Raw genomic sequence first — 54,261 nt, 5'->3', positions numbered from 1 at the left:
TGGCACCCTCCTGCGCGGCGGGCGGCGCCTCCTCCCGGCCGCGCTCGGCGGCGACGATCTCGCGCACCGCGGGGGCGACCTCCTCGGCGAACCGCTGCAGGTCGCCCGCGGTGTCCTGCCCCGGCCCCACGACGAAGGTGCTCGTCCCCAGCTCCAGCGCCAGCCCGGCGAGCTGCTCGGCCCAGGCCCGCGGCGGCCCCTTGAGGAAGCCGCTCCCCCGGCCGAAGCTCCCCTGCACGACGTAGATGCGCCGCACGTCCGCCGGGTCGCGCCCCGCGTCGACGGCGGCCGCGTCGAGCCGCCGGGTCATGCCGACCAGCTCGTCCGGCGAGGCGTACGCGGACGAGGGCACCCAGCCGTCGGCGAGGCGGCCGGTGAGCTCGAGCATGCGGCGCTTGTACGAGCCCACCCAGATCCCGATGCGGTGCGGCGCGACGGGCCCGGGGCGGGCGCCGTCGAGCCGGTAGTGCCGCCCCTCGAAGGTCACCGGCGGGCCGGGCTCCCACAGCGAGCGGACGACCCGGATGGCCTCGTCGAGCGCCTCGACGTTCTCCAGGGCGCTCCGCCGCGGCGCGCCCATGGACGCCATCGCGTCGAGGAAGTAGCCCGCGCCGAGCCCGAGCTCGACCCGGCCGTGGCTCAGCACGTCGAGCGACGCGGCCGAGCGCGCGAGCACCGCCGGCGGGCGGAGCGGGACGTTGGCCACCACCGGGGCGAGCGTCACGCGGTGCGTCCGGGCGGCGAGGAACGAGAGCAGGGTCCACGTGTCGAGGAAGCCCGGCTGGTACGGGTGGTCCTGGAACGCGAGCACGTCGAGCCCCAGGTCCTCCACGAGCCCGGACAGGGCCAGCACGGCGTCCGCCTGCTCCGCCACCGGCGGCAGGAACGCGCCGAAGCGCAGGTCGTGCCCGAGGTCCATCGTCTCCTCCTCGTACGGCGGTCCGGCACCATCCTGCGGCACCGCGCCGGGGAGCGGGTCAGCGGCGGGAGAGCTGGCGCCAGACCCAGCCCGCGGGCACCCGCCGGCCCTGCAGGACGTGCAGCGCCGCCGCCTCGACGGCGAGGGTCGTCTCCAGGCCGCGGCGGGCCGGGGCCCGGGCGGCGAGGAGCAGCTCGTCCCCGGCGGCGACGGGCCGGTCGTCGCCCGGCTCGACGACGACCCCGCCCTCGTGCAGCTGCAGCAGCGGCACGACGTCGAGGCGGCGCTCCCGGTCGTCCGGGTCGCGCAGCAGGTCCCCGAGGGGCACGGGCCCGTCGGCGAGCAGCGGCACGACCGCCGGCGCCTCCTCCGGGCGCAGCCGCACCTTCCACAGCTCCTGCAGCGTCGCGCCGCAGCGCTCCGCGAGGCGCTCGACCAGGGCGGCCGCCCAGGCGTCGTCGCGGCGCGGCACCTCCTGCAGGAGGCGCCACAGCAGCGGGGTGCTGAGCTGGGCGTACACGTCGTGCGCCACGACCTCCGACGGCACGAGGACGGCGTCGACCCGCATGGCCGCGAACAGCGGCGCGTTGGCCGCCTCGTTCTCGCGCGCGGCGACGTAGAGGTCGGCGTTCAGCCGGACCGCCGCGGCGACGAGCGAGAGGTTGGTCGTGTCGTTGTCGGTGGCCGCGACGAAGCCCGCGGCCTCCTCGACACCGGCGCGCTCCATCACCTCGGGGTCCGACGCGTCACCGACGACGGCGGTGGCGCCCGGCGGCGGGACGCGCTCGGGGTCGAGGTCGACCACGGTGACGGGCAGCCCCTCGGCGAGCAGGTCGAGCGTGGCCTCGTACCCGAAGCGGCCGGACCCGCAGACGACCCACGGCCCGTCTTGCGGCGCGGCCACGAGCGGCGGGAGCTCGGCGCCCGGGCCCGACTCGAGCCACGAGACCAGCCGGTACGTCGACGGCGCCCGTACCGCCAGGCGGAGCTTGTCGCCGAAGCGGTCGAAGGCGTTGACGACCGTCGGCGTGCCGAAGGCGTGCATGCGGTCCTCGATCGCGGGCGTCGTGGCGCGCGCGACGACCGGCAGGTCGGGGCGCAGCAGCGCCGCCGACATCGTCACCGCGAGGTTCGCCTCGTCGTCGTTCGTGAGCGCGAGCACCCCCTCGCAGCACGGGTGGCCGAGGCCGGCGGCCACGAGGCGCCCGGGGTCGCGGGCGTCCCCCACGAGGCCGGGCACGTCCGCGCGGTACGAGCCGAGGTCCAGCGTCTCGACGCGCTCCGGCGCGATGTCGACGACGACGAAGCGGCGTCCCAGGTCGTCCAGGCCCCGGCCCAGCAGCTCGCCGGTACGGCCGTAGCCGGCCACGAGCAGGAACGGCTCGCGCATCCGGGCCACGCCGCGGCGGAAGCGGCGCAGCGCCAGCGCCTCGCGGAAAGCGCGGTCCTGCAGCAGCGACAGGAGCTTGCCGATGGCGTACGCCCACCCGATGACGGTCAGGTAGATCGTCACGACGACCCAGAGGCGCTGGGCCCCGGTGAACGGGTACGGCAGCTCGCCGAAGCCGATCGTCGTCGCCGTGTAGCTCATGAAGTAGAAGGCCTCGAAGAAGCCCATGCGTCGCGGCTGCCCCTCCGCGTCCACTCCGGGGATGAGCGTCAGCCCGAGCACGCTCACCGCGAAGATGACGATGAGCACGATGAGCGGCGTGCGCATCCTCCGCAGGACGAGGAAGACCGTCGGGTTCGACATGGCGGCCGGCGCGGCTCAGCGGCGGTGGAACGACACGGTCTCGACCACGAGCAGCACGACCGAGACGAGGTTGGCGAGCAGGGCGCCGCCGGAGAGCGAGACGATGCTCGCCATCGCCTCGGGCGTCACGCCCTCCGACGACACCTGCGTCGCGTACCCCCACACCGCCGCGGCGGCGATGAGCTGCAGGTCGGCGACGAGGCTGGTGGCCAGGTGCACCGCGCCGATCTGCGTGCGGTCGCCGAACTTGAGCACGGTCGCGACGAGGTTCACGACGACGGCCGCGAACAGCTCGTACACGTTGTGGACGGACGGGTCGTCCAGCGGGCCGATGAAGAAGCCGAAGTTCAGGGTGGCGGCCAGCAGCACGAAGAAGCCGAAGACCACCTTCTCCAGGTCCACCGCGCGGCCCCGCTACGCGGCCAGCGGCGTGTGCTCCGGCGGGACGACCTCCGCCGGGCGCGGCGGGGGCGGCGGCGTGCCGTCGCCGAACGGGCGCCCTCCCAGCTCCTCGCGCCCGTGCGGGGTCAGCCAGCCGTCGAGCTCCGGGCCCTTGGGCACGACGCCCGTCGGGTTGATGTCGCGGTGGACCTCGTAGTAGTGCCGCTTGATGTGGTCGAAGTCGATCGTGTCGCCGAAGCCGGGCGTTTGGAAGAGGTCCCGCGCGTAGGCCCACAGCACCGGCATCTCGGTCAGCTTCTGCCGGTTGCACTTGAAGTGCCCGTGGTAGACGGGGTCCCACCGCACGAGCGTCGTGAAGAGCCGGACGTCGGCCTCGGTGATGGTGTCGCCGACGAGGTACCGCTGACCGGCCAGCCGCTCGCTCAGCCAGTCCATGCGGTGGAAGAGCCGGTCGTACGCCTTCTCGTACGCCTGCTGCGTCCCGGCGAACCCGCAGCGGTAGACGCCGTTGTTGACGTCGCGGAACACGTGCCGGTTGACCTCGTCGATCTCCTCGCGCAGGTGCTCGGGGTAGAGCAGGGGCGCTCCCTCGCGGTGGTGCTCGGCCCACTCCAGCGACAGGTCGATCGTCATCTGCGGGAAGTCGTTGGTGACGACCGCGCCGGTCGGCACGTCGACGAGCGCCGGCACGGTGATGCCGCGCGGGTAGTCCGGGAAGCGCGCGAAGAACGCCTCCTGGAGGCGCTCGTACCCGAGCACGGGGTCGCGCCCGCCCGGGTCGAGGTCGAACGTCCAGCTGCGGGCGTCGTGCGTCGGGCCGCAGATCCCCAGCGAGATCGCGTCCTCCAGGCCGAGGAGGCGGCGGACGATGCTCGAGCGGTTCGCCCACGGGCAGGCCCGGCTGACGACGAGGCGGTACCGGCCCGGCTCCACGGGGTAGCCGTCGCGGCCGTCGCGGGTGATCCGCGTGGTGATGTAGTTCTGGTCCCGGGAGAACTCCCCGCCCGGGTTGACGTACTTCCCGCCCTCGTCTGCCATGCCGGTGCCGTTCCCCCGCCGCGGCGGGGCCAACCGGGCCGCGCCCGGCCGCCCGATGAGAACCGCCGGGCCGCGGGGTCGTACGGCCATGAGCGACGCCACGCCCGACCTCGGCCCCGCCGCGCGCGAGGTCGCCCGCCTGCTCCCCGGGGTGCGCGCGGAGCACCTCGCCGGCCCGACCCCGTGCGACCGCTACCCGGTCGCGGCCCTGCTCGACCACCTGCTCGGCCTGTCCCTGGCGTTCACCGCCTGCGCGCGCGGGGAGCCGCTGCCCGACGGCGGCGAGGCCGCGCCGGGCGGCTCCACCGCCGAGCGGCTCGACCCGCGGTGGCGCGACCGGCTGCCCGCCGCGCTCGACGAGCTGGCCAGGGCCTGGAGCGCCCCCGGGGCGCTCGAGGGCGAGGCGACGGCCGGCGGGGTGACCCTGCCGGCCGACGTCATGCTGCTCGTCGCCCTCGACGAGCTCGTGCTCCACGGCTGGGACCTCGCCCGCGCGACCGGCCAGCCGTTCCGGTGCGACCCGGCGAGCACCGCGACGGTCCTCGCCTTCCTCACCGCCTCGCGGCCGGACGACGAGCCCGCGCCCGAAGGCCTCTTCGGGCCGGTCGTCCCCGTCCCGCGGGGCGCCCCGGCGCTCCACCGCGCGCTCGGGCTCGCCGGGCGCGACCCGTGGTGGACGGCCCCTGAGCGGGTACCGCGACCCGTGTGACCGACCCCAGCACCTCGTCCCGTACCGCCGGCACCGTGCTGGTGGCGGGGGTCGGCGGCGTCATCGGCCGCCACGCGGCGATCGAGCACGCCCGGCGCGGGCACCGCGTCGTGGGCGTGAGCCGCCGGCGCCCGTCCGACCTGCCCGAGGGGGTGGAGCACCGCGCGGTCGACCTGTCCTCCCCCGGCGCGCTCGACGGCGTCGACGACGTGACGCACCTCGTCTTCGCGGCGTACGTCGAGGCCGGCCCGCCCGCCGCCCTCGTCGCGCCGAACGTGGCGCTGCTCGAGGGCGCGCTGGACCTGGCGCAGCGGCACGGGCGGCTGCAGCACGTGACGCTCTACCAGGGCGGCAAGGCGTACGGCGCCCACCTCGGGGCGTTCAGGACGCCGGCGAAGGAGTCCGACCCGCGGCTGCTCGCGCCGAACTTCTACTACGCGCAGGAGGACGTGCTGCGCGGGCGCGGGGAGCGCGACGGCTTCGCGGTGACGATGCTGCGCCCGGAGGCGGTGATCGGCTACGCGACCGGCAACCCGATGAACCTGCTCATGGCGGTCGCGGCCTACGGGACCGTCTGCGCGGCCACCGGGACGCCGCTCGCGTTCCCCGGCACCCGCGAGGCGTACGGCGCGCTCTACCAGTCCACCGACGCGGAGCTGCTCGGGCGGGCGACGGTGTGGGCCGGGGAGAGCCCCGCCGCCGACGGGGAGGTGTTCAACGTGACCAACGGCGACCAGTACCGGTGGGAGAACCTGTGGCCGCGCCTCGCGGACGCGTTCGGCGTCGACGTCGGCCACCCGCTGCGCACGCCGCTGGTCGACGCGATGGCGGACAAGGAGCCGGTGTGGCGCCGGCTCGTCGACCGGTACGGGCTGCGCCCCACGCCGTGGGACGACCTGGTGCAGTGGCCGTTCGCGGACTTCATCTGGTCCTCGGGCTTCGACAACGTCAGCTCGACGGTCAAGCTGCGGCAGGCCGGGTTCGGCGAGTGCCTGGACAGCGAGGACCGCTACGTCGAGCTGCTGGAGCGGCTGCGGGCGGAGCGGGTGCTGCCGCCGCGAGGGGCGCGCGCCTGACGCGCCGGGGCCGGCGGTGCCCGTGCCGCCCGCCGGCCCCCGCGGCCGTCAGGCCGGCAGGAAGCGGGCGTAGAAGGCGCGGGGGTCCCCGGCCAGCGACGCCTTGACCATGGCGCTCCACGCGTCGACGACGACCTCGAGCTCGCCGGCCTCCACGGCGTCCAGCGTCCTGCGCACGACCACAGCCGGGTCGGTCTTCGGCCCCTGGACGCCCCTGGCCATGTCGGTGTCGGCCAGGCCGAGGTGGACGGAGGTGACCTGCGTGCCCTGCGCCGCGAGCTCCAGGCGCAGCGCGTTGCTCATGTTCCAGTTCGCGGCCTTCGAGACCGCGTACGCCCCCGCCCCCGGCGCGGAGAACCAGGACAGCGCGGACGCGACGTTGACGACGGTCCCGCCGCCGTTGGCCGCGAGCACGGGCGCGAACGCGCGGACCATCGACAGCGTCCCCCAGAGGTTGACGTCCATCTCGGCGCGCACGCCCTCAAGGTCGCCGAGCAGCTGCGCGCCGGTCGAGATCCCGGCGTTGTTGACGAGCAGGTCGACGTCGCCGGCCAGGGCGGCGGCCGCGGCGACGGCGTCGGGGTCGGTGATGTCGAGGGCGACCGGGCGGGCCCCGGGCAGGTCGAGGGTCCCGGGGTCGCGGGCGCCGGCGTACACCGTCGCCCCCCTGGCGAGGAGCTCGGCGGCGAAGTGGCGGCCGAGGCCGCGGCCGGCGCCCGTGACGAGTGCGGTGGTCATGCCGCGTACGCTAAGACCTCACGTCGACGTCAGGTGCAAGTCCAGGAGCGGGCGGAGGACAGGTGCGCATCGGGGAGGTCGCCGCACGGGCGGGGGTCAGCGTGCGGGCGCTGCGCTACTACGAGGAGCAGGGCCTGCTGGTCCCCGCACGCACCCCCGGCGGCCAGCGGGACTACCCGCCAGGAGCGGTGGAGCGGGTCAGGTTCATCCAGGACCTGTACGCCGCCGGCCTCGGCAGCGGGGCCGTCCTGCGGATCCTGCCCTGCCTGGAGCACGGCGTGCTCACCGACGAGATGCACGAGCGGCTGCTCGCCGAGCGCGAGCGCGTGCAGGCCCAGCTCGAGCAGCTGACGGCGACGCGCGACAAGCTCGACCACGTCATCCGGCTGGGGCAGGCCCACCGCCCGGGCCAGGCGGGGCCCCCGGGCCGCAGCGGTTGCGCGGAGGCCGGCTGAGCGCTGCCGGACGACCGACGCGCGCCCGACACGACCCGGTCCGTCCCGGTCCACCCGCCCGACACCCGTGCACGCTGCGATGCCTCGCGTGCGCACTCCGCTGACCCCCCGCCCCGCCCGCCGGCTCCGCGCCGTGGCCGTCGCCACCGCGCTGGCGGCAGCCGCCCCGCTCGCCGCGGCCACGCCGGCCGCCGCCCGGCCGGACCACCCGAGCCGCTCGTTCGACCTGCAGGCCCACCGCGGCGGGCTCGGGCTGGTCGTCGAGTCGACGCTGCCGGCGTTCGCGAACGCCCTGGAGCTCGGCGTCAGCACCCTCGAGCTCGACGTGCAGATCACCGAGGACGGGCAGGCCGTCGTCACGCACGACCGGCAGGTCTCCGCGGCGAAGTGCCGCGACACCGCGCCCGCCGTCCCCGGCGACCCCGAGTTCCCGTACGTCGGCAAGTACGTCACCACCCTCACCCTGGCCCAGGTCCGCACCCTCGACTGCGGCTCGCTCCGGCTCGCGGCCTTCCCCGGGCAGCGGCTCGCCCCGGGCGCGCGGATGCCGCTGCTGCGCGAGGTCTTCGACCTCGTCGACCGCTACCGGGCGCGCGGCGTGACGCTCAACGTCGAGACGAAGGTCGAGGCGGGGGCGCCGGAGGAGACCGCGCCGCGCGAGCGGTTCGTGCAGGTCGTCGCCGCCGAGGTCCGTCGCGCGCGCATCGCCGACCAGGTGACGGTCCAGTCGTTCGACTGGGGCGCGCTGCGCCGCATGCGCCAGGTCGCGCCGCGCCTGCCGCTCGTGGCGCTCACGAACGGCCAGCAGTTCCTCCAGGCCGGGGTGGAGGGCGCGAGCCCCTGGCTCGGCGGGCTCGACATCGACGACTTCACCCTCTCGGGGCGCCGCTCCCTGCAGCAGGCGTACGTCGCCGCGGCCGCGCACCTCGGCGCCGACGCCGTCTCGCCGGTGCACGGCGACCCCCAGGGCGGCGGCGTCCGGACGCCCGGGTACGTCCCCTTCACGACCCGCGAGCTCGTCGACGCCGCCCACCGCGAGGGCATGCGGGTGGTCCCCTGGACCATCGACGACGCCCCGACCATGCGCCGCCTGCTGCGCCTCGGGGTGGACGGGATCATCACCGACCGCCCCGACGTGCTGCGCGAGTGCTCGTCGACGCGGGGCTGCGCCTGCCGCGGGCGTACGACCCCCCGCGGGGGCCGCGCGCCTGACCCGCGCGGGCGATGAGTCCCCGTACGGTCGGCGGTCTGCCCCGCCGTACCGACCGACACCGCAGGGAGCACCGACCGTGGGACGCATCGCCGCCAGCCTCTTCACCACCCTCGACGGGTCCGCCGAGCGGCCCGACCAGTGGCACTTCCCGTACTTCGACGAGGCCATGGGGAAGGTCGTCGACGCGCACACGGCGCGCTGCGAGGCGTACCTCATGGGCCGCGGGCTCTACGACCAGTGGTCGCAGTACTGGCCGTCGAACACCGACCCCGAGGAGTTCGGCGCCTTCATCAACCCCGCCACCAAGTACGTCCTGTCGACCACGCTGGAGCGGGCTGACTGGGAGGGCACGACGATCCTGCGCAGCCTCGACGACGTGCGGGCGCTCAAGGAGCGCACCGAGGGCACGATCGGCATGTCGGGGAGCCTGCGCACCGTCGCCTCGCTGCTCGGGGCGGGGCTCCTCGACGAGCTGGAGCTGCTCGTCGACCCGGTGGTGGTGAGCGGCGAGCGCCGCTGGACCGACGGCGTCGAGCGCGCGCCGCTCGAGCTCGTGTCGTCCACGGCGCTGCCGACCGGCGTGCTGCACCTCGTGTACCGGCCGGCGCAGGGCTGAGCCCCCGCCGCCGCGCCTCAGCCCGCGGCCGCGCCGTGGCCGGCGGCGGCGAGGAGGAGCGCGCGGTGCTCCGGGTGGGCCAGGGCGAGGCGCTCCAGGGCGGCGGACCCGCACCAGCGCAGGGCGTCGTGCTCCCCCGGCAGCAGGTTCGCCGGCTCGCCGCGCCACCGCCGCACGCGGTGCACGGACAGCGCCGTGGCCCCGCCCGCGTCGAGACCGGGCGCGAGCACGTGCAGGGGCTCCGGGTCGTGGGCGAGGACGGTGATCCCGAGCTCCTCGTGCAGCTCGCGGACCAGCGCGGCGCCCGGCGCCTCGCCGGGCTCGACGTGGCCGCCCGGCAGGGCCCACCGCCCGGGGTGGGCCCGCCGGGCGCGGCTGCGCAGGGCCAGGAGCACGCGGCCGTCCTCGACGAGGAGCCCGACGACGACCTGCTGCACCGGACGATCCCAGCAGCCGCGGGGAACAACCGGGGCCCCGGGGTGCTTGTACGGGGCGGTCGGTCCGATCCATGTCCCCGGGCCTCACCACCAGCCGCCACGAGCGGCCACTCGCCGAGAGGCGACTGGCGGACCGACCCACCACGGCCACCCGCGCCCTGCCGCGCGGGTGGCCGTCGGCGTTCCCGGCCCCGTGCTCATCTCGACCTCTTGTCGACGTCACCGTCACGATATATCGTGAGTGCATCAACGACTCGCGAGAGGAGGCTCCGATGAGGAGCGACGACCAGCGGTGGTGGGGCGGGGAGGGCCGGGCGCAGCGCGCGTACGGCCCGTGGCGCCGCCGGCACCACGACGACGGGCCGCACGACGAGCACGGGCGCGGGGGGCACGGCCGCCACGGCGGGCCCTGGGGGTCCTGGGCGGGCGGCGGCCCCTGGGCGGGCGGCGGTGCCTGGGCGGGCGGGCCGTCCGGCCCGCCGGGACCCGGTGGTGGCCCCGGGGGGCCCGGCGGTCCGGGGGGTCCCGACGGGCCGGGGGGTCCCGGCGGGCCGGGACCGCGCGGGCGGCACCGCGGGCGCCCCGGGCGGGGGCGCGCGCAGCGCGGCGACGTGCGCATCGCCATGCTGCTGCTGCTCGCCGAGCAGCCGATGCACGGCTACCAGGTCATGCAGGCGATGGCCGAGCGCACCGGGGGCGCCTGGCGGCCCAGCCCCGGTGCCGTCTACCCGACGATCGCGCAGCTCGAGGACGAGGGCCTGGTGACGGTGACCGCCGACGGCGGGCGCAAGCTCGTGGCGCTGACGCAGGCGGGCCGTGCGCACGTCGAGGAGCAGCGCGCGGGCTGGGGCGACCCCTTCGCCGAGCTCGCGGGCGAGGAGACCGGGCCGGACCTGCGCGGCGCGTTGCACGAGCTGCACGGGGCGGTGCGCCAGGTCCTCGTGCGCGGCGACCGCGCGCAGTCGCAGGCCGCGCTGCAGGTGCTCGCCGAGGCGCGGCGCGCGCTCTACCTGCTCCTGGCCGACGGTCCCGGCGGTCCCGGCGGTGCCGGGGGTCCCGGCGGCCCCGGCGGCGCGAGCGGCGGCAGGGCCGAGGGCGACGACAGCGCCCCGGACGGCCCTCCGGGGCGCTAGGTTCTGGTCCCTCGCCGCGCGCGGGCGGCACGGGACGAGGTGGTGGGCCGGTGGAGCCGGGCGTCGAGCACGCGCTGGCGGTGGCGCTGCTGCAGCACGAGGCCCTCGGCGTCGTGGTGCTCGAGCCGGTGCTCGACGCCGCGGGGGCGGTGGTCGACCTGCGCCACCTCGTCGTCAACGCGCGGGCGGACGCGACGGCGGGGCAGCCCCTCGCCGGGCGCGGGCTGCTGGACGTGTACGGCCCCGACGCCACCCTCTTCCCCCGCTTCTGCCGGCTGCTCGCCGAGGGCGGGGCGATGACGACCGACGTGGAGTTCCCCGACGCCAGCGACCCGTCGCTCGTCGGGCGCTCCTTCACCGTGCACGCGCGCGCCGTCGACGGCCTCGTCGTCTGCCTGTACCGCGAGACGACGGACCTGCGCGAGGCGCAGCGCCTGCTCCGGGAGCAGGCGCTGCACGACCCGCTCACCGGCCTGCCCAACCGCCGGCTGCTGCGCGACCGGCTCCAGCACGCGCTGGCCCGCCGCGCCCGGCACCCCGGCGAGGTGCTGCTGCTGTGGTGCGACCTCGACGGGTTCAAGCGCGTCAACGACGAGCACGGGCACGCCGTGGGCGACCGCCTCCTCGCCTCGGTCGCCCAGCGGCTGCGGGCGGTCGTCCGGCCCGAGGACACCGTCGCCCGCCTCGGCGGCGACGAGTTCGTGGTGCTCTGCGAGGGACCGGCGGGCGGGCTGCCGCCCGACGTGCTCGTGCGCCGCGTCGAGCGCGCGGTCGACGGCGAGCACCGGGTGGACGGCAGGACCGTGCGGGTGGGCGTCTCGGTCGGCGTCGCGGTCGCGACCGAGGAGGTGCCGGTGGACGCCCTGCTCGAGGAGGCCGACCGGCGCATGTACGAGGTCAAGCAGCGCCGCCGCTGACCCGACCGGGTGGCGTACGCCGGGTGGGTGGTGGTTCGTCCCGCGTCCGGGGGAGCATCGAGGGCAGCAGGCGCGGGCAGCGGGTCCGCGCCGCGCCCGGAGGGGGTCGGTGGCCGCGGAGGCACGACGGGACGCGACCGAGCGCGCCGAGGCGGCCCAGCGGGCCCGCCGCCGGCGCGAGCTGCTCGACGACCGCGCGCGGGCCGCCGCGCTGCGCCGCCGGCGGGGCTACGCGGTGCGCCCGCCGTCCTCGCTCCCCGCGGCGCCGGAGGAGGAGCCCGGGGGGCCGGCGCGGTGAGGCTGCCGCTCAGGCGGTGAGCGAGACGTGCACGTGGTCGAAGTGCCCGCCGGTCGGGTCCCCGGGGTCGTACACCCCGCCGCCGTCGTAGGGCCGCCACCCGTCGTCGCCGCGTCGCTGCGACCAGATCCGGCCCTGCCAGATGACGTACCGGACCTGCAGGGCCTCGGCGTTGGCCACGAGCCACCGCGCCAGGCGCCAGCCCCGCTCGACCCCGCGCGGCCCCGGCCGTTCCCCGAGCCGGCCGATGGTCGTGTCGCACGCCCTGCCGCGCGGGTGGTCGCTCGAGGGGTTCCACGCGTGCTCGTCCCAGCAGGTGGTGGGCAGGTCGCCGAAGGCGGCCCCGACCTGCTCGAGCATCCAGGCCGTCGCCCCGGTGACGCACCCGCCGGTGCCGGTCGGGTCGGGCAGGTCGCAGCCGGTCGCCGGGCCCGCGTACGCCGCCGCCGCCGCGGGCAGGTCCGCCGGGTAGGGCTCGGGCGCGGGGCGCAGCCCGTCGAGGCCCGGCGAGGCGACCGCGCCGCCGACGAGCGCCGCGGCCACCAGCGCGGCCGCCGCCGCCCACCCGCCCGTCCTCACCCCGTCCATGCTGCCCGACCCCGCGCCCGAGCGCGTCGGCGCTCGGGCGCGGGGCCGGGGTGCGCGGGTCCCCGGGTCAGCCGAGCGGCGGGACGGAGGTCGGGGGCACCCGGTGCTGCGTGGCCTGCTCGTACGCGTAGCCCATGGCCAGCAGCTGGGGCTCGCTGAAGGGCAGGCCGAGCAGCTCGACGCCGACCGGCAGGCCCTCGGCGGTGTAGCCCGCGGGCACGCTCAGCGACGGGAAGCCGGTCTGCGCCGACATCGCGCAGTTCGAGCCGGGCTGGCTCTCCCCGACGGGCACCGCCGGCTGCTTGATCGTCGGGTAGACGAGCGCGTCGAGGTCGTGCGCGTCCATGAGCTCGCGGACCTGGTGCTGCAGCTCGGCGCGGGTGAGCAGCTTCTGCGTGTACGCGTCGTCGGGCGCCTTGGTGCCCACGAGCGAGGTGATGAACGGCAGCACGCTCGGCGCGACCTCGCCCGAGGCGGCGATGTCGGCCACCGTCACCGCGTCCCGCGGGGCCTCGAGCGCCGCGAGCCCCTTCGGGAAGCGGATGCCGGGCTGGGCCAGGTAGCGGTCGAGGTCGCGCTCCATCTCCTCCGCGATGACCCCCGACGCGCCCAGCGAGGCGACGACCTCCGGCTGCGCCGGCAGCCGCACGACCCGCGCACCCAGCTCGCGCATGTCCTGCGCGGCCCGCTGGACCAGGCGCGTCGTCGGGCGCTCGGCCGCCGAGGACCCCAGCAGGTCGGTGACCAGGCCGATCCGCTTGCCCTCGAGCGCGTCCTCGTCGAGCGAGGCCGTGTACGTCTCCGGCACCAGGCCCACCGACGCCGCGGTCACCGGGTCCTTCGGGTCGTAGCCCGCCGTGGCGTCCATGACGAGCGCGACGTCGGTGACGGACCTCCCGATCGGGCCGCCGACGTCCTGCGTGGCCGACATCGGCATGATCCCGTCGCGGCTCGACAGCCCGAGCGTCGGGCGCAGGCCGACCAGGCTGTTCTGAGCGGCCGGGATGCGGATCGAGCCGCAGGTGTCCGAGCCCATCCCGATCGCCGCGAAGCTCGCGGCCACGCCCGCGCCCGTCCCGCCGCTGGAGCCGCCGGGGTTGCGGGTCTGGTCGTACGGGTTCCGGGTCTGCCCGCCGAGGGAGCTGATCGTCGTGATGCCGGCCGCGTACTCGTGCAGGTTGGTCTTGGCCACGACGATGGCGCCGGCCGCGCGCAGCAGCGCGACCTGGGTCGCGTCGTCGGGCGGCCGGGTGCCCTCGAGGGCCTCGGAGGCGTTCGTCGTCGGCATGTCGCCGGTGTCGTAGTTGTCCTTGACGAGGATCGGGATGCCGTGCAGCGGGCCGCGGACCTCACCCGCGCGGCGCTCGGCGTCGAGCAGCCGGGCCTGCGCGACCGCCCGCCGGTTCACGGCGATGACCGCGTTCACGCCGGGCTGGTCGGCGTACGCCTCCTCGTAGGCCTCGATGCGGTCGAGGTACGCGCGCACGAGCTGCACGCTCGTCACGCGGCGCTCCGCGAGGAGCTCGCCGAGCTCCTCCACGCCCATCGTCACGACGTCGCGGGCGACGGTGCGGTCGTCGAGGAGGGCGGCCGCCGAGGACGCGGCGGGGGCCGCGCTGGCGGTGGAGCCGTGCAGCGCGGGCGCCGCGGTGAGGGCCGCGGCGGCGGCGAGCGCGACGGCGGCGCGGCGGGTGCGCGCGGGGGTCGTACGGGTCACGGGGGTCCTTCCGGTCCGAGAGGGGCGGACCGGACGCTAGGGAGGCCTCGTTTCCGCAGGCACCCTTCCTCGTTGCGGGGACGTGACGCCGTCGCGGACCGGGGCGAGGGCAGGATGGGGGCGTGGCGGACGAGGAGCGGCGGGTCGCGATCACGTACTGCACCCAGTGCGGCTGGCTGCTGCGCGCGGCCTGGTACGCCCAGGAGCTGCTGCAGACCTTCACCACCGAGCTCGGCGAGGTGGCGCTCGTGCCCGGCACCGGCGGGGTGTTCCGCGTCGAGGCCGGCGGCGCCCCGGTCTGGGACCGCCGGGCGGACGGCGGCTTCCCGGACGTCGTCGAGCTCAAGCGGCGGGTCCGCGACCGGGTCGCCCCCGAGCGCGACCTGGGCCACGCGGACCGGCCCCGGGGCTGAGCCGGCGGCCCGGCCCGCCGTACCGTCGGGGCGTGCCCGAAGCCCCCGCCCAGGCCTGCCCGCGCTGCGGCGCCCTCTTCCCGCCGGAGCAGGCCGGGCCGTGCCCCGTCTGCCGCGACGAGGCCGCCGCGCTGGCGGCGGGCGCCGCCGGGGTCGCGCCCGCCGCCGGCAGCAGCAGCGGCCCGGGCGAGGACCCGGTCGCGGACGCCCTGTCGCGCGAGGACGGGCCCGCCGGCCGCTGAGCCGCGCCGCGGCCGGACGGCCTACTTCAGCAGCCGGGACAGCCGCCGGTCGGCGAGGACCTGCCCCCCGGTCTGGCAGGTCGGGCAGTACTGCAGCGACCGGTCGGCGAAGGACACCTCCCGCACGGTGTCGCCGCACACCGGGCAGGGCTCGCCCGCGCGCCCGTGGACCCGCATCCCGACCTTCTTCTCCGCCTTGAGCCTGCCGGTGGCCAGGCCGCGCGAGCGGCGCACCGCGTCGGCGAGCGTGTCCACGATCGCGGCGTGCAGCGTGCGGACGTCCTCGGTGTTGAGCGAGGCGGCGAGCTTGTACGGCGAGAGCCGCGCGACGTGCAGCACCTCGTCGCTGTACGCGTTCCCGATCCCGGCGATGACCGCCTGGTCCCGCAGCACGCCCTTGACCTGCTGGCGCGCCCCGGCGAGCAGCCCGGCGAGCGCGTCGACGGTGAAGCCCTCCGACAGCGGGTCGATGCCGAGGCGGGCGATCCCCGGCACCTCCTCCAGCCCCCGCACGACGTAGACCGCGAGCCGCTTCTGCGTCCCGGCCTCGGTGAGGTCGAAGCCCGAGCCGTCGTCGAGGTGCAGGCGCAGCGCCAGCGGTCCCTTGCCCGGTCGCGGCGGCGTCGCCGGCAGCGCGTCCTTCCACTGCAGCCAGCCGGCGCGCGAGAGGTGCACGACGAGCCAGAGGCCGGAGACGTCGAGCGCGAGGAACTTCCCCCGCCGCGTGACGCCGGTGACCTCCAGGCCGCCGAGCGAGGTGGGCGGCGGGTCGTACGTCTTGAGGACGTTGATCGCGGCGACGTCGACGCGGGCGACGACCCGGCCGACGGCGCGCTCGGCGAGCACGTCGACGAGGGCCTCGACCTCGGGCAGCTCCGGCACGCCGCCAAGTCTCGCCGACGAACCCCTCAGGTGCCCAGGGCCGCCGCCGACAGGAGGGGTGCGAGCGCGGCCGGGCCCCGGAGGGGGGAGCCCGGCCGCGTCGCCACCGGCCCCGGCGCCGGTCCCGGGAGGAGGGGCCCAGGACCGGCGCCGGTCGCACGTCCGGGCCCTCCCGTCCGGCGCCCTTCCCCGACGAGCCCGGCGCGCGTACCGTCGGGCCATGACGGAGCGGTCCGACGCCGAGGTGCTGCCGCTGCGGCCCGCGCCGCGGCGCGGGACCGTCCTGCTCGACCAGCGCGGCGGCGACCGGGCGCTGCGCGTCTCCTGGCACGACGAGGACGACCTCGTGGTGCTCAGCGTCTGGCGCGGCGAGCGCTGCACCGCCACCTTCCGCCTCGCGGCGGCCGACGTCCCCGCCCTCGTCGACGCGCTCGTCGCGGGCCTGGCCGCGCGGCGCCCGGGGGTCGCGGGCGTGAACACCGCGTGACGTCCCCCGTCCGGGCCTTCCCCCGGCGCCGCTGACCCCTGCAGCATCGACCCCGTCCCGCGGAGCGTGCGAGGAGGTCGGGGCCGTGGTACCGCCGGAGGACCTGCCGGGCGCGCTGCTGCACGCCTGGGACTGGCAGCGCGACGCCGCGTGCCGCGACGCCGACCCGTCCCTGTTCTTCGCCGCCGACGACGAGCGCGGGCACAGCCGCCTCCGGCGGGAGGCGGCTGCGCACGCGTACTGCGGGCGGTGCCCCGTCGCCGCTGCCTGCCTGCGCCACGCGCTGGGGGTGCAGGAGCCGTACGGCGTCTGGGGCGGGATGAGCGAGGTCGACCTGCGCCGGGCGACCCGCCCCGAGGGCACCGCCCGGGCGGTCAGCGCCGGTGCGCGCGCTCCACGAGCGCCCAGGCGGCCGGCAGCAGCCCGGCCGCGGCCAGCGCCTTGACCGCGTCGCCGGCGAGGAAGACCACCGCACCGTCGTACGCGGCACCGGCCAGGTCGAGCGGCGTCGTCGCCGCGAGCCAGGGCACGCCGACGGCGTAGACCGCGAGGGTCCCCGCCACCATGGCGAGCGCCGTGCCGGCGGCGGTGCGGGTCGCGCCGCGGCGGGCGACCGCGCCGACGACGCCGGCGGCGAGCACGAAGCCGACGACGTAGCCGAAGGTCGGGCCCCCGACGCCGGAGGCGCCCTCGGCGAACCACGGCACGCCGGCCATGCCGAGCAGCGCGTAGAGCGCCATCGACGCCAGGCCGCGGGCCCAGCCCAGCGCCGCCGCGGTGACGAGCACGGCGAAGGTCTGCATCGTCAGCGGCACCGGCGTGAACGGCAGCGGGATCGCCACCTGCGCGGCCAGGCCGGTGAGGCCGGCCGCGGCGGCGACGAGCGCGGCGTCGCGCGCCAGCGGGCTGGCCCCGAGGCGGGCGGTGAGCACGTCGGCGAGCACGGCGCGGCGCGCGGGCAGCGGCGCCCAGGAGGGTGTGGTCATCGGTGTGGCCTTCCGGTACGGGGTGCTGGTCCAGCCGGGGCTGGTGCGGGCCTCAGCCTGCCGCACCGCGGACCCGGCACCCGCACGGGCGCCGGCACAAGGTCCTCCTGCCGCCGTTGTCGGGCCCCCACAGGGCGCCGGCCCCTCGACCCCGGTCCCGCGACCCCGGGTGCGGGGGCCGCTGGGAGCATGGGCGCCGTGAGCACCGCGCCGCTGCCCGAGAGCCGCCTGGCGACCGCGCCCGCGCTCGAGCGCCCCGACCTGCTGGCCCCGCCCGTCGCCGCCGCGCTGCGCGCCGACCCGGCGCTCGCCGCGCAGGTGCTCGTCGCCGAGATCGACCCGGGGCTCGCGGACACCGCCGACTTCTGCGCGGCCTACGACGTGCGGCCGGAGGAGTCGGCGAACTGCGTGGTCGTGGCCGGCCGCCGCGGGGACCGCACCACGCTCGCCGCCTGCGTCGTCCTGGCCACGACCCGCGCCGACGTCAACGGCGCCGTGCGCCGGCGGCTCGACGCGCGCCGCGCGTCCTTCGCGCCGATGGACGACGCGGTCGGGCGCTCGGGCATGGAGCACGGCGGCATCACGCCGGTCGGCCTGCCCGCGGGCTGGCCGGTGCTCGTCGACGGCGCGGTGGCGGCCGCCGGGCCGGTCGTCGTGGGCAGCGGGCTGCGCCGCTCCAAGCTCGTGCTCGACGGCCGGCTGGTGGCGGCGCTGCCCGGCGCCGAGGTGCTCGACGGGCTCGGGCGCCCCGCCGGGGCGTGAGCGTGAGGACGGCCGCTCCGGGGCAGGGTGCGGGCATGGAGAACCCGCGCACCACCGACCGGCACGAGCTCGTGCTCCTCGGGCTGCAGGCCTTCACGGACCGGGTGGCGCACGTGCCCGCCGACCGCTGGGACGCCCCGACGCCGTGCGAGGGCTGGAGCGTGCGCGACCTCGTCGGCCACCTCGTGTCCGAGCACCTGTGGGCGCCGTACCTGCTCGAGGGCGGCACGGTCGAGGAGGCCGGGGACCGCTTCGACGGCGACCTGCTCGGCGACGACCCCGCGCGGGCCTGGGACCGCGCCGAGGAGGGGTCGGCCGCCGCGTGGTCCGCCGCCGACCTGGACAGCACCGTCCACCTGTCGTCGGGGGACGCCCCCGCGCGGGAGTACGCCGACCAGATGCTCCTCGACCTCACGGTGCACGGGTGGGACCTCGCCCGCGGCGCCGGGCTCGACGAGCGCCTCGAGCCGCGCCTGGTGCGGCACGCGCTGCGCTGGGCGCAGGACAACGAGGCGATGGTCAGCGGGAGCGGGCTCTTCGGCGAGCGCCAGGAGCCCGCGTCGGACGATCCGCAGGACCAGTTGCTCGCCCTGCTCGGGCGCCGGCCCTAGCACAGGTGGGGCGCCGAGGCCCGGAGCGCGACGACCCGTCCGGCGCCCACCCGGTCGACGGCGGGACGGCGCGCCTGGAGGAGGACGTGCCGGGGGCGTGGACGCTGCTCGTCGACGGCACGCCCCAGTCGCACGTGGACCTGCGCGACCCCACCAACCTCTCCTACGAGTACGTCCGCCGCATCGGCCACGCCGTGGACCTGCTGCGCCCGCCGGGCGAGGCGGTGCGCGCCGTGCACCTCGGCGGCGGCGGGCTGACGCTCCCCCGGTACGTCGCAGCGACCCGTCCGGGGTCGCGCCAGCAGGTGGTGGAGGTCGACGCCGCGCTGGTGCAGCTCGTGCGCCGCGCCCTCCCCTGGCCGCGCGACTGGCGGATCAAGGTCCGCGTCGGGGACGCGCGGGACGCCCTCGCGCGGCTGGACCCGGGGCTCGCCGACCTCGTGGTGTCGGACGTCTTCGCCGGGGCCCGCACCCCCGCCCGCCTCACGAGCGTCGAGGCGGTGCGCACCGCCGCGCGCGCGCTCGCCGACGACGGCGTGCTGGCGGTCAACGTCGGCGACGGCCCGCCGCTGCGCTTCGCGCGCGCTCAGGTCGCCACGGTCGCGGCCGTGCTGCCGCGGGTCTGCCTCGTCGCCGAGCCGGCGGTGCTGCGCGGCCGGCGGTTCGGCAACCTCGTACTGCTCGCATCCCGCCGCCCCCTGCCGGTCGCCGAGCTCACGCGGCGCTGCGCGTCGGACCCGGTCGCCGCGCGGGTGGTCGACGGCCCCGACCTCGAGGCGTTCGCGGCGGGCGCGCTGCCGGTGACGGACGCCGAGGCCGAGGACAGCCCGGAACCGCCGTCGCCCTGGTGACGACCCGCTCGTGACCGAGTCGGAGAGGTTCCACGTGGAACCGTGCCCAGCGCTCGCGGAGCCCCGCGCGAGACCACACTCCGAGCCCTTCTGGAACCGCTCCCAAGAAATCTCCCGGAAACCCTTGCGCAGCCCGGGTGACGCGGCTCACCATCGCTGGGCACCTCCCGGTGCTCACCTCCCGCCCTCCCTCCGGAGCCCTCCGTGACCACCACTCCCCGGTCCGCCGTGCGCCGACTGCTCGGCGGTCTCACCGCGACGCTCGCGGCCGCCACGCTCGTCGGCGCCGCGCCCGCCACGGCCGCGCCCGCCCCGGCCGCGCCCGCCGGCACGCGCTTCTACGTGCCCGAGCCCAACCCCGACGCGGTCGAGCAGGTCGCCGACCTGCGCGCCGACGGGCGCCGTACCGAGGCCAACCTCATCCAGAAGGTGCTCGACACCCCCACCGCCGTCTGGGTCGAGGACGGCACCCCGCGCGAGGTCCAGCGCTCCGTGCAGCGCACCATGCGCGACGCCGCGGCCCAGCGGGCCGTGCCGGTGCTCGTGCTCTACAACATCCCGTTCCGGGACTGCGCGCAGTACTCCGCGGGCGGCGCGACGAGCGTCGAGGAGTACGAGGCCTGGGTGGACGCGGTCGCCCGCGGCATCGGCGGGCGCGAGGCGGTCGTCGCCGTCGAGCCCGACGGCCTCGGCATCATCCCCTGGTACACGACGCTCGACGGGCAGCAGGACTGGTGCCAGCCGGCCGAGGCCGACGCGCAGACCGCGGCGGCCGAGCGGTTCCGGATGCTCAACCACGCCGTCGACCAGCTCACGGCGCTGCCCCGCACGAAGGTCTACCTCGACGGCACGCACGACGGCTGGCTCGGCGTCGGCGAGATCACCGACCGGCTCGTGAAGGCCGGTGTCGAGCGGGCGGACGGCTTCTTCGTCAACGCGTCGAACTACCGCTGGACGGACCGCCTCGTCCGGTACGGCCGCTGGATCTCGCAGTGCGCCTACCTCGTCGAGCGCCGCGACGTGGACCCCCGCACCTGCGCCAGCCAGTACTACCCGGCCGACCCCAGCGACGTCAGCACGTGGGACCGCACCGACGCCGCGTACGAGGCCGCCTACGAGGCCGCGGGCCTGAGCATGCGCCCGCGGCAGATGGCGCACTTCATCGTCGACACGAGCCGCAACGGCCAGGGCCCGTGGACGCCGCCGGCCGGCGCCTTCCCGGACCCGCAGGACTGGTGCAACCCGCCCGGCCGCGGCGTCGGCCTGCGCCCGACGACCCGCACCGGCGACCCGCTCGTCGACGCGTACGTGTGGATCAAGGTGCCGGGCGAGTCCGACGGGCAGTGCAGCCGCGGCACCGGCACCGGCAACGACGTCGTCGACCCGGTGTGGCGCCAGGTCGACCCGGCGGCCGGGCAGTGGTTCCGCCGCCAGGCCGTGGAGCTGGTCCGCCTCGCCGTGCCCAGCCTGCGCGGCGACCAGGGCTGAGCGCCCCCTCCGAGCCACCGCGGCCGGCCGTCGCCCCGAGCGACGGCCGGCCGCGGTGCACTAGCGTCCGGCGGGTGGACGCGCCGGAGCAGCCCGCAGCCCTCGCCGACCTCGGCGCCGTGCTGCTCGACATGGACGGCACGCTCGTGGACTCGGACGCGGCGGTGGAGCGGGCCTGGGCGACCTGGGCCCTGGAGCACGGGGTCGCGCCCTCGGCCGCGCTGGAGCACGCGCACGGCAGCCCCGCCGACCTCACGGTCCGCCGCCTCCTGCCCGACCTCGACGACGCGGCCGTGCGGACCGCCGCCGCGCGCCAGCTCGCTCTGCAGTACGACGACCTCTCCGACGTGGTCGCCACCCCGGGGTCCGGGGCCCTCGTCGCCGCCCTCGAGCGCCGCGGGCTCCCTTGGGCGGTGGTGACCAGCGCCGACCGCCCGCTGGCCGCGGCCCGGCTGGGCGCGGGCGCCGTCGACCCGCCGCTGCTGGTCACCGTCGAGGACGTGGAGCGCGGCAAGCCGGACCCCGAGGGCTTCCTGCTCGCCGCCCGCCGGCTGGGCGTCGCCCCGGGACGCTGCCTCGTCGTGGAGGACAGCGCCCCCGGACTGGCCGCCGGGCGGGCGGCGGGGATGCGCGTCGCCGCGCTCAAGGGGCTCGCGGGCGACGTGCCGCGGCCCGGCGCCTCGCTCCGCGACCTCGGCGAGCTCGCGGACCTGCTCGCCGCGCCGCTCGGGGAGCCGGCGTGACCCCCGTCCGGTACGTCTCGCCCGACGAGGACAGCGCGCGCTGGGCGGCGGTGCCGCCGCGGGACGGCGACGTCGTCGTCAGCACCCGCTCCAAGCACGGCACGACCTGGGTGCAGGCGCTCTGCCTGTCGCTGGTGCACGGGCCCGACCTGCCCGCCCCGCTGGCCGAGCTCTCCCCGTGGGTCGACTGGACGGTCGAGCCGACCGACGCCCTCGCCCGGCGGCTCGCCGCGCAGCCGCACCGGCGGGTGCTCAAGACGCACACCCCCCTGGACGGGCTCCCGCTGCACCCCGGCACCACGTACGTCGTCGTCGCCCGCGACCCGCTCGACGCCGCGGTCTCGCTGCACCACCAGGGCGCGAACCTCGACCGGGAGCGGCTCGCGGAGCTCACCGGGGCGCCCGTACGGCCGCCGGTGCCGTCGCGGCCCCGCCCGGACCTCGAGGCCTGGCTGCGCAGGTGGGTGGAGCGCGACACCGACCCGCGCACCGACCTCGACGGGCTGCCCGGCGTGCTGCACCACCTCGCCGACGCGTGGGCCCGGCGGTCCTCGTCGCAGGTCGTGCTCGTGCACTACGACGACCTGCTCCACGACCTGCCCGGCGAGGCCCGTCGGCTCGCCACCCGCCTCGGTGTGCGCGTACCGGAGACCGCCTGGGGCCCGCTGCTGGCCGGGCTGGGGCTGGAGACGATGCGCGCCCGGGCGGACCGCCTCGCGCCCGCACCCCCGGGCGTGTTCCGCGACCCCGCGGCCTTCTTCCGCTCGGGGCGCTCCGGCACGGGGCGCGAGGTGCTGGGCCCCGAGGGGGTGCGGCGCTACCGCGAGCGCGCCGCGGGGCTCGCCCCCGCGGACCTGCTCGCGTGGCTGCACCGGGACGACGGGCTCGGCGCACCGCCGCGCGGCCCGGGCGCCTGACGGAGGTCCCGGGGCTCGACGCCGGGGTGGTGCGCCGGCTCGTCGGAGGCGGGACGCCGCACGGGCAGCTCGCCGGGCGGACGCCAAGGCGCGGCGGGGCCCGGCGTGCCCCGTGTGTAGGGTTCGCGCACACGAAGGACGGCGTGTCGCTGCCGGAGGGGCTCGCACGCGCCCTTCCCCGGACCCGTCGTGTGCGCGGATCGGACACCCGGAGGCGCGCTCGGGGTTCGGCGCGGGCGCCGCGCGCCCGGGCAGCGGGTCCACGCGGTGCCGCGCCGGGTACCTGCGGCTGCCCCCGGGGGCAGCTCCGCGGACGGGCACCGCCCCGGTGTCCGGTCGGCGCACTCAGAGGGCGGCGTGTCCCCGCCGGTCGGGCTCGACACGCCGCTCCACCAGGACCCGTCGTGTGCGCGAACCGGACACGGGGACGCGCCGCCGCTGCGGGGCGTCCGCCGGAACAGCATCACGGCACCGGCCGGCGACGAGCGGCGGTGGCACGAGCTGGTGCAGCGGGCGCGCGGGGCGTCGGTAGGTATGTCCCGGTTCGCGCACGCAGAGCGCGGCGTGTCGCTACCGGAGGGGCTCGACACGCCGCTCCCCGGGACCCCGTCGGGTGCGCAAAGCGGACATGCGCGAGCGCCAAAGCCCGGCCACGCCGACGGGTGCTCCCGTCGTGTGCGCGAATCGGACACCCGCGCCCGCTCAGCCCGCGCCCGCTCAGCCCGCGCCCGCTCAGCCCGCGGCGACCTCGATCTCCTGGTCCGCGTCGAGGTGCAGGGGGACGCCGAACTGGGCGAAGAGGTCGGTCTCGAGGAAGGAGGTCACGCTGGCGACCTTGTCGCCGACGACCTCGAGGACGTGCAGGGCCCAGGCGTCGTAGCCGTCGCCGTCCTTCGCGCGCTTCCACTGCACGAAGCCGACGGTGCCGTTGACCTGCACGGGGAGCACCCGCGAGTCGCGGCAGGCGGCGCCCGGGCCCAGCATCCAGGTCGCGATGTCGGCGCGGCCGCGGATCCAGAGGCGGTAGGGCGGCATGTCCTGCGTGGCGTCCTCGTGCAGCAGCTTGACGAGGGCCTCGATGTCGTAGCGCTCGAAGGCCTCGACGTAGCGGGCGAGCAGCTCCTTGTGCTCCTCGCGGGAGGGCTCGGTGCGCTGCTGGGGCACGGGCTTGCGGGCCATGGACGCCCGGGCGCGCTGCAGCGCGCTGTTGACCGAGGCGGTCGTGGTGTCGAGCAGGTCGGCGACCTCCTCGGCGGACCAGCGCAGCACCTCGCGCAGGATGAGCACGGCCCGCTGGCGCGGGGGCAGGTGCTGCAGGGCGACGACGAAGGCCAGGCGGATCGACTCGCGCTCGACGACGAGGTCGGCGGGGTCGGCGACGGCGGGCAGCACGGCGCTGTCGGCGGCCGGCTCGACCCAGGTGCCGGCGGCGACCGGGCTGCCGAGCGACTCGGCGACCGGCGGGAAGGGCCCGGCCTCGAGGTCCATCGGCAGCGCGCGCCGGCCCCGGCCCTCGAGCATGGTGAGGCAGACGTTCGTCGCGATGCGGTAGAGCCAGGAGCGCAGCGAGGAGCGGCCCTCGAAGCGGTCGAGGCCCTTCCAGGCGCGGATCATCGTCTCCTGCACCGCGTCCTCGGCGTCGTGCGCCGACCCGAGCATGCGGTAGCAGTACCCCCGCAGCTCGGTGCGGTGCTCGAGCAGGCGCGGGTCGAGGTCCGTGGACCGCCCCGTCGCGACGACCGTCATGCCGGCTCCCTGGTGCGTGCTGGTGTGTGGGCTCCACCACACCACAGCGCGCCGACAGGTTTCCAGCGGTCCGCGACCGGTGGCCCCCGGGGGCCTGCCAGCCGGGGGGGCGGAGGGCTCAGCCCTTGACCGCGCCCGCGGTCATGCCGGCGACGAAGTGGCGCTGCAGCAGGACGTACACCAGGACGATCGGGGCCGAGGCGACGACGACGCCGGAGAAGAGCAACGGGTAGTCGGTGAGGTACTCCCCCTGGAAGCTCAGCAGGGCCAGCGGGATCGTCCGCTTCTCCGGCGAGGAGATGAACAGCAGCGGGTAGAGCAGCTCGTTCCAGTGGATGACGAAGAGGAAGATCGCCGTCGCCGCCACCGACGGCATGGCCAGCGGCATGACGATGGAGCGGTACGTCCGCCACGGCCCGGCCCCGTCGATGGCGCTCGCCTCGTAGAGGTCGCGCGGCAGGGTGCGCATGAAGCCGCCGAGGATGAACACCGCGACGGGCAGCGTCACGACGACGTTGATGAGCACGAGCCCGAGCCGGCTGTCGAGCAGGCCGAGGCTGTCGAAGAGGACGTACTGGGGGACCATGTTCGCCTGCGCCGGCACCGACATGCCGAGCACGAGGAACCCGAAGACCACCCAGCCCACCCAGCCGGGGATGCGCGCGCAGGCGTACGCGGCGAGGCTCGCGAGCAGCAGGGTCAGGGCCACCGAGGCCAGGGTGACCAGGACGCTGTTGACGAACGCGGTGCCGAGCGCCCCGTCGAGGACCGCGCGGTAGTTGCCGAGCGTCAGCGACCCGGGCGGGGAGAACGGCGACTCGAAGAGCTCGGCGGTCGTCTTGAAGGTGCCGAAGACGACGACGGTGAGCGGCACGACGATGAGGGCGGCCCAGACCGCGAGGACCGCGCGGCGCCCGAGCTGGTAGCGCATCAGACAGACCCCCTCGTCAGGCCCAGCAGCTGTCGCTGGGCCACCGTGATCGCCGCGATGAGCAGCATGAACAGCAGGGACTCGGCCGCCGCGTAGCCGTACTCGGAGTTGACGAAGGTCGCGTAGATGCGGGTCGACAGGATGTCGAGGCTGGGTCTCGGCGGGTTGCCGCCGAGGCCGAGGATGAGGTCGAAGGCCCGGAACGACTGGATGGTCGTGTACGCCACGACGATGGTCGTCGCGGGGGCGATCATCGGCCAGGTGATGTGGCGGAACTGCGCCCACCGCCCGGCCCCGTCGATCGCGGACGCCTCGTAGAGCTCGCGGGGCACCGCCTGCAGCCCGGCGATGAACAGCACCATCATCTGCCCCACGTGGAACCACACCTGGGACAGCGCCACCCAGTAGATCGCCGCCGCGTCGTCACCGAGGTACGACGACTGCAGCCCGTCGAGCCCCACCGCCCCCAGGAACCGGTTGCCCAGGCCGAAGTTCGGGTCGTAGACGAACTTCCAGATGAACGCCACGGAGACCGACGACAGGATCGTCGGGAAGAAGAACAGCGCGCGCAGCAGGATCCCTCCGCGGCTGTTGCGCGCCAGGAGCAGGGCGAGCAGCAGGGCGAACGCCGTCTGCAGCACGACCACGACGAGCATGAACTTGAGGTTGTTCGTCGCGGCGTTCCGGAAGAGGTCGTCGTCCGTCAGCGCGTCGCGGAAGTTCGCGATGCCGACGTTCGCGAAGTCCGGGCTGAACCCGTCCCAGTCGGTGACGGAGTACTGCACCGCCTGCAGCGTGGGGACGGCGAAGAAGACGACGTACAGGACGAGCGCCGGCAGCGGGAAGAGGTAGAGGGCCGGGTGGATCCGGGAGGCCCGCCGCCGGCCCCGCGCGCGCAGCCGGCTCACTGCGCCTGGTCGACGACGCGCTGGGCCTCCTCGGCGGCCTGCTCCGGGCTCGTGCCGCCCACGACGGCGACGGCGGCGTTCTCCACCGCGGCCCGCACGTCGAGGTCGTCGAACTGGAAGCGCGGCGCGAGGAGCGTGTCGCGGGTCAGCCAGGGCGAGGTCCGCTCGAGGTCCTGGTTCTCGTACGTCGCCCCGCTCACCGTGACGTGCTGCGCGGTCGCGTTCGCGTACGCGGAGGCGTTCTCCGGGCGGCTGAGGAACTCCACCCACGCCAGGCCCGCGGGGCGCACGTCGGAGGCGGTGTTCACGCCGAGGATGAACGTGGCGTTGTAGATGCCCTCGTACTTCGCCTGGTCGGCCGGGACCGTGATGGGCGCGACGAGGTCCATCGGGAACTGCGCGCCGAGCGCCCGGACCGGCGCGATGTGGTACGACCCCGTGGCGAGCATCGCGGCCTGCCCGCTCGCGAAGAGCTGCTGGGCCGGCTCGACGGCGGTGCCGGTCGCGCGCGGCTGGAAGAACGGGCGGAGCTGCTCGTACTGGCGCAGGGTCGTGAGGAACCACTCGTCGGTGACCTTCAGGTCGCCGCTCTCGACCTGGACGAACATGTCGTCCGCCGGGGCGTTGTTCATGACCATGGCGTTGAGCAGCTGCCCCGCGTCGCCGGGGGCGGCCGCGGGCCACGCGATCGGCACGACGCCGAGCGCCTGCAGGTCCTCGCACAGCGCCAGGAAGCCCTGCCAGTCCTGCGGCGCCCCGGTGGCGCCGGCGCGCTCGAGCAGGTCCAGGTTGGCGACCGGCATGTTGAAGACGACCTGGTACGGCAGCCCCCACTGGGTGCCGTCCTGCCGGCCGACCTCGATGAGCTGGCTGTCGTACTGCCCGACGACGTCCTGGTCGGTCAGGTCCGAGTACACGCCGGCCGAGACCATGTCGTTGAACTGCGCCCCGCGGAAGGCCGTGAGCACGTCGCCGACGCCGCCGCCGCGCACGCGCTGCAGCGCGGTGCTCTGGTAGTCGTTCGACGGGGAGATGTCCTGGCGCACGGTGACGCCGGTCTCCTGGCGGAACGCGGCGATGAGCTGGTCGAACGCGGCCTGGTCCTCGGCGCGCCAGTGGGCGAAGGAGACCTCGCCCTCCACCGGGCCCGTGGGGATCGGCTCGTCGCGCGCCTCGTCGGCGCCGCCGCCGGAGCTGCCCGGGCCGGCGCAGGACGCGACGGCCCAGCCCGCGCCGACGGTCCCGGCCAGCTGCATCAGCCGGCGGCGGGTGAGGGGGGTGTGCCGGTCGCTCATGTCGACTCCCTGCGTCGGTGGAGGGCGATCGCGGCCCGACGTCTGGACCCGCGTGCCGGGACAGTATGCGGGTACCCCCCGCGTGTGACCGCGACCACGCAGCCGGGCGACGCCCTCGCCGCACCCCTCGCCGCCGCCGTCCGGCTCGGCTTCGCGGCCTGGTTCCTGGCCCGTCCCGAGGTGCCCGCCCGCGCCCTCGGCGTCCCCGACCGGCCCGCGCTGCGCCGCGTGGCCCACGTCGTCGCGGCCCGCGAGCTCGTCCTCGGCACCGGCACGCTCGCGGCGCTCGCCGCCGGGCGCCGCACGGACGGGTGGGTACGGGCCATGGCCGTGGCCGACGCCGTCAACGGCTCGTGCGTGCTGGCCGCGACGCTGCTCGGGCAGGTGCCGGGGCGCCGGGGCCTGGGGCTGGCGGCCTTCGACCTGTCCGGCACGCTCAGCGAGCTGTGGCTGGCGCGCAGGCTCGCCCGGGACTAGCCGGGGGGCCCCGCGCGTTCGCGCGGACGTGACCCCCGACCGCTCCGCCGACGTCGTCGTGGTCGGCGCCGGGCAGGCCGGGCTGTCGACCGCGTGGTTCCTGCGCAAGTACGCCGTGCCGTACGTGGTGCTCGACGCCGGCGAGCGGCCGGGGGGCGCGTGGGCGCACCGCTGGCCGTCGCTGCGCCTGGCCGGGACCAACCACGTGCACGACCTCCCCGGCGTCCCGCTGCGCGACCCCGACCCCTGCCGTCCGGCGGCCGAGGTCGTCCCGGAGTACTTCGCCGCGTACGAGCGCGACCTCGGGCTCCCGGTCCTGCGCCCGGTGCGCGTGACGGCGGTGCGCGAGGCGGGGGACGGCCGGCTGCTCGTCGAGTCCTCCGCCGGCACGCGGTCGGCGCGGGCGCTCGTGAACGCCACCGGCACCTGGACGCGCCCCTTCTGGCCGGCCTTCCCCGGTCGCGGGGCCTTCCGCGGGCGCCAACTGCACACGGCCGACTACCCCGGGCCCGGGCCGTTCCGGGGGGAGCGGGTGCTCGTCGTCGGTGGCGGCATCTCCGCGGTGCAGCACCTCATGGACCTCGCGACGGTCGGCGCGCGCACCACCTGGGCGACCCGCCGCCCCCCGCTGTGGCGCGAGACCCCCTGGGACGTCGACGCGGGACGGACGGCGGTCGCGCAGGTGGAGGAGGCCGTCCGCGCCGGGCGCCCGCCGGAGAGCGTCGTCAGCGTCACCGGGCTGCCGGTCACCGACGACGTCCGGGCGGCCCGCGCCGCCGGCGTGCTCGACCGGCTGCCGATGCCCGCGCGCCTCGTCGAGGACGGCGCCGTCTGGCCGGACGGGACCCGGCGCCCGTACGACGCGGTGCTCTGGGCGACCGGGTTCCGCGCAGCCTTGGAGCACCTGGCCCCGCTCGGGCTGCGCGAGCCCGGCGGCGGCATCCGGATGGAGGGCACGCGGGTCGCGCGCGACCCGCGGGTGCACCTCGTCGGGTACGGCCCGTCGGCGAGCACCATCGGCGCGAACCGCGCCGGCCGGGCCGTCGTGCGCGACCTCCTCGACCTGCTCGGACGGCCCGCGGCCGCCTAGCCCTCACGGCGCCGACCCCGGCGCCGGCCCCCTCACCACGGAAGGACGACCATGACCACCATGCGCGCCGTCGCGGCGCTCGACAGCCTGCCCGTCACCGACCCCGGCGCCCTCGTCGACGTCGAGCTGCCCGTCCCGGAGCTGCGCCCGCGCGACCTCCTCGTCGAGGTGCTGGCCGTGTCGGTCAACCCGGTCGACGTCAAGGTGCGCAGCGGCCTCGGCCCCCAGGAGCAGCCGCGGGTCCTCGGCTGGGACGCCGCCGGCACCGTGCGCGCGGTCGGGCCGGAGGTCGAGGGGTTCGCCGTCGGCGACGAGGTCTGGTACGCGGGCGACCTCACCCGCGCGGGGTCGAACGCCGAGCTGCAGGCCGTCGACGAGCGGATCGTCGCGCCGCGCCCGACCTCGCTGTCCCCGGCGGAGGCCGCCGCCCTGCCGCTGACGACGCTCACCGCCTGGGAGTCGCTCTTCGACCGCTTCCGGCTGGGCCTCGGCTCCACCGGCGACCTCCTCGTCCTCGGCGCGGCCGGCGGTGTCGGGTCCGTCCTCGTGCAGCTCGCGAAGCAGCTGACCGGCGTGCGGGTGCTCGGCGGCGCGGGCAAGCGGGAGTCCCGCGAGTGGGTGCAGGGCCTCGGCGCGGACGCCCTGGTGGACCACCACGACCTCGTCGCCTCGGTGCGGGCCGTCGCCCCCGACGGGGTCGAGCGCCTGTTCTCCCCGCACTCGGCCGGGAACGTCGAGGCGTTCGCCGAGGTCCTCAAGCCCTTCGGCGAGGTCGTCGCCATCGACGACCCCGTGGGGCTGGACCTCCTGCCGCTGAAGGCGAAGAGCATCGCCTGGCACTGGGAGCTCATGTTCACCCGTGCCATGTTCGGCACGCCGGACATGGCCGAGCAGGGCCGCGTGCTGGGCGAGGCCGCGGCGCTCGTCGACGCGGGCCGGCTGCGCACGACGCTCACCACGGCCATCGACGACTTCAGCGCCGCGGGCCTGCGCGAGGCGCACCGGCTCCTCGAGACCGGCCGCACGGTCGGCAAGGTGGTCGTGCACCGCTGACGCCCGGGCCGGGGGCCCGGTGCGGGCCCCCGGCCGGCGTCAGTCGCCCTTGACGTTCACGACCTGGCGCAGCACGTGCCGGACCTCGACGAGGTCCGCGGCGTCGGCCATGACCCGGTCGATGTCCTTGTACGCCTGCGGGATCTCGTCGAGGAACGCGTCGGTGTCGCGGTACTCGATCCCCCGCATGGCCTCGCGCAGCTGCTCCCGGGTGAACGTCCTGCGCGCCCGGGAGCGCGAGTACGCCCGCCCGGCACCGTGCGGCGAGGAGTGCAGCGCCTCGGCGTCGCCCTTGCCCACGACGACGTACGAGGCCGTGCCCATGGACCCGGGGATGAGCCCCGGCGTCCCCTCGCGCGCCTCGATCGCCCCCTTGCGGGACAGCCAGACGCGCTCGCCGGCGTGGGTCTCCTCCTGCGTGAAGTTGTGGTGGCAGTTGATGCGCTCGCGCTCGACGACGTCCTCGCCCATCGCGCGGGAGAGGCAGCCGACGACGCGGTCCATCATCTCCTCGCGGTTGAGCAGCGCGAACTCCTGCGCCCACCGCAGGTCGGTGATGTAGGCGTCGAACTCCGGCGTCCCCTCCTCGAGGTACGCGAGGTCGCGGTGCGGGAGCGCCGTCCCCTGCTGCGCGCAGCGCTCCTGCGCGACCCGGATGTGGTGCTGGGCCACCTTGTTGCCCACGCCGCGGGACCCGGAGTGCAGGAACAGCCAGACGACGCCCTCCTCGTCGACCGTCACCTCGATGAAGTGGTTCCCCGACCCGAGCGTCCCGAGCTGCAGCCGCCAGTTCTTCGCGTAGCGGGCGTAGTCCTGCGCCGCCTGCGCCTCGAGCCGCTCGACGCGGGTGGCCGCGGTGTCCGTCAGGCGCTCGTTGTACGCCCCCGCGGACAGCGGCACGGCCCGCTCGATCGACTCCCGCAGGGCCCGCAGGTCGCGGTCGCGCAGGTCGTCGCGGCCGAACTGGGTGCGTACCGCGATCATGCCGCAGCCGATGTCGACGCCGACCGCCGCGGGCATGACGGCGCGCAGCGTCGGGATGACCGAGCCGACGGTGGCGCCGAGGCCCAGGTGGGCGTCGGGCATGAGCGCGATGTGCGGGTGGATGAACGGCATGGTGCTGGCGGTGATCGCCTGCTGCAGCGTGGCGTCCTCGATGACCGAGGCCCAGCTGAGCAGCGTGTCGGTGACCTTCTCCATCTCTCCCTCCTCGTGGGCAGAGCGGGAGGCTATGCAGCGGGGCCCTCGACCGGGAACAGGTTTTCCCGCAGGACGCGGTCGACGCCCGCCGGGTCGCGCCACAGGTGGGCGCGCCAGCCGTGCGCCCGCGCCGCCTCGACGTTGACCTCCCGGTCGTCGACGAAGAGCACGTCGCCGGGCGCCGTGCCCAGCTCCTCGTCGACGCGGGCGTAGATGCCCGGGTCGGGCTTGGCCACACCGAGCTCACCGGAGAAGAACAGCCGGTCGAAGGCGGACGCCCATGGCTGCGTACGGGCCACCGCGGCCAGCGACGCCGGCGCGTTCGACAGCAGCGCCGTGCGGACCCGGGCCCGGGCCAGCCGGTCCAGCAGGTCCTCGGCGTCGGGCCGGAGCCGGGTCCACAGCGCTCCGTCCTGCGCGGTCAGCCGCCGTACGAGGTCCTCGTCGAGCGGGAGGCCCAGGTCGCGCCCGACGGCCGCCCAGTAGTCCTCCGGCGGCGCGCCCTCGTCGTACGCGACCCGGTGCGCCCAGTAGGGGCCCTCGAGCACGGCGGCCGGGACCCCGAGGACGCCGCCCAGCTCCTCGAGCAGCGTGGCCGGCGTCGCGAGGACCTCGCCGAGGTCCAGGACGAGGACTCTCGGGTGCTCAGCGCCCACCGCTGATGCTCCGGCTGCGCTGCTCGACGCCCGGGACGCCGTACGGGTAGTCCGCCGCCCCCGGGTCGCTCGCCGCGTCGAGGCGCGCGGTCTCCTCGGCGGACAAGTGCAGCCCCGCGGCACCCAGGTTGTCCTCCAGCTGCTGCGTCGTGCGCGCGCCGAGGATCACCGAGGTGACCGCGGGCCGGTCGTGCAGCCAGGCCAGCGCCACCTGCGCCATCGACGCGCCGCGGCCCCGCGCCACCTCCTGCACCGCCTCGACGACGTCCCACGTGCGCTGCTGGGACGAGCGGCGGTCGTACCCCTCGACCCCGCGGTCCGGGTCCTCGCCCAGCCGGGTCGCGCCCGTCGGCCGCTCGTCGCGGGAGTACTTGCCGGTGAGCCAGCCGCCGCCGAGCGGCGACCACGGCAGCAGCCCGAGCCCGTTCTCCCGGCAGGCGGGGACGATCTCCCACTCGATCTCGCGCACGAGCAGGTTGTACTGCGGCTGCAGGGTCACCGGCGGCGTGCACCCCCGGCGGTCCGCCAGGTCGGCGGCCTTCTGCACCTGCCAGCCCGTGTAGTTCGACAGCCCCCAGTGGTGCACCTTGCCCGCGGACACCGCGTCGTCGAGGAAGCGCAGCGTCTCCTCCAGCGGGGTGTGCGGGTCCCACGCGTGCACCTGGTAGAGGTCGACCGCCTCCAGGCCGAGCCGGCGCAGGCTGCCGTCGAGCGCCCGGGCCAGGTGCCGGCGCGACAGCCCCAGGTCGTTGGGGCCCTCACCCATGGGGAACCGGCCCTTGGTCGCGAGCACCACCTGGTCGGTGACGTCGCGCGGCCTCGACGCGAACCAGCGCCCGATGATCTCCTCGGACGCGCCGTGCGTGTAGACGTCCGCCGTGTCGACGAGCGTCCCGCCCGCCGCGACGAACCGGTCGAGCTGCTCGTGGGACCCCGCCTCGTCCGTCTCGTTGCCGAACGTCATCGTGCCGAGCGCGTACGTCGACACGGCCGTGCCGCTGCGGCCGAGCGTGCGGTGCTCCACGGGGTCCTCCTGGGGCGCGTCTTGGGGGCGTGCGGGTCCGGCGCCACCCTTCCCCGCGGGGGTGGCGCGCACGCCACGGGGTAGCGGGGCGCCCATGACCGACGCGAACGAGCACGCCAGCACCCTGGGCCAGACCGGCGGCCTCCCCGGCGCCAACGCCGTCCCCGCCGCCTCCGAGATCACCGACGACGAGCGCGCCGGCACCGTCGCCCCCGGCGACCACGCCGACACCACCGACCGGGTCGAGACCGCCGACCCCGCCGATGTCGTCGCCGGGGACGCGCGGCGCGACGGGTGACCGCCCGGGGGGCCCTGTTGACCACGTAAGGCACCCGTACGGGTGCCTCGCGAGGCGTGCAGGCCTCGCAAGGCACGCGTACGCCTTGTCCGGCGCGCTGAGGGTGCCCCTCATGGGGGCCGCCGGCGAGCCGGGCGCCGGGCGTCGCCGTTGACCACGCGGAGCGGGCGTACGGGTGCCTCACGGGGCCTGCAGGCCTCGTGAGGCACCTGCATGCCTCGTCCGGCGCGCTGAGGGTGCCCCTCATGCACCAGGAGGCGCTGGGGGTGCCCCTCAGGGGAGAAACCCCGCCTGGGGGTGCCCCTCATGGGGGCGGCACCCCCCAGCGACGCGCGGGCAGGACCCGCCCGCCTCACACCGTCCGCGGCAGCGGTACGGGGGCAGCGGCGGCGCCGGGGATGTCGCTGGCCGGCACCTCCGCGGGCGCGAGCGGGCCACCCGTGACGCCCGCACCCACCGCACCCGCCGCACCCACCGCACCCGCCGCACCCGCCGCCCCCGCCGCGAGCAGCGCGGCGCCGACCGCGGCGACCGGGTAGCCCCCGGGCACGAGGACCAGGCGCTCCGGGAGCCGGAGCGAGGCGAGGAACGGCGAGCCGGCCGCCTGGGCCGCGAGGGCGGCGGCGACGGCGACGCGCAGCGGCTCGCCGGTGTGGGCGACCCCGCCGCCGAGGACGACGGCGTCGACGTCGGCGGTGAGGCACAGCAGGCGGACGGCTGCGGCGACGCCGCCGGCGAAGCGGTCCCGCACGGCGACCGCCGCCGCGTCGCCCGCGGCCGCGGCCGCGAACAGCGCCGCCGCGGGCGGCTCGCCCGGCGCGACCGGCCAGGCGGCGGCGAGGGCCGCACCGCTCGCGACGGTCTCGAGGCAGCCGCGCTGGCCGCAGGGGCAGGGGGCGCCGTACGGGTCGACGGGCACGTGCCCGACCTCCCCGGCGGCCCCGTGCGCCCCGGCCCGCAGCGACCCGCCGAGGACGAGGCCGGCGGCGAGGCCGGTGCCGATGCTCAGGTACGCGAGGTCGGCGCGCCCCCCGGGCACGAGCGCGGTGGCGCCGAGGGCGGCCGCGTTGACGTCGTTCGCCAGGGCCACGGGCCGGCCGAGCCGCTCCTGCACGAGGGCCCGCAGCGGCAGGGGCACGCCGTCGACGCCGAGGTTCACCGCGTGCGCCACCGTGCCCGCGACGGGGTCGACGAGCCCGGGGACGCCGAGGCCGACGCGGGGCGCCGCCGCCGGCACCGCGGCCGCGAGCGCGTCGACCACGGCGGCCACCGCGGCGACGACGCCCGCGGCGCCGCGCCCCGTGGGCACCCGCTCGCGGGCGAGCACCCGGCCGTCGGGGCCGACGGCGACGCCCAGGGTCTTGGTCGCGCCGACGTCGAGGCCGAGCACCGCGCCGCTCACCGGCCCCACCCGGCCGAGCGGAGCACCCCGGCGAGCGCGTCGCGCGAGGCGAGCGAGGCCCCGTGGGTGCACACCCGCGCGACGCGGCCCGCGCCGGGCGCGGGCCACCCGAGCTCGGCGACGACGAGGTCCCGTCGCGCCCGGGCGAGCGCGGCGAGCAGCGCCCCGGCACCGGGCGCGCGGTGGGCGTCGCGCACCTGCACCACGAGCGGGCGGCCGTGCGCCGCGGTCAGCACGCGCCCCGCCGCGCCCTCGTCGAGCGGGTCCACGTCGAGGTCCGCGGGCAGCCCCCACGGCACCGCGCCCACGGCGATCGACGGCGTCGAGCGCAGCCGTACGAGCACCGCGTGCCGCAGGTCGGGCAAGCGCCCCTCGACCCGGACGGCCCGGGCCGCGGCCCCCTGCCACGCCCCGTCGTCCGGTACGCCCGCGGAGCCGGCCCGACGCGCGCCCCCGTCCGCCAGCGCGTCGACCCGCGCCGCCGCGTCGCGCAGCCGCTCCTCGGCGAGCTCGCCCCCGCGGACCGCGGCGACGACCGCGTCGCGCACCGCCTCGACGAGCGCGGCGTCCTTGTCGGCGCCGAGGCACAGCAGGTCGGCACCCGCCGCCAGGGCCAGCACCGCGGCCCGCGGGACCCCGCGTCCGCCTCCGGAGGCGCCGGCCATGTCGAGCGCGTCGGTGACGACGGCGCCGCCGAAGCCCAGCCGGGTGCGCAGCACCCCCAGCACGGCGGGGCTCAGCGTGGCCGGGCGGTCCGGGTCGAGCGCCAGCACGAGCACGTGCGACGTCATCACGGACGCGGCGCCCGCCCGTACCGCCGCGGCGAAGGGCACGAGCTCGCGGCGCTCCAGCACGTCCAGGCCCACCGCCACCGTGGGCAGGTCGAGGTGGCTGTCGAGCGCCGTGTCGCCGTGCCCCGGGAAGTGCTTGGCGCACGCGGCGACGCCGGTGGCCTGCAGGCCCTCGACCCACGCGGCCGTGTGCCGGGCGACGAGGTCCGGGTCGGCGCCGAAGGAGCGCACGCCGATGACCGGGTTCCGCGGGTCGCTGTTGACGTCGGCGACCGGCGCCAGGTCGAGGTCGACGCCCGCCGCGACGAGCGACCGCCCGACCTCCGCGGCGGCCGAGCGGGTCAGCGCCGGGTCGTCCGCCGCGCCGAGGGCGGCGCCGCCCGGCACCGGGCTCCCCGTACGGGCGTGCAGCCGCGTGACGTCGCCGGCCTCCTCGTCGACGGCGACGAGGGCCCCCGGGCGCAGCGCGTGCACCCGGTCGGTGAGCCGTCGCACCGCCTGCGGCCCGTCGGCGGTGTTGCTGCCGAACAGGCACGTCCCGCCCAGCCCGGCGGCGAGCAGCCGCTCCGCGGCGGGGTCGTACGCGGTCCCGGGGAACGCCGCCAGCTGCACCCGCAGCGCCAGCCCCTCCAGCTCGGCGCTCACCCCTTCACCGCCCCCGCGGCCAGGCCGGAGGCCATGCGGTGCTGCACGAGCAGGAAGAGCACGACGACGGGCACGGCGATGAGCGTCGAGCCGGCCATGACCGCGCCCCAGTCGGTGCCGCGGTTGGTGTCGGTGAAGGTGCTCAGCCACACCGGCAGGGTGCGGTTCTCCTCGCGGGTCATGACGACGAGGGCGAGGGTGAACTCGTTCCACGCCTGGATGAAGCCGTACACGCCGGTGGCGACGAGCCCCGGGGCGAGCAGCGGGAACGTCACGGTGAAGAAGGCGCGCGTGCGGCTGCAGCCGTCGACCATCGCCGCCTCCTCCAGCTCCACCGGCACCCCCGCGACGAACCCGCGCAGCGTCCAGATCGTGAAGGGCAGGACGCTCGCCACGTAGACCAGCGTGAGCCCGGTGACCGTCCCGAGCAGGTCCCACCCCTCGAGCATCTTGTACTGGCTGATGAACAGCCCCTCGGCCGGGATCATCTGGATCGCGAGCAGCACGAGGACGAAGGAGCGCCTGCCGCGGAACCGGAAGCGCGACACCGCCAGCGCGGCGAGGAACGCGAACAGCAGGGCGACCGCCACGGTGAGGAGCGTGACCGCCAGGCTGGTGCGCAGGGCGGAGACGAACCCGCCGCCCTCGAGCACGCGGCGGAAGTTGTCGAGCGTGCCGCCGAGCGGGTGCCACGACGAGCCCGGCGAGCGGATGTCGCGCCCGGGCTGGAACGAGGACGACACCATCCAGTAGACCGGGAAGACGCTTGCCAGGGCGATGAGCACGCCCAGGGCGTCGGCGATGCGGCGGTGGCGCCGCCGGCGCCGCGGCGGGCGGCGGGCGGGCACCGCGGGCGGCACGGCCTCGCGGGGCGCCACGACCGGCGGCGGCTGCGTCGAGGTGCTCACGACTCCTCCTGGCGGAGCATCGCGCGGACGTACGGGAAGGTGAGCAGCGCCGTCAGCACGAGCATGAGGACGGCGGCCGCGGCGGCGAGGCCGAAGCGGCCCTCGCCGATGCCGAGGCGGTAGACGTACGTGCCGAGCAGGTTGGTCTCGCTCGCGACGCCCCCTGCCCCCTGCAGGACGTAGATCTGCGTGAAGACGCGCAGGTCCCAGACCACCTGCAGCAGGCCGACGACGAGCAGCACCGGGCGCACCGACGGCACGAGGACGTGGCGGAACCTCTGCCAGGCGCCGGCCCCGTCGAGCTGCGCGGCCTCGAGCACCTCCTCCGGCACCTGCGTCAGGCCCGCGTACACCGTGAAGGCGACGAACGGCACGCTCATCCACACGACGACGACCGTGGCCACGGCGAAGAAGGACAGCGGTTCCAGGAGCCACGAGTGCCCGGCGTAGTCCGCGCCGGCAGCGACGAGGAGGGCGTTGACGACGCCGTACTGGGCGTCGAACATCCACTGCCACACCGTCAGCGCCGCGAGCACGGGCATGGCCCAGGCGAGGAGCAGGGCGCTCTGCACCAGGACGCGCACCGGCCGGGACATGCCGCGCATGAGGAGCGCGACGCCGGTGCCCAGCGCCATCGTCAGCGCCGCGTTGACCGCGCAGAACAGCACCGAGCGCAGGACCACCAGCCAGAGCTGGGGGTCGGTGAGCAGCTCGCGGAAGTTCCCGGCACCCACCTGCTCCGCCGGCTGCCCGAACTGCTGGGCCAGCCCGTAGTCCTGGGTCGACAGCAGCAGCTGCCGGACCAGCGGGTAGCCCAGCGCCAGGGCCAGCGCGACGCCCGCGGGGACGAGCAGCCCGTACGGCAGCGCCCGGCGGGACAGCGCGGGCCGGCGCAGCGGGGCGGCCGGCGGAGCGGTGGTGGCCATCAGCCGAGCGCCTCGGTGATCTTGGCGTCGGCCTCGCGGGCGAGCTGCTCGACGTCCCCGCCGCCGGCGATGCCCACGAAGAGGTCCTCGAGGACGCGCGACCCCTCGACGCTGGCCCAGCCGGCCGCGGCGGGGGTGAGCTTGGCGTTGGACGCCGCCTCGATCGTCGCCTGCGCGAACTCGTCGTCGCCCAGCGCCGAGGACAGCGACTCGAGCGCCGGCGTGAGGCCGTTCTCGGCGAGGATGGTCTGGTAGTCCTCGCTGAGCATCAGCGCGACGGCGTCCTTCGCCAGCTCCTGGTCGGGGGACTGCGCCGGCACCGCGATGTTCGAGCCGCCGAGGAGCACCGGCGCGGGCCCGCCGTCCGGGCCGGGCAGGGCGAAGACGCCGACCTGCTCCATCATCTCCGGGCAGCCGCCCTCCGGGTCCTCGATCAGCCCCCGCACCCAGCTCGGCGCCGAGAGCATGCCCACCTCGCCGGCGCAGAACGGCACCTGCGGGTCCGCCTCGTTGCCGTCCCTCGGCGCCCCGGAGGCCTCGGTGAACAGCCGCTGCGCGGTGCGCAGGCCCTCCAGCGACTCCGGGGTGGACAGGGCGCCCCGCCAGCTCCCGCCCTCCTGCACCGCGAGGTCGCCGCCGGCCGCCCAGACGAAGGCCGCGCCGTTGCGCCAGTCCTGGCCCGGGAACCAGAAGCCCGAGAAGGACGCCGGCTCCGGGTTGGCCTGCTTCAGCGCGACCGCCGTGTCGACGAACTCGTCGAGGGTCGTGGGCACCTGGAGCCCGGCCCGCGCGAGCAGGTCCTTGCGGTAGAAGACGTACTTCGACCCGGCGTAGTAGGGCACCGCGTAGGTCTTGCCGTCGGCGCTGCCGGCCTCGACGAACCCCTGGAGGAGGTCGTCACCGCCGAGCGCCTCGAGCTCGCCGGTGAGGTCGCTGAAGGCGCCGGCGGTCGTGAACGTCGCGGCCTGGGTGTTGCCGACCTCGACGACGTCGGGCGTCTCCGACGGGCTGGTGAGCGCCGTCGTGAGCTTCTCCACCAGCCCCTCCCACTGCTGCTCCTCGATGACGAGCGTCGAGCCGGGGTGCTGGTCCTCGAACGTCGTCTTCAGCCAGTCGCGCGCCTCCTGCGGCGTGTCCGGCCCGTTGATCCACACCCTGACCTCCGCGGCCTGCGGGGTGCCGCCCGACCCGGCAGGCGCGGCGTCGTCGCCGTCGTCGCCGCCGCACGCGGTGAGGGCGAGGGCCGCCACCAGTCCGACGGCCAGGGACCTCGAGATGGTCATCCGATCGCTCCTTCGTGTGAGCGGCGTCAGCGGGCCGGCACGGTGCCGGTCGCGCAGGGGTGCTGTTCTGCTGTGCGGTGCGGTGGTGCGGCGGCGTCAGGAGACGCCGAGCTCGGCGTTGAGGACGAGGACGGCGGCCCCGACGAGGACGACGTCCTCGCCGAGGTCGGAGGTGCGCAGGACGAGGTCGTCGCCGACCACCGGCATGAGGCGCCGGCGCAGGGCGTCGGCGGTCGCGCCGGCGAGCGGACCGTCGAGCAGGTCGGGCGGGCCGCTGAGCACGAGGTGGCGCAGGTTGAGCGCGCCGACGACCGGCGCGAGGGCGGCGCCGAGGCGGCGCCCGGTGCCAGCCAGGGCGTCCGCGCGGGCCGCCGGGTCGAGCCCGTCGACCCGCGCCCGCAGCCGCGGGACGGCGAGCAGGGTCTCCAGGCACCCCGTACGCCCGCAGGCGCACTCCTCGCCGTCCTCGTCGACGACGACGTGGCCCACCTCGCCGGCGGCCGAGCCGTGCCCGTGCAGGAGCGCGCCCCCCAGCACGAGGCCCGCCCCGACGCCGGTGCCGACGCGCAGCACCATGAGGTGCCCGCTGTCGGCGCGGCCGAAAGTGTGCTCGCCGAGCGCCGCGGTGTTGGCGTCGTTGGCGACGTGCACCGGCAGCCCCAGCCGCTCGTGCAGCGCCCGGGACAGCGGGGTGCCGTGCCAGCCGAGGTTGGGCGCGTCGAGGACCGTGCCGCCGGGGTCGACGACGCCGGGGCTGCCGACGCCCACGCCGAGGACGGGCCGCTCGGCGAGGGCGACGAGGTCGCGCGCCAGGCGCAGGACGAGCGCGACGGCGTCGTCGCCGCGGCGCCCCTTGACCGCCGCGCTGCGGCGCAGGCGGACCCGCCCCGTCGGCGCCACGAGCGCCCCGCACACTCGGCCGTCGGCCGACAGGTCGAGGCACACGACGTCGGCAGCGTCGGGGGCGAACCCGACGAGGGTCGCGGGCTTGCCGACGCGCCCCCCGGGCCGCGCCCCCAGCTCCTCGACGAGCCCCTCCTCGACGAGGCCGCCGACGAGGTCCGAGACCGTCACCCGGGTCAGCCCCGTCGCCCGCGCGAGGTCGGCCCGGCTGGCCGGGCCGTCGCGGAACAGCGACTGCAGCAGGAGCGCGCGGTGGTGCCGCCGCGCGTCCTCCTGCAGGAGCTTGCCGCGCGGCCGGAGCGGCCGCCCCGGCGCTGAGAGCTGAGTCACGTTGGTTAATAGAGTGGACTAACAAACTCCTGTCAAGACCCCGTTCACCCGGACGCCGTCCGGGAGGGGTGACGACGTGGTCGACCCGCCCTACCGTGCCGGGCATGACCGCCTCGTCCCCCCGCCCCCGTACGGCCGCCGCCGCGGCCCTCGCCGCCCTGGTCTGCGCCGCAGCCGCCGGCGCGGCCCCTGCCGCCGCCGGGCCGACGGCCGCCCCGGCCGCCGTCCGCCCCGTCGAGGGCGCCGACGGAGGCGCCGTCGCGGGCGCGCAGGCCGCACCCCCGCTCCCCCTCGGGCCGGCGGCGCTGCGCGAGGTGCGCACGTCGCAGCGGCTGCAGCCCGGTGTGGTGCGCACCTCGGTGGTGCGGGGGGCGCCCGACCCGTCGCTGCGCTGGACCGTCGAGGTCGCGGTGCCGGACGCCGCGTCGCCCGACCCCGACGCGCCCGCCACCGCGATCGCCCCCCGGGACGACGCCCGGGCCACCGCCGCCCGGCTCCGGGCCGCGGGCCTCGACGCGCGCGCCGAGCGGGTGGTGCGGCCGGCCACCGCCGACACCCCCGGCGGGACGCTGGGCTGGCGGGTGCGCGTCGGCGCGACCCGCGACCGGGCGGCGGCGGACGCCCTCGCCGCCGCGGTGGCCGCGGCCGGCGCCCGCGGCTCGGTCGTCTGGACCGGGTGGGACGGGGACCGCGGGGACCGCGGCCCGTGGCGGCTCGAGGTGCTCACCGTCGACCCGCGCACCTTCCGCGGGAGCCTCACCGCGACGTACGGGCCCGACCTCGAGCGGCGCGAGACCACGAGCGACCTGGCCCGCTCGGCGGGCGCCACGGCCGCCGTCAACGGCGGCTTCTTCGTGCTCGACCCGGCGGCGGGGGCGCCCGGCGACCCGGCCGGGGTCGGCGCGTACGGGCGCGGGCTGGTCAGCGAGCCGGTCGGCGAGCGGCCCGCGCTGGTGCTGCGCGAGGACGCCCGCCGCACCGCCGTGGAGCGGCTGGGCTGGCGCGGCTCGGTGCAGGGCCCGGGCGGCCGGGCGCTGCGCCTCGACGGCGTCGACCGGGTCCCCGGCCTCGTACGGAACTGCGGCGGGCTCGACGACCTGCCCACCACGGCGCCGCTGCACGACGGGACGTGCACCGACGCGGACGAGGTCGTCGCCTTCACGGCGGCCTTCGGCGCCACCACCCCGGGCGGCCCCGGCGTCGAGGTCGTGCTCGACCGGCGCGGCAGGGTCCGGGCGGTGCTGGCCGAGCGAGGCACCGCGCTGCGCCCCGGGTGGACCTCGTTGCAGGGCACCGGCGCCTCGGCCGCCGCGCTGCGCGGGCTCGCCCGGCCCGGCGCGGCGCTGCGGCTCCGCACGCTGCTGCGCGACGATGACGGCAAGCGCTTCCCGCTGCAGCCGGGGACGTCCGTGGTCAACGGGGGGCCGGAGCTGGTCCGGGACGGGCGGCTGCACGTGACGCCGGCGCGCGACGGCATGGAGCGCCCCGACGACCCGTCGTTCGCCTACGGCTGGGCGGTGAAGCGCAACCCGCGCACCTTCGCCGGCGTCGACCGGCAGGGGCGCACGGTGCTCGTCACCGCGGACGGCCGTTCGACCGGGAGCCTGGGGCTGTCCCTCACCGAGACGGCGCGCGTGGCGCGGGCGCTCGGCCTCGTCGACGCGGTCAACCTCGACGGCGGCGGCTCGACGACCGCCGTGGTGCGCGGCGAGGTGGTCAACCGGCCGTCGGACGCCGCGGGCGAGCGGCCCGTCGGCGACGCCGTGCTCGTGCTCCCGCGCCGCCGGGGCTGACGGGCACCGCGGGACGCGACCGCCCCGGGCCGCAGGTGCGACCCGGGGCGGTACGGCAAGCGCTCTCTCAGCCGCGCGGGTACGACGCCTTCGCCTCGGCCAGGCGGTAGGCCACCGCGTAGTAGGCCGGCTTGCGGCGGAAGTCCTCGGTCATGACCGTCGCGAAGCCCTCGCCCTGGAAGAACACCGGGACCCAGGAGTACTTGTCGGTGAAGCCCCACAGCGTGAACGAGTCGCAGCCCTCGACGCTGAGGCACGCCTCGAGCGCCTGGCGGTAGTAGTCCGCCTGCTGGTCCTGCTGCGCCCGCGTCGGCTGCTCCCCGACCGGCACGTCCATGCGGACGTCCAGCTCGGTCACGGCCGTCTCCACCCCGAGGTCGGCGAAGCGCTGCAGGTTGGCCTGCAGGTCGCCCGGGAAGCCGTACCGCGTGCTGAGGTGCGCCTGCACGGAGAAGCCGTCCACCGGCACGCCCTTGGCCTGGAACTCCTGCACGAGCGCGTAGTACGCGTCGCTCTTGGCGTTGTCGCTCTCCACGCCGTAGTCGTTGAAGAACAGCTTCGCGGCGGGGTCGGCCTGGTGCGCCCAGCGGAACGCGTCTTCGATGATGCCGGGGCCGAGCTCGCGGATCCAGATGTTGTCCTGCGTGCGCAGGCTGCCGTCGTCGAGGAAGATCTCGTTCGCGACGTCCCACTGCTGGATCTTGCCCTTGTAGCGCCCGACCACGGTGCGGATGTGGTCGCGCAGGATCCGGCGCAGCTGCGGCTTGGTGAACTCGCCCTCCTCGAGCCACGCGGGGTTCTGGCTGTGCCAGAGCAGCGTGTGCCCGCGCACGACCTGCCCGTGCCGCTGGGCGAAGCGCACGATCTCGTCGGCCGGCCCGAAGCGGTACGTCCCCTGCTCGGGGTGGATGAACTCCCACTTCATCTGGTTCTCGGGCGAGAGGGAGCTGAACTGCTGCCCGACGAGGCGGCGGTACTGCCGGTCGTTGGGGAACGGGTCCGGGTAGGGCTGGTCCACGTGGTGGCCGCCGCCGGCGACCGCGGTGCCGATGCGGAACCCCTCCGGCGCGAGGTCGCGCAGCGCGAGGGGGCCGCCGGGCGCCGCCGCGGCGGCGCGCTCGGCCGCGGGGGCGGCCGTGGCGGGCAGGGCCGCGGGGACCGCGGCGAGGAGGGCGGACGCGCCGAGCACGGCCGCGACGGTGCGGGTGGGCTTCATGGGTGCTCTCCTGCGGTGGGGCGGGCTGCCGGTCGCCCGTCTCGACGTTCCGGAAGTTTCCGGAACATTGCGAGAGACTAGGAAGCCGCGGTCGGTGCGTCAAGGGGTGGCGGGGGGTCGCCTGCGATGCGCGCAGGGGTGCCCGCCGCTGCGCCGGTCCGCTGAGGGGCACCCTCACGCGGGCGCGGATCCATGAGGGGCACCCTCAGGCCGTGCGGGCCCGTGAGGGGCACCCTCAGCAGACTCGACTCTGCTCAGGGGCACCCTCATGCGCGCGCAGGCCCATGAGGGGCACCCTCAAGCGGTGCAGGCCCATGAGGGGCACCCTCAGCAGACTCGACTCTGCTCAGGGGCACCCTCATGCGGCGTCCGCGCCTGGGGGTGCCCCTCATGGGAGGCGGCGCAGGCACCCCGCGACGGGCGGGAGGGGCGCCGAGGACCCGTCCGTACGGGCCCCCGACGGCGGGCGTCAGCGCAGGGCGCGCGGGCAGCCGGCGCAGAGGGCGGCGGCCTGGCCGGGGAGCTTGTCGTTGTAGCAGCAGGTGATGCGCCGGCGGCTCAGCGCCGGGGCGACGTCGGCGTCGACGACCTCGCAGGTCGAGCCGCTGGGCAGCGGGGCCTCGGGGCCCGGCAGGGCCAGGTGGGCGTCGGCGACGGCGCGCACGACGTCGCCGCCGAGCAGCGCCGGGAGCGAGAGCGCGCCGTCGAGGGCGTCGAGCACCCCGCCCCAGAGCTGGTGCGGGCCGCGGCGGACGGTGCGCGGCTCGACGTCGAGGAAGGCGGCGGCGTGCGCGACGACCTCGGCGCGCAGCCGTGCGGCGAGGGCGCGCTCGTCGGGCAGCACCTCGGCGAGCGGCGACCCCGCCGCCGGGTCGTCGGGCAGGCACGCGAAGCGCGGGTCGAGCAGCGCGACCGCGCTCGGGCGCCCGCCCTCGACGCGCACGGCGAGCGCGCCGGGCCCCAGGCGCGGGACGCGGCGGTCGAGCGCGAAGGGCAGGCCGCCGGCGTACGCGGGGACACAGAGGTACCAGGCCCGCACCCAGGCCTCGACGGTCAGGGCGGGCACCGGGGCGCCGGCATCGGCCTCGAGGCGGGTACGCAGCTCCCGATGCCAGGCGCGCAGCACCGCGGAGCCGTCGAGGACCGCGCTGCAGTCGACCCACGGGAGCGGACCCTCGGGCAGGGCGCCGTCGCCGCCCGGGACCGCGAGCTCGAACCACTCCGCGAGCCCGCTCACCCGGCGCGCGGTCGCGGCCAGCGGGTGGGCGGCGGCGACGGCCGGGGCGGGGAGCACGGGTGCGGTCACCGGTGCACCATAGCGAAGGCTTCCCTAACCCCGCACCGCCCGCCCCCGACCGCCGGCTCAGCGCCGGCGGTCGCGCCGCCCGGTGAAGGTCGTGACGGCCACGACGACGACCGCCGCTGCGGCCACCGCGGCCAGCGGGACGAGGTGCTGCGCGTGCCCGCCGCCCTCGTCGGCCCCGGCCGCCGCGTCGGCCCCCTCGCCCCCGTCGGCACCGCCGACCGCCCCGGCGGCCCCTGGGGCCCCTAGGGCCCCGGCGGCAGGGGTCCCCTCCGCGCCCGGGGTGGCCCCCGGCACCGCGGCGGGCCCCGACGGCGGCGCCTGCGACGGCCCCTCCGACGGCTCGGGGGCGCCCGCGCCGGCCCCGGCGGGCGCGCCCGCGCCACCCTCGACCGTGAACCGCACCTCGCCCGACACCGGGTGCCCGTCGGCGGAGACCACCCGGAAGGCCACCCGGTAGTCGCCGTCGCCGGCCGCGGCGACGGCCTGCTCGACGGTGCCGTCGAGGACCTCCGGAGCGCCCTCGGCGGCCGGGCCGCCCGGCCCCTCGACGACGACGGTCGCCAGGCCGCTCTGCACCGCCTCGTCGAAGACCAGCCGCACCACGCCGGGCGCCGCCTGCAGGGACGCCCCGTCGGCGGGCTCGGTGCTGGAGAGGCTGGCGTGGGCGGCGGCGGGGCCCGCGCCGAGCACCGCGCCGGTGCTGGCGGCCCCGAGCGCGAGCGCGCCGGCGGCGAGGCGGCGGGCGGCGGCCGTACGGGGGCTCACGCGCGCCGCCGGCGGGCCGCCAGGCCGAGCGCCCCGGCCCCGAGCACGAGCCCGGCACCGCCGAGGCTCCGGGCGAGCACGTCGTCCCCGGCGGCCGCGGGGCGCGTCGCGGCGACCGGCTGCGCGTCGGAGCCGTCGGCCGCCGGGTCCGCACCGTGGCCGTGCCCGCCCTCGCCGCCGGGCGCGGCCGGCTCCACGGCGACGACCGGCGCGGGGTGCTCGGGTTCCTCGCCGCCCGTCGGGGGCTGGTCCCACGCGACGACCTCGCCGCTGTCGTACGTCTGGGTGGCCGGCAGGACGAGCTCGTCGACGTCGGGCAGCGGGCCGAGCGAGAGCGAGAACTCCTCGAACTCGCCCGGGGCGATGCGGGTGCCCTCCTGCGCGGTCCAGGTGACGCGCGTGACGGCCTCGCTGAGCGTCGTCGTGCCCGTGGCGACCGGCTCGGGGAGTCGGGTGGTGGTGAGCGCCACGTCCCAGCCGGGCAGCGGACGGGCGCGGACCGAGGCCAGCGGGGTGTCCTGCGGCAGCTCCACGGCGAGCGCCGTCGTGCCGGCGTCATCGCGCTCGGTGGGCACGGTGAGGACGACCTTGGCGTAGCCGCCGGCGGTCGCCCCCGCGGGTGCGACCGCGGTCACGTGGGCGGCGGCGGGGCCGGCCAGGGCCGCGCCGAGGGCGGTCAGGCCGGCGGCGGCCGCGGCGGCGCGGGCCGCGCGGCGGCGGGTGGGGGTGGTCTTCGGGTGGGGCACGGGTCGCCTTCCTCCGCGCGCTGCGGCGCGGGGGGGTACGTCGGGTCGGGGTCCGTCAGCCGCGCGCGGCGGCGGGGACCCGCGGCGGCCCGCGGCGGACCAGGGGGCGCGGCGCGGGGGGAGCCGGCGGCGGTGCGGGGGCGGCGGGCCGCACCACGCCCTCACCCGGCACCGGCGGCTGCGCGGGGACGGCGGGCGGGGCCGTGCGCCCGAGCGCGGCGGCGACGCCGGCGCCGGCGTCCCACAGCGCGTCCTCGCCCCGCACGAGGACGACGGCCAGGGCCAGGGCGCCCACGGCGTGGCCGGCGGCCATGACCGGGTCGGCGGCCTCGCGGAGCGCGGCGCCCGGGCCGGCCGCCGCTCCCGTGAGCAGGGCGTGCACGCCCGCCTGCGCGACGAGCGCGACCGCGCCGAGGCGTCGGGTCGTCCAGCGCGCACCGGACAGCGCGAGGCAGGCGGCGAGGACCAGCGCGCCCGCCGCGAGCAGGGCCCCGCCGGGAGCGGGCCCGCCCGCGCCGAGGTGGCCCGCGGCCGGCAGCAGGGTGCAGGCGGCCGCGACGGCGGCGGCGCGCGCCAGCCGCAGCGGTCCCCGCGTCACGAGCTGCACGCCCGCCACGCTACGCCGCGCGGCGGTGCGCCCGGTCCCCCTACGCTCCGGGCGTGACGACCGTCCCGCCGCCCCCGGCACGTCCCGAGCCCGCCGAGGGTCGCGTGCGGGTCGAGCGGGTGCGCGCGGAGGACTGGGAGCGCTGGCGCGACCTGCGCCTGGAGATGCTCGAGGACACGCCCATCGCGTACCTCGAGACCCTCGCCGGCGCGCGCCGCCTCGGCGACGCCGCCTGGCGGGCGCGGGCCGCGGACGCCGCCGCGGGCGCGGGCTTCGTCGCGGTCGACCCCGCCACCGGGACCTGGGTCGGCACCATGAGCGCGTACGAGCCCGAGCCCGGCGTGGCGCTGCTGGTGTCGGTGTACGTGGCGCCGGGCTGGCGCGGCGGCACCGGCGCGGCGGACGCGCTGCTCGCGGCCTGCGTCGCCTGGGCGCGCGGGCGCGGCGCCCCGGTCATGCGGCTGCTCGTGCACGAGGACAACGCCCGGGCGGTGGCCTTCTACGCCCGCGCGGGCTTCGTGCCGACGGGGCGGCGCGAGCCGTACCCGCTGGACCGGACGCGCTGGGAGCTCGAGATGGAGCTGGACCTGGGCACGGCACCGGGCCGTGCGCCGGGGGGGACGCACGGCCCGGTGGTCGGGGAGCCCGGCCGCTAGGCGAGCGCCCGGCGCCCGGTGGCGGCGGGCCGCAGGAGCACCTCCACCGGCAGGCCCGGGTCGCCCGTGGCGGCGCGGGCGTGCTCGGCGGTCTCGCGGACCAGCCGCTCGCGCAGCGCGGGGACGTCGGCGTGCTCGTCGACGTCGACCACCACGGCGAGCCGGTGGCCCCGCCGGCCGTGCACCCGCGCGCCGGCCGCCACGACGCCGGGCATCCGCCCGACCTCCTCCTCGACGGCGTCGGCGAGCGCGCCGGAGCGCAGCACGAGGGCCCCGTCGACCCCGCCGTCGGACAGGTCCAGCCGCGCGACGCGGTCGGTGCGCAGCTGCGCCAGGAGCCACCAGAGCGCGAGCAGCGCCACGGCGAGGCACCCCCCGGCCACGGCCCACCAGGCCCAGCCCCGCTCCTGCGGCCACGCGCGCAGGGCCGGGGCGAGCACGGGGTCGTCCGCGCGCCCGGCGCCGAGGGCGCCCAGGCCGGCGGCCGCGCCGAGGGCGCCGCCGACCAGCAGCGCGAGCCCCAGCAGGGCGACGAGCACCGGGCCGACCCGGTCGACCCGCCTCACCGGGCACCGCCCTCGACCCGCACCCGCGGGCGCAGCCGCCCGTCGAGCCCCAGGTCGTCCAGCCGGGCGCGCACCGCGTCCTCCACGCGGGGGCGCAGCGCGGCGGCGTCGTGCAGGCCCACCTCCGCCCTGACGACGACCCGGCGCCGGCCGGCCCGCGCGCTCGCGCCGAGGACGCCGTCCGCGCCGCGGGCCGCGGCGGCCAGCGAGCGCTCGACGCTGCGGCGCGACGCCGCGACCTGCACGCCCCGGTCGTCGGAGGTCCCCCCGCCGGGCGCGGGCAGCAGGACGGCGCGGGGACGCCCGCGGCGCAGGAGCGCGACGAGCAGTAGCAGCCCGAGCAGCGCCGCGCCCACCGCGGCGGCGACCACGGGCGCGTCCTGCCAGGAGGCGACGGACAGCGCCCCGGCGACGGCCGGGCCGTCCAGGAGGACGTACGGGCGCCCGGTCGCCCCCGCGACGGCCTCCACGAGGCCGACGGCGGCGGCGCCGAGGAGCAGCAGGGACACGACGAGCGACAGAGCGCTGGGCAGCGCGCGCGGCGGCACCGCCGCCGGGCGCGACCCGCTGCGGCGGGACGTGGCCACGGGGATCACCTCACCCTCGGTCGGTCGGGGACGGACGCGTCGAGGCGGAGCACCTCGACGTCGACGCGGAGCACGCGCACCGCGCAGGTGCGCGCCACCTCGGTGCGCACGGCCTCGCGGACGGCGGCGACGACGCGGCGCACGTCCTCGGGCCAGCGCACGGACAGCGCCAGCGAGACCACGGCGACGTCGCCGTCGACCCGCGCGCCGACGTCGGCGGTACGGGGGTCGGCCGCGTCGCCGCCGAGCCCGCCCAGCGCGCCGAGGACGCCGTGGCGGACCCCGCCGGCCCCCGGCACGCGGGCCGCCGCGGCGGCGGCGACCCGCTCGACCACGCGCGGGGCGACGGTGAGCCGCCCGCGCTCGGCGGGCGGCGTCGGCAGGGGCTGCGCGGGAGGCGGCGGGACGGGGCCGGCCCAGGTGGCGCGGGCCGGCGCCGCGGCGGTCACCGCCGGGGGCGGCCGGCGCCGCCGAGGTACGGGGTCAGGTCCAGCTGCCCGGCGAGCACCTTGCCCGCGACGACGCCGAGGGCGCCGAGGACGGCGGTGACGAACAGGCCGCTGAAGCCGTCGACGGCCCAGGCCAGGCCGAGGACGAGGCCGGTCGCGAGACCGGCGAGGGTCAGGGGGGCGGGCACGGGGGCCTCCAGGGTGTGGGGGGACGGTCGGGACCAGCCGGGTCGGCGGGGTCGGCGGGGTCAGACGGGTCGGCGGGGTCGGCGGGGTGGGCGGGGCGGGGGGCGCTGCGGCAGCAGGCGCCGGACGAGGGCCGGCAGCAGGTAGCCCGCGCGGCGCAGGGCGCCGCGGCGGCGGACGAACACCACCTCGGGCCCGGCGCCCGCCCGGCCGGCCGGGTCCCCGGGGCTCCCGGGGCTCCCGGGGCTCCCGGGGCCGCCCCGGTCCCGCCAGTCGGCGCGGCGCAGGCCCTCGGTGAAGGCGGCGGGGTCGCCGCCCGCGTCGGGGTGGTGGGCCCGCAGCCACGCGCGGCGCGCGGCGCGGGCCGCACGGTCCCCGGACGGGGGCTGCTCCGGGCGGCCCGCGGCGTCCCCGCCCGGCGGGCGCCGGGGCACTCAGGCCCCGGCGCCGGCGGGCAGCGCGGGCGGCTCCTCGCCGGGCAGCAGGACGTCCGCGACGAGGACGTCCACCGCCCGGCCCGGCGCGGCGGACGCCGCGGCGGCGCGGACACCGTCGACGAGCGACGGCACCGGGTCGCCGTACCGGAGCACCACGGCCACCTGCAGCCCGCCGTCCGGGCCGACCCGGACGCCGCGCACCCGCTCGCCCGGGAGGTGGGTGGCGACCAGCGCGGCCGTGCCGCCGCCGCCGAGGGCGGCGACGCCCGGTGCGGCGACCACCGCCGCCGCCACCGCCCGCACGTCCGGGCCGGACGCCGCGGACCGCTCCTGCCGCGCGGGCCGCACGGGCTGCACGCCGTCCACGCTCAGACCACGCGGGACGGCTCGGCGTCCTCGTCGTCGTCGTCCGGCAGGTGGATGTCGTTGACGTTGACGTTGACCTCGGTCACCTCGAGGCCGGTCATGCCCTCCACCGAGCCGATGACGTTCTTGCGCACCGCCGCGGCGAGGTCGGAGATGCTGACGCCGTACTCGACGACGACCTCGAGGTCGATCGCCGCCTGGCGCTCGCCGACCTCCACGGACACGCCCTGGCCGACGGCCTGGGACGAGCCGGGGATGCGCTCGCGGATCGCGCCGAAGGTGCGCGCGGCGCCGCCGCCGAGGGCGTGCACGCCGCTCACCTCGCGGGCGGCGATGCCCGCCACCTTCTGCACGACGCCGTCGGCGATGGCGGTGCGGCCCTTGCTCGACTCCAGCGCGGAGCCGCCGGCGCGGGCGACGTCCCTGGTCGTCGTGCTGGCGGTGGTGCTGGTGCCGGTCGTGGTCGTGGTCATCGGGGACCTCCTGTCTCGGGTCGTCCGGATCGGTACGGACGGTTGGACACGACAGGAGTCGCGGAGGTTACGGGTCGCGCACAACTCTTCGGGGAAGGACCCCGGCGTGACCGACGACGCGCACCTCGTCGCGGCCGCCCGGGAGGGCAGCCTCGACGCGTTCGACGAGCTGGTGCGCAGGCACCAGGACCGGGCGTACCGCCTCGCGCTGCGCCTCACCGGCGACCCCCACGACGCGCAGGACGTCGTCCAGGACGCCTTCGTGCAGGCCTGGGGGGCGCTGCGGACCTGGCGCGGCGAGGCCGCCTTCACCACGTGGCTGCACCGCATCGTCGTGAACCGGGCCTCCAACGCCCGCCGCGACCGGCGGCCCACGGAGCCGCTGCCCCCGCACGAGCTGCTGCCGCAGGTCGAGGCGGCGGAGCGGGGGGCCCTGGCCTCCGCCCGGCGCGAGGCGGCGGTCCGCGCCGTCGCCGAGCTGCCCTTCGAGCAGCGCTCGGCGCTGGCGCTGCACTACTTCGCGGACTTCCCCCTCGCCGAGGTGGCCCGCATCCTGGGCATCACCGAGGGTGCGGCCAAGGTCCGCGTCCACCGGGCCCGGCGCAGCCTGGCCCGCCGTCTCGAGGACTGGAGGTGAGCGGCATGGACGGGGGACGTCCCGCACGCTCCGGAGAGCACCCCGGACCCGACCGCGGCGCCGACGGCGCCCCGGCCGGAGCGCCCGAGCAGGAGGTGCCACCGCTGCCGGCGCCGGTGCTGGAGCTCGTCCGCGAGCCCGTGCGGGCGCCGGCGTCGCTGCGCCCGACGGTCATGCGGCGCGTGCGCGACGCGGCGGGCACCGGCGGCTCGGTGGTGGTCGGCGACGGCGGGCGCGGCGAGGACCGCGTCGCGCTGCGCGTCGTCGAGCGCCTCGCCCGCGCCGCGGCCGAGCGGGTGCCGGGCGTCGCGCTCGTGGTCGGCCGCGCGCACGTGGACGCGGAGCAGGGCCCCGGGGGGCTGGTGCGCGTGCACCTCGACGTCACGGTCGAGCGCGGCGCGACCATCACCGAGCTCGCGGAGGCCGTGCGCAGGGCCGTGCGCCGCGACCTGCGGGCCGGCGCCTCGGTGCCGGTCGGCGCGGTCGACGTCGCCGTGGTGGACGTCCGGGTGGACGGGCCCACCGACGGAGCCTGACCCGGCGGCCCGTGCGGCACCCGGCGGCGGTCGGGAGCGAGCGGGCGGCCCGACGGCGACCGGGCCGGGCGCCGGCCCGGCGTAGGCTGCGCGGCGTGGCCGATCCCGCCGCGCCCGAGCCGCGCTGGCTCGACGCCGAGGAGCAGCGCACCTGGCGCGCCTGGCTCGCCATGCAGCAGCTCGTCGGGGAGGCGCTGGAGCGCCAGCTGCAGCAGGACGCGGGCATGCCGCACGCGTACTACGCCATCCTCGCCCGGCTCTCCCACGAGCCGGGCCGCGCGGCCCGGATGAGCGACCTCGCCGCGGCCGTGCAGCAGTCCCAGAGCCGCCTCTCGCACGCGGTCGCCCGGCTCGAGGCCGCCGGCTGGGTCCGCCGCGAGCGGTGCGCGTCGGACCGGCGCGGGAACCTCGCGGTGCTGACCGACGACGGCGCCGCGGCCCTGCGCGCGGCCGCACCGGGGCACGTCGAGCAGGTGCGGCGCGCGCTGTTCGACCCGCTGTCCCGCGAGGAGGCCCGGCTGCTCGGCGAGCTGGCCGAGCGGGTGGTCGCCGCCCACGGCGTCGACCTCGACGCGCAGGCGGGCGTCCCGCCGCGGCCCCACGACCTGGCGTCCTGACCGCACCGGCGGCACCTGACCGGCCCGGCGGCACCTGACCGGCCCGGCGGCACCTGACCGGCCCGGCGGCACCTGGCCGGCCCGGCGGCTCCTGACCGGCCCGGCGGCGCGCCGGGGCGTCAGGCGGGCAGGGCGGCGAGGGCGGCCGCCGCCGCCCCCAGCGGGCCCGCGTCCGGGCCCAGGGCACCGACGAGGACGGCGACGTCGGCGTTCACCGGCAGCGCGGTGCGCGCGACCGCCTCGCGCACCGCGCCGGCGAGCAGCTCCCCGGCGCCGGCGAGGGCCCCGGTGAGCACCACCGCCTGCGGGCTCAGCGCGTTGCACAGCCCCGCCGCGACCTGCCCGGCGGCCTCGCCCGCGTCGCGCAGGGCCCGCCGGCAGGCCGGGTCGCCGGCGGCGGCCGCGGCGAGCACCTCGTGCGGGGCGAGGGGCCCGTCCGCCCAGGCCGCGAGCGCGCGCAGCACCGCGGGCACGCCGGCGTAGACCTCGAGGCAGCCCCGGCCGCCGCAGCGGCACAGCGGCCCGCGCGGGTCCACCGGGACGTGGCCCAGCTCGCCCGCTCCCCCCGCCCGGCCGGTGCGCACGCGCCGCTCGAGCACGACCGCCCCGCCGACACCGGCGTGCAGCTTGAGCAGGACGAGGTCGTCGTACGGCCGCGCGACGCCCCACAGCAGCTCCGCGCGCGCCGCGCAGTTCGCGTCGTTGTCCGCGTGCACCGGCACGCCGAGCTCGGCGGACAGCACGGCGGGGACGTCCAGGGCCTCCCAGCCCGGGCGCATGCCGCGCGGTCCGCCGGTGAGCGGCTCGGAGGGGGCGCCGGCGGGGCCGAGGCCCAGCGGCAGCGCCAGCCCGACGCCGAGCAGCGGGGCGGCCCCCGCGCGCTCGCCCAGGTCGCGCACCAGGCCGGCGGCCGCCTCGAGGCCGTCCCGCGCCCCGTACGCCACCGGCATCCGGCGGGCCGCCCCCGGACCCCGCCCGTGCCCCCCGTCGAGGACCCGCGCCCGCACGTGCGCCCAGCCGAACTCCACGCCGACGACCTCGCCGCGCCCGGGGTCCAGGGCGAGGAGCGTGCCGGGCCGCCCGCGCCCGCCGGGCCCGGTGGGCTCGGCCTCGCCGACCTCGCGGACCGTGCCGGCCGCCACCAGGGCGGCCGCGACGGCGGAGACGGTGGACTTCGGCAGGCCCGTGCGCCGGGCGAGGTCGGCGCGGGTGGCGGCGCCGTGCTCACGCAGGGCCACGACGGTGCGGGCGGTCGCGCCGCGGAGGTCGCTCACGCGGGCGACGCTACCCCTGTTTCGGCCAGACCTGGACCGTTGACACCCCTCCAGGTGCTCCCTAGGTTCGCCGCCGTCCGATACCGCTGCTCCGCCACCGACGCCCCGGAGTGACCATGGTCCGTCCCCGCACCCTCCCCGCGCTCGTCGCGGCGGCCGCCCTGGCCGTCCCGACCGCCGTCCTCGCCGCCCCGGCCACCGCCGCCCCGCAGGCCGCCGCGCCGGCCAGCACGGCCGCGCCCGCGCAGCGGGCCTCGCTCGCCACCGGCGACGACGTGCCGTCCCCCACCGTCACCGGGCCGCTGGCCCGCACGAGCCCTCTGGGCGACCCCCGCCACGGCTACCCCTTCCTCGCCACCGACGTCGACCTGCGCGCCGCCGGCTACGTCGAGGAGGAGTTCCTCGTCTCCGGCGAGGCGACGCGCTACGCCGCGGACGGGCGCACCGACGCGACCGTGACGAGCACGGGGCACCCGTACACGACCCGGATCGTCGTCCGGCGCCCCGCGACGGCGGCCGCCTCCAACGGCGTGGTCCTCGCCGAGTGGCTCAACGTGAGCAACCAGTGGGACCAGGAGGTCGACTGGTTCCAGACCCACGAGCACCTCATGCGCGAGGGGTACACCTGGGTCGGCGTCTCGGCGCAGCGCGCGGGCGTCCACTCGGCGACCGGCCTGCGCGCCTGGAGCCCGGAGCGCTACGGCGCGCTCGACCTCACCGACGGCGGGACGGTCGAGGACGACTCGCTGTCGTACGACGTCTTCAGCCAGGCGGTGAAGGCCCTGCG

Annotated in this window: 64 protein-coding genes (2 of these 64 running past the window's edge); 28 read left to right on the top strand and 36 right to left on the bottom strand. The window is 77.6% G+C overall.

Annotation, left to right across the window (positions count from 1 at the left end; all coding sequences use genetic code 11):
* The 4 genes in view from D5H78_RS13555 to D5H78_RS13540 are tightly spaced (at most 58 nt apart) and all read right to left on the bottom strand, a layout consistent with a single transcriptional unit that may run on beyond the window.
* Positions 1-919, bottom strand: the 5' portion of a protein-coding gene (locus D5H78_RS13555; RefSeq protein ID WP_119951014.1) for an LLM class flavin-dependent oxidoreductase. Its footprint begins 554 nt before the window's first position; the window shows 919 of its 1,473 coding nt (coding positions 1-919); its start codon is at positions 917-919; its stop codon lies beyond the left edge, outside the window.
* A gap of 58 nt (positions 920-977) precedes the next feature.
* A complete protein-coding gene (locus tag D5H78_RS13550) occupies positions 978-2,672 on the bottom strand; it encodes a potassium channel family protein (RefSeq protein WP_119951013.1) in 1,695 nt (564 codons plus the stop codon).
* Positions 2,673-2,687: 15 nt separating this feature from the next.
* Positions 2,688-3,074 (bottom strand): DUF6394 family protein, encoded by a 387-nt coding sequence (locus D5H78_RS13545; RefSeq protein ID WP_119951012.1) that lies wholly within the window; start codon positions 3,072-3,074, stop codon positions 2,688-2,690.
* Between the two features lie 12 nt (positions 3,075-3,086).
* Positions 3,087-4,112 (bottom strand): glutathione S-transferase family protein, encoded by a 1,026-nt coding sequence (locus tag D5H78_RS13540; protein WP_119951011.1) that lies wholly within the window; start codon positions 4,110-4,112, stop codon positions 3,087-3,089.
* A gap of 88 nt (positions 4,113-4,200) precedes the next feature.
* Here D5H78_RS13540 and D5H78_RS13535 point away from each other — a divergent pair, with 88 nt between their 5' ends.
* Together D5H78_RS13535 and D5H78_RS13530 are read left to right on the top strand one after the other, a co-directional pair.
* The gene (locus tag D5H78_RS13535) at positions 4,201-4,821 is read left to right on the top strand and encodes a TIGR03086 family metal-binding protein (protein ID WP_119951010.1); all 621 of its coding nucleotides are present in this window, start codon (positions 4,201-4,203) and stop codon (positions 4,819-4,821) included.
* The gene (locus D5H78_RS13530; RefSeq protein ID WP_218566598.1) at positions 4,818-5,897 is read left to right on the top strand and encodes an SDR family oxidoreductase; all 1,080 of its coding nucleotides are present in this window, start codon (positions 4,818-4,820) and stop codon (positions 5,895-5,897) included. Before D5H78_RS13535 ends, D5H78_RS13530 begins: the two co-directional genes overlap by 4 nt.
* Before the next feature lie 48 nt (positions 5,898-5,945).
* On the opposite strand, the gene D5H78_RS13525 is transcribed toward D5H78_RS13530, so the two are convergent.
* Positions 5,946-6,635 (bottom strand): SDR family oxidoreductase, encoded by a 690-nt coding sequence (locus D5H78_RS13525; protein ID WP_119951009.1) that lies wholly within the window; start codon positions 6,633-6,635, stop codon positions 5,946-5,948.
* A 62-nt stretch (positions 6,636-6,697) separates the two neighbouring features.
* On the opposite strand from D5H78_RS13525, the gene D5H78_RS13520 reads away from it, so the two are divergent.
* The 3 genes from D5H78_RS13520 (at position 6,698) to D5H78_RS13510 (ending at position 8,919) form a co-directional block, all read left to right on the top strand.
* Complete coding sequence (locus tag D5H78_RS13520; RefSeq protein WP_119951008.1) at positions 6,698-7,090, top strand: MerR family transcriptional regulator; 393 nt, start codon at positions 6,698-6,700, stop codon at positions 7,088-7,090.
* A gap of 79 nt (positions 7,091-7,169) precedes the next feature.
* Positions 7,170-8,318, top strand: coding sequence for a glycerophosphodiester phosphodiesterase family protein (locus tag D5H78_RS13515; RefSeq protein WP_119951007.1), 1,149 nt, complete (start codon positions 7,170-7,172; stop codon positions 8,316-8,318).
* Between the two features lie 61 nt (positions 8,319-8,379).
* Complete coding sequence (locus D5H78_RS13510; RefSeq protein WP_119951006.1) at positions 8,380-8,919, top strand: dihydrofolate reductase family protein; 540 nt, start codon at positions 8,380-8,382, stop codon at positions 8,917-8,919.
* Positions 8,920-8,936: 17 nt separating this feature from the next.
* Here D5H78_RS13510 and D5H78_RS13505 read toward each other — a convergent pair whose 3' ends face one another.
* Positions 8,937-9,356, bottom strand: coding sequence for an NUDIX domain-containing protein (locus D5H78_RS13505; RefSeq protein WP_119951005.1), 420 nt, complete (start codon positions 9,354-9,356; stop codon positions 8,937-8,939).
* Between the two features lie 272 nt (positions 9,357-9,628).
* Between D5H78_RS13505 and D5H78_RS13500 the strand changes: the two genes are divergently transcribed.
* From D5H78_RS13500 to D5H78_RS13490, 3 genes are all read left to right on the top strand, one after another.
* Complete coding sequence (locus D5H78_RS13500) at positions 9,629-10,489, top strand: PadR family transcriptional regulator (protein WP_119951004.1); 861 nt, start codon at positions 9,629-9,631, stop codon at positions 10,487-10,489.
* A gap of 50 nt (positions 10,490-10,539) precedes the next feature.
* Positions 10,540-11,406, top strand: a complete 867-nt coding sequence (locus tag D5H78_RS13495; RefSeq protein ID WP_218566596.1) for a GGDEF domain-containing protein — start codon at positions 10,540-10,542, stop codon at positions 11,404-11,406.
* Between the two features lie 109 nt (positions 11,407-11,515).
* Positions 11,516-11,704: a hypothetical protein gene (locus D5H78_RS13490; RefSeq protein WP_119951003.1), complete on the top strand. Its 189-nt coding sequence runs from the start codon at positions 11,516-11,518 to the stop codon at positions 11,702-11,704.
* Between the two features lie 9 nt (positions 11,705-11,713).
* On the opposite strand, the gene D5H78_RS13485 is transcribed toward D5H78_RS13490, so the two are convergent.
* A complete protein-coding gene (locus D5H78_RS13485; RefSeq protein ID WP_119951002.1) occupies positions 11,714-12,283 on the bottom strand; it encodes a VldE C-terminal domain-containing protein in 570 nt (189 codons plus the stop codon).
* A gap of 76 nt (positions 12,284-12,359) precedes the next feature.
* Complete coding sequence (locus D5H78_RS13480) at positions 12,360-14,009, bottom strand: amidase (protein WP_218566595.1); 1,650 nt, start codon at positions 14,007-14,009, stop codon at positions 12,360-12,362.
* Positions 14,010-14,131: 122 nt separating this feature from the next.
* On the opposite strand from D5H78_RS13480, the gene D5H78_RS13475 reads away from it, so the two are divergent.
* Together D5H78_RS13475 and D5H78_RS13470 are read left to right on the top strand one after the other, a co-directional pair.
* On the top strand, positions 14,132-14,422 hold the full coding sequence (locus D5H78_RS13475) for an Rdx family protein (RefSeq protein ID WP_119951001.1): 291 nt from the start codon (positions 14,132-14,134) through the stop codon (positions 14,420-14,422).
* Between the two features lie 32 nt (positions 14,423-14,454).
* Positions 14,455-14,664, top strand: a complete 210-nt coding sequence (locus tag D5H78_RS13470; RefSeq protein WP_119951000.1) for a hypothetical protein — start codon at positions 14,455-14,457, stop codon at positions 14,662-14,664.
* 21 nt (positions 14,665-14,685) lie between these two features.
* Here D5H78_RS13470 and D5H78_RS13465 read toward each other — a convergent pair whose 3' ends face one another.
* Entirely contained in the window at positions 14,686-15,546 is an 861-nt protein-coding gene (locus D5H78_RS13465) for an Fpg/Nei family DNA glycosylase (RefSeq protein ID WP_119950999.1), read from the bottom strand.
* 220 nt (positions 15,547-15,766) lie between these two features.
* On the opposite strand from D5H78_RS13465, the gene D5H78_RS13460 reads away from it, so the two are divergent.
* Together D5H78_RS13460 and D5H78_RS13455 are read left to right on the top strand one after the other, a co-directional pair.
* Positions 15,767-16,033: a hypothetical protein gene (locus tag D5H78_RS13460; RefSeq protein ID WP_119950998.1), complete on the top strand. Its 267-nt coding sequence runs from the start codon at positions 15,767-15,769 to the stop codon at positions 16,031-16,033.
* Positions 16,034-16,118: 85 nt separating this feature from the next.
* A complete protein-coding gene (locus D5H78_RS13455; protein WP_119950997.1) occupies positions 16,119-16,478 on the top strand; it encodes a WhiB family transcriptional regulator in 360 nt (119 codons plus the stop codon).
* Here D5H78_RS13455 and D5H78_RS13450 read toward each other — a convergent pair.
* A complete protein-coding gene (locus D5H78_RS13450; protein ID WP_119950996.1) occupies positions 16,408-17,019 on the bottom strand; it encodes a biotin transporter BioY in 612 nt (203 codons plus the stop codon). The genes D5H78_RS13455 and D5H78_RS13450 overlap by 71 nt on opposite strands.
* A gap of 189 nt (positions 17,020-17,208) precedes the next feature.
* Between D5H78_RS13450 and D5H78_RS13445 the strand changes: the two genes are divergently transcribed.
* The 6 genes from D5H78_RS13445 to D5H78_RS13420 all read left to right on the top strand — a co-directional run bounded on the left by D5H78_RS13445 (position 17,209) and on the right by D5H78_RS13420 (position 22,391).
* Positions 17,209-17,781 (top strand): YbaK/EbsC family protein, encoded by a 573-nt coding sequence (locus D5H78_RS13445; RefSeq protein WP_119950995.1) that lies wholly within the window; start codon positions 17,209-17,211, stop codon positions 17,779-17,781.
* A 35-nt stretch (positions 17,782-17,816) separates the two neighbouring features.
* On the top strand, positions 17,817-18,392 hold the full coding sequence (locus D5H78_RS13440; protein ID WP_119950994.1) for a TIGR03086 family metal-binding protein: 576 nt from the start codon (positions 17,817-17,819) through the stop codon (positions 18,390-18,392).
* Between the two features lie 5 nt (positions 18,393-18,397).
* Positions 18,398-19,243, top strand: a complete 846-nt coding sequence (locus D5H78_RS13435) for a spermidine synthase (RefSeq protein WP_119950993.1) — start codon at positions 18,398-18,400, stop codon at positions 19,241-19,243.
* Positions 19,244-19,447: 204 nt separating this feature from the next.
* Positions 19,448-20,731, top strand: a complete 1,284-nt coding sequence (locus D5H78_RS13430; RefSeq protein WP_218566594.1) for a glycoside hydrolase family 6 protein — start codon at positions 19,448-19,450, stop codon at positions 20,729-20,731.
* A gap of 74 nt (positions 20,732-20,805) precedes the next feature.
* Positions 20,806-21,474, top strand: a complete 669-nt coding sequence (locus D5H78_RS13425; protein WP_218566593.1) for an HAD-IA family hydrolase — start codon at positions 20,806-20,808, stop codon at positions 21,472-21,474.
* Positions 21,471-22,391, top strand: a complete 921-nt coding sequence (locus D5H78_RS13420) for a sulfotransferase domain-containing protein (protein ID WP_119950992.1) — start codon at positions 21,471-21,473, stop codon at positions 22,389-22,391. Before D5H78_RS13425 ends, D5H78_RS13420 begins: the two co-directional genes overlap by 4 nt.
* Before the next feature lie 732 nt (positions 22,392-23,123).
* On the opposite strand, the gene D5H78_RS13415 is transcribed toward D5H78_RS13420, so the two are convergent.
* The 4 genes from D5H78_RS13415 to D5H78_RS13400 form a co-directional block, all read right to left on the bottom strand.
* Complete coding sequence (locus D5H78_RS13415) at positions 23,124-24,137, bottom strand: sigma-70 family RNA polymerase sigma factor (RefSeq protein WP_119950991.1); 1,014 nt, start codon at positions 24,135-24,137, stop codon at positions 23,124-23,126.
* A gap of 118 nt (positions 24,138-24,255) precedes the next feature.
* Positions 24,256-25,068, bottom strand: coding sequence for a carbohydrate ABC transporter permease (locus D5H78_RS13410; protein WP_119950990.1), 813 nt, complete (start codon positions 25,066-25,068; stop codon positions 24,256-24,258).
* Positions 25,068-25,976, bottom strand: a complete 909-nt coding sequence (locus D5H78_RS13405; RefSeq protein WP_218566592.1) for a carbohydrate ABC transporter permease — start codon at positions 25,974-25,976, stop codon at positions 25,068-25,070. Before D5H78_RS13405 ends, D5H78_RS13410 begins: the two co-directional genes overlap by 1 nt.
* Entirely contained in the window at positions 25,973-27,271 is a 1,299-nt protein-coding gene (locus D5H78_RS13400; protein WP_218566591.1) for an ABC transporter substrate-binding protein, read from the bottom strand. The genes D5H78_RS13405 and D5H78_RS13400 overlap by 4 nt, the downstream gene beginning before the upstream one ends.
* Positions 27,272-27,355: 84 nt before the next feature.
* On the opposite strand from D5H78_RS13400, the gene D5H78_RS13395 reads away from it, so the two are divergent.
* From D5H78_RS13395 to D5H78_RS13385, 3 genes are read left to right on the top strand one after another with little or no spacing between them, the layout of a single operon-like run.
* Positions 27,356-27,748: a hypothetical protein gene (locus D5H78_RS13395; protein WP_119950989.1), complete on the top strand. Its 393-nt coding sequence runs from the start codon at positions 27,356-27,358 to the stop codon at positions 27,746-27,748.
* 28 nt (positions 27,749-27,776) lie between these two features.
* Positions 27,777-28,838: an NAD(P)-binding domain-containing protein gene (locus D5H78_RS13390; RefSeq protein ID WP_119950988.1), complete on the top strand. Its 1,062-nt coding sequence runs from the start codon at positions 27,777-27,779 to the stop codon at positions 28,836-28,838.
* A gap of 51 nt (positions 28,839-28,889) precedes the next feature.
* Positions 28,890-29,891 (top strand): zinc-binding alcohol dehydrogenase family protein, encoded by a 1,002-nt coding sequence (locus tag D5H78_RS13385; RefSeq protein ID WP_119950987.1) that lies wholly within the window; start codon positions 28,890-28,892, stop codon positions 29,889-29,891.
* A gap of 39 nt (positions 29,892-29,930) precedes the next feature.
* On the opposite strand, the gene D5H78_RS13380 is transcribed toward D5H78_RS13385, so the two are convergent.
* Genes D5H78_RS13380 through D5H78_RS13370 form a run of 3 tightly spaced genes read right to left on the bottom strand, consistent with a single transcriptional unit; the run spans position 29,931 to position 32,771 of the window.
* Complete coding sequence (locus D5H78_RS13380) at positions 29,931-31,091, bottom strand: RtcB family protein (protein WP_119950986.1); 1,161 nt, start codon at positions 31,089-31,091, stop codon at positions 29,931-29,933.
* Between the two features lie 29 nt (positions 31,092-31,120).
* A complete protein-coding gene (locus D5H78_RS13375) occupies positions 31,121-31,747 on the bottom strand; it encodes an HAD family hydrolase (protein WP_119950985.1) in 627 nt (208 codons plus the stop codon).
* Complete coding sequence (locus D5H78_RS13370) at positions 31,737-32,771, bottom strand: aldo/keto reductase (protein ID WP_119950984.1); 1,035 nt, start codon at positions 32,769-32,771, stop codon at positions 31,737-31,739. Before D5H78_RS13370 ends, D5H78_RS13375 begins: the two co-directional genes overlap by 11 nt.
* A 94-nt stretch (positions 32,772-32,865) precedes the next feature.
* On the opposite strand from D5H78_RS13370, the gene D5H78_RS19400 reads away from it, so the two are divergent.
* Positions 32,866-33,069, top strand: a complete 204-nt coding sequence (locus D5H78_RS19400; protein ID WP_165865734.1) for a hypothetical protein — start codon at positions 32,866-32,868, stop codon at positions 33,067-33,069.
* 352 nt (positions 33,070-33,421) lie between these two features.
* Here the strand turns inward: D5H78_RS19400 and D5H78_RS13365 are convergent, their stop codons facing one another.
* From D5H78_RS13365 to D5H78_RS13340, 6 genes are all read right to left on the bottom strand, one after another.
* Positions 33,422-34,480 carry an ROK family protein gene (locus D5H78_RS13365; protein WP_218566590.1) on the bottom strand — a complete coding sequence of 353 codons (1,059 nt, stop codon included), beginning with the start codon at positions 34,478-34,480 and terminating at the stop codon, positions 33,422-33,424.
* Positions 34,468-35,907 (bottom strand): glycoside hydrolase family 3 N-terminal domain-containing protein, encoded by a 1,440-nt coding sequence (locus tag D5H78_RS13360; RefSeq protein ID WP_119950983.1) that lies wholly within the window; start codon positions 35,905-35,907, stop codon positions 34,468-34,470. The genes D5H78_RS13365 and D5H78_RS13360 overlap by 13 nt, the downstream gene beginning before the upstream one ends.
* Entirely contained in the window at positions 35,904-36,815 is a 912-nt protein-coding gene (locus D5H78_RS13355; protein ID WP_218566589.1) for a carbohydrate ABC transporter permease, read from the bottom strand. The genes D5H78_RS13360 and D5H78_RS13355 overlap by 4 nt, the downstream gene beginning before the upstream one ends.
* A complete protein-coding gene (locus D5H78_RS13350; protein ID WP_119950982.1) occupies positions 36,812-37,741 on the bottom strand; it encodes a carbohydrate ABC transporter permease in 930 nt (309 codons plus the stop codon). The genes D5H78_RS13355 and D5H78_RS13350 overlap by 4 nt, the downstream gene beginning before the upstream one ends.
* A complete protein-coding gene (locus D5H78_RS13345; RefSeq protein WP_119950981.1) occupies positions 37,741-39,024 on the bottom strand; it encodes an extracellular solute-binding protein in 1,284 nt (427 codons plus the stop codon). Before D5H78_RS13345 ends, D5H78_RS13350 begins: the two co-directional genes overlap by 1 nt.
* 96 nt (positions 39,025-39,120) lie before the next feature.
* A complete protein-coding gene (locus tag D5H78_RS13340) occupies positions 39,121-40,257 on the bottom strand; it encodes an ROK family protein (protein WP_119950980.1) in 1,137 nt (378 codons plus the stop codon).
* A gap of 104 nt (positions 40,258-40,361) precedes the next feature.
* Between D5H78_RS13340 and D5H78_RS13335 the strand changes: the two genes are divergently transcribed.
* Entirely contained in the window at positions 40,362-42,050 is a 1,689-nt protein-coding gene (locus D5H78_RS13335) for a phosphodiester glycosidase family protein (protein ID WP_119950979.1), read from the top strand.
* A gap of 67 nt (positions 42,051-42,117) precedes the next feature.
* Here the strand turns inward: D5H78_RS13335 and D5H78_RS13330 are convergent, their stop codons facing one another.
* The 5 genes from D5H78_RS13330 to D5H78_RS13310 all read right to left on the bottom strand — a co-directional run bounded on the left by D5H78_RS13330 (position 42,118) and on the right by D5H78_RS13310 (position 46,690).
* The gene (locus tag D5H78_RS13330; protein ID WP_119950978.1) at positions 42,118-43,266 is read right to left on the bottom strand and encodes an endo-1,4-beta-xylanase; all 1,149 of its coding nucleotides are present in this window, start codon (positions 43,264-43,266) and stop codon (positions 42,118-42,120) included.
* A gap of 469 nt (positions 43,267-43,735) precedes the next feature.
* Positions 43,736-44,572, bottom strand: coding sequence for an iron-sulfur protein (locus D5H78_RS13325; protein ID WP_119950977.1), 837 nt, complete (start codon positions 44,570-44,572; stop codon positions 43,736-43,738).
* A 57-nt stretch (positions 44,573-44,629) separates the two neighbouring features.
* Positions 44,630-45,337 carry a copper resistance CopC family protein gene (locus tag D5H78_RS13320; protein WP_119950976.1) on the bottom strand — a complete coding sequence of 236 codons (708 nt, stop codon included), beginning with the start codon at positions 45,335-45,337 and terminating at the stop codon, positions 44,630-44,632.
* The gene (locus D5H78_RS13315) at positions 45,334-46,083 is read right to left on the bottom strand and encodes a YcnI family protein (RefSeq protein ID WP_119950975.1); all 750 of its coding nucleotides are present in this window, start codon (positions 46,081-46,083) and stop codon (positions 45,334-45,336) included. Before D5H78_RS13315 ends, D5H78_RS13320 begins: the two co-directional genes overlap by 4 nt.
* 55 nt (positions 46,084-46,138) lie before the next feature.
* Entirely contained in the window at positions 46,139-46,690 is a 552-nt protein-coding gene (locus D5H78_RS13310) for a hypothetical protein (protein WP_119950974.1), read from the bottom strand.
* Between the two features lie 53 nt (positions 46,691-46,743).
* Between D5H78_RS13310 and D5H78_RS13305 the strand changes: the two genes are divergently transcribed.
* Entirely contained in the window at positions 46,744-47,346 is a 603-nt protein-coding gene (locus tag D5H78_RS13305) for a GNAT family N-acetyltransferase (protein WP_218566588.1), read from the top strand.
* On the opposite strand, the gene amaP is transcribed toward D5H78_RS13305, so the two are convergent.
* The 7 genes from amaP to D5H78_RS13270 are packed head-to-tail and all read right to left on the bottom strand — an operon-like array spanning position 47,343 to position 50,410.
* Positions 47,343-47,912: an alkaline shock response membrane anchor protein AmaP gene (amaP, locus tag D5H78_RS13300; RefSeq protein WP_119950973.1), complete on the bottom strand. Its 570-nt coding sequence runs from the start codon at positions 47,910-47,912 to the stop codon at positions 47,343-47,345. The two genes, D5H78_RS13305 and amaP, sit on opposite strands and share 4 nt — an antisense overlap.
* Positions 47,909-48,499, bottom strand: a complete 591-nt coding sequence (locus tag D5H78_RS13295; protein WP_218566587.1) for a DUF6286 domain-containing protein — start codon at positions 48,497-48,499, stop codon at positions 47,909-47,911. The genes amaP and D5H78_RS13295 overlap by 4 nt, the downstream gene beginning before the upstream one ends.
* A gap of 5 nt (positions 48,500-48,504) precedes the next feature.
* Positions 48,505-48,948 carry an Asp23/Gls24 family envelope stress response protein gene (locus tag D5H78_RS13290; protein ID WP_119951128.1) on the bottom strand — a complete coding sequence of 148 codons (444 nt, stop codon included), beginning with the start codon at positions 48,946-48,948 and terminating at the stop codon, positions 48,505-48,507.
* The gene (locus tag D5H78_RS13285) at positions 48,945-49,136 is read right to left on the bottom strand and encodes a hypothetical protein (protein ID WP_177891240.1); all 192 of its coding nucleotides are present in this window, start codon (positions 49,134-49,136) and stop codon (positions 48,945-48,947) included. Before D5H78_RS13285 ends, D5H78_RS13290 begins: the two co-directional genes overlap by 4 nt.
* 60 nt (positions 49,137-49,196) lie before the next feature.
* Entirely contained in the window at positions 49,197-49,568 is a 372-nt protein-coding gene (locus tag D5H78_RS19395; protein WP_165865733.1) for a hypothetical protein, read from the bottom strand.
* A complete protein-coding gene (locus D5H78_RS13275) occupies positions 49,569-49,928 on the bottom strand; it encodes a hypothetical protein (RefSeq protein WP_218566586.1) in 360 nt (119 codons plus the stop codon). It lies immediately after the preceding gene.
* A gap of 11 nt (positions 49,929-49,939) precedes the next feature.
* Positions 49,940-50,410, bottom strand: coding sequence for an Asp23/Gls24 family envelope stress response protein (locus D5H78_RS13270; RefSeq protein ID WP_119950972.1), 471 nt, complete (start codon positions 50,408-50,410; stop codon positions 49,940-49,942).
* Between the two features lie 106 nt (positions 50,411-50,516).
* Between D5H78_RS13270 and D5H78_RS13265 the strand changes: the two genes are divergently transcribed.
* The 3 genes from D5H78_RS13265 to D5H78_RS13255 all read left to right on the top strand — a co-directional run bounded on the left by D5H78_RS13265 (position 50,517) and on the right by D5H78_RS13255 (position 52,200).
* On the top strand, positions 50,517-51,047 hold the full coding sequence (locus D5H78_RS13265; protein ID WP_165865732.1) for an RNA polymerase sigma factor: 531 nt from the start codon (positions 50,517-50,519) through the stop codon (positions 51,045-51,047).
* 5 nt (positions 51,048-51,052) lie between these two features.
* Positions 51,053-51,583 (top strand): Asp23/Gls24 family envelope stress response protein, encoded by a 531-nt coding sequence (locus tag D5H78_RS13260; protein WP_133412063.1) that lies wholly within the window; start codon positions 51,053-51,055, stop codon positions 51,581-51,583.
* Positions 51,584-51,753: 170 nt separating this feature from the next.
* The gene (locus tag D5H78_RS13255) at positions 51,754-52,200 is read left to right on the top strand and encodes a MarR family winged helix-turn-helix transcriptional regulator (protein WP_119951125.1); all 447 of its coding nucleotides are present in this window, start codon (positions 51,754-51,756) and stop codon (positions 52,198-52,200) included.
* 119 nt (positions 52,201-52,319) lie between these two features.
* Here D5H78_RS13255 and D5H78_RS13250 read toward each other — a convergent pair whose 3' ends face one another.
* On the bottom strand, positions 52,320-53,474 hold the full coding sequence (locus tag D5H78_RS13250; protein WP_119950969.1) for an ROK family transcriptional regulator: 1,155 nt from the start codon (positions 53,472-53,474) through the stop codon (positions 52,320-52,322).
* Positions 53,475-53,590: 116 nt separating this feature from the next.
* On the opposite strand from D5H78_RS13250, the gene D5H78_RS13245 reads away from it, so the two are divergent.
* Positions 53,591-54,261, top strand: the start of a protein-coding gene (locus D5H78_RS13245; RefSeq protein WP_133412062.1) for an alpha/beta hydrolase domain-containing protein. Its footprint extends 1,030 nt past the window's final position; the window shows 671 of its 1,701 coding nt (coding positions 1-671); the start codon lies at positions 53,591-53,593; the stop codon falls past the right edge of the window.

The sequence above is a fragment of the Vallicoccus soli genome (assembly GCF_003594885.1).
Taxonomy (GTDB): Bacteria; Actinomycetota; Actinomycetes; order Motilibacterales; family Motilibacteraceae; genus Vallicoccus; species Vallicoccus soli.
This window is presented reverse-complemented; position numbering and strand designations above follow the sequence as displayed.

Coding starts and splice junctions, on each gene's coding strand:
- D5H78_RS13445 (WP_119950995.1), top strand. CDS start 17,209: ATGGGCGCCGTGAGCACCGCGCCGCTGCCCGAGAGCCGCCTGGCGACC.
- D5H78_RS13415 (WP_119950991.1), bottom strand. CDS start 24,137: ATGACGGTCGTCGCGACGGGGCGGTCCACGGACCTCGACCCGCGCCTG.
- D5H78_RS13335 (WP_119950979.1), top strand. CDS start 40,362: ATGACCGCCTCGTCCCCCCGCCCCCGTACGGCCGCCGCCGCGGCCCTC.
- D5H78_RS13350 (WP_119950982.1), bottom strand. CDS start 37,741: ATGGCCACCACCGCTCCGCCGGCCGCCCCGCTGCGCCGGCCCGCGCTG.
- D5H78_RS13515 (WP_119951007.1), top strand. CDS start 7,170: ATGCCTCGCGTGCGCACTCCGCTGACCCCCCGCCCCGCCCGCCGGCTC.
- D5H78_RS13500 (WP_119951004.1), top strand. CDS start 9,629: ATGAGGAGCGACGACCAGCGGTGGTGGGGCGGGGAGGGCCGGGCGCAG.
- D5H78_RS13540 (WP_119951011.1), bottom strand. CDS start 4,112: ATGGCAGACGAGGGCGGGAAGTACGTCAACCCGGGCGGGGAGTTCTCC.
- D5H78_RS13450 (WP_119950996.1), bottom strand. CDS start 17,019: ATGACCACACCCTCCTGGGCGCCGCTGCCCGCGCGCCGCGCCGTGCTC.
- D5H78_RS13330 (WP_119950978.1), bottom strand. CDS start 43,266: ATGAAGCCCACCCGCACCGTCGCGGCCGTGCTCGGCGCGTCCGCCCTC.
- D5H78_RS13400 (WP_218566591.1), bottom strand. CDS start 27,271: ATGAGCGACCGGCACACCCCCCTCACCCGCCGCCGGCTGATGCAGCTG.
- D5H78_RS13345 (WP_119950981.1), bottom strand. CDS start 39,024: ATGACCATCTCGAGGTCCCTGGCCGTCGGACTGGTGGCGGCCCTCGCC.
- D5H78_RS19400 (WP_165865734.1), top strand. CDS start 32,866: ATGACCGACGCGAACGAGCACGCCAGCACCCTGGGCCAGACCGGCGGC.
- D5H78_RS13270 (WP_119950972.1), bottom strand. CDS start 50,410: ATGACCACGACCACGACCGGCACCAGCACCACCGCCAGCACGACGACC.
- D5H78_RS13380 (WP_119950986.1), bottom strand. CDS start 31,091: ATGGAGAAGGTCACCGACACGCTGCTCAGCTGGGCCTCGGTCATCGAG.
- D5H78_RS13385 (WP_119950987.1), top strand. CDS start 28,890: ATGACCACCATGCGCGCCGTCGCGGCGCTCGACAGCCTGCCCGTCACC.
- D5H78_RS13410 (WP_119950990.1), bottom strand. CDS start 25,068: ATGCGCTACCAGCTCGGGCGCCGCGCGGTCCTCGCGGTCTGGGCCGCC.
- D5H78_RS13440 (WP_119950994.1), top strand. CDS start 17,817: ATGGAGAACCCGCGCACCACCGACCGGCACGAGCTCGTGCTCCTCGGG.
- D5H78_RS13460 (WP_119950998.1), top strand. CDS start 15,767: ATGACGGAGCGGTCCGACGCCGAGGTGCTGCCGCTGCGGCCCGCGCCG.
- D5H78_RS13550 (WP_119951013.1), bottom strand. CDS start 2,672: ATGTCGAACCCGACGGTCTTCCTCGTCCTGCGGAGGATGCGCACGCCG.
- D5H78_RS13535 (WP_119951010.1), top strand. CDS start 4,201: ATGAGCGACGCCACGCCCGACCTCGGCCCCGCCGCGCGCGAGGTCGCC.
- D5H78_RS13525 (WP_119951009.1), bottom strand. CDS start 6,635: ATGACCACCGCACTCGTCACGGGCGCCGGCCGCGGCCTCGGCCGCCAC.
- D5H78_RS13260 (WP_133412063.1), top strand. CDS start 51,053: ATGGACGGGGGACGTCCCGCACGCTCCGGAGAGCACCCCGGACCCGAC.
- D5H78_RS13255 (WP_119951125.1), top strand. CDS start 51,754: ATGCAGCAGCTCGTCGGGGAGGCGCTGGAGCGCCAGCTGCAGCAGGAC.